Annotated in this window: 41 protein-coding genes and 1 tRNA gene (2 of these 42 only partly in view); 22 read left to right on the top strand and 20 right to left on the bottom strand. The window is 50.9% G+C overall.

Annotated elements, in window-relative coordinates; translation table 11 throughout:
- Positions 1-1,589 carry the 3' portion of an FAD-dependent oxidoreductase gene (locus Enr17x_RS13005; RefSeq protein ID WP_145309346.1) on the top strand. The gene continues 136 nt to the left of window position 1, outside the view, so only the last 1,589 of its 1,725 coding nucleotides appear in the window; the start codon falls outside the window, past its left edge; its stop codon occupies positions 1,587-1,589.
- On the opposite strand, the gene Enr17x_RS13000 is transcribed toward Enr17x_RS13005, so the two are convergent.
- Both Enr17x_RS13000 and Enr17x_RS12995 read right to left on the bottom strand, forming a co-directional pair.
- Positions 1,586-2,722, bottom strand: a complete 1,137-nt coding sequence (locus tag Enr17x_RS13000) for an NAD(P)/FAD-dependent oxidoreductase (RefSeq protein WP_145309344.1) — start codon at positions 2,720-2,722, stop codon at positions 1,586-1,588. The genes Enr17x_RS13005 and Enr17x_RS13000 overlap by 4 nt on opposite strands.
- Entirely contained in the window at positions 2,719-4,065 is a 1,347-nt protein-coding gene (locus Enr17x_RS12995; protein WP_232101044.1) for an SAM-dependent methyltransferase, read from the bottom strand. The genes Enr17x_RS13000 and Enr17x_RS12995 overlap by 4 nt, the downstream gene beginning before the upstream one ends.
- A 554-nt stretch (positions 4,066-4,619) precedes the next feature.
- Between Enr17x_RS12995 and Enr17x_RS12990 the strand changes: the two genes are divergently transcribed.
- The 9 genes from Enr17x_RS12990 (at position 4,620) to Enr17x_RS12950 (ending at position 15,012) form a co-directional block, all read left to right on the top strand.
- Positions 4,620-5,960, top strand: a complete 1,341-nt coding sequence (locus tag Enr17x_RS12990; RefSeq protein WP_145309342.1) for a DUF1501 domain-containing protein — start codon at positions 4,620-4,622, stop codon at positions 5,958-5,960.
- Between the two features lie 113 nt (positions 5,961-6,073).
- On the top strand, positions 6,074-7,903 hold the full coding sequence (recQ, locus tag Enr17x_RS12985) for a DNA helicase RecQ (RefSeq protein ID WP_232101043.1): 1,830 nt from the start codon (positions 6,074-6,076) through the stop codon (positions 7,901-7,903).
- 369 nt (positions 7,904-8,272) lie between these two features.
- Complete coding sequence (locus Enr17x_RS12980) at positions 8,273-9,166, top strand: DUF1559 domain-containing protein (protein WP_145309341.1); 894 nt, start codon at positions 8,273-8,275, stop codon at positions 9,164-9,166.
- 90 nt (positions 9,167-9,256) lie between these two features.
- Entirely contained in the window at positions 9,257-9,757 is a 501-nt protein-coding gene (locus Enr17x_RS12975; protein WP_145309339.1) for a hypothetical protein, read from the top strand.
- 34 nt (positions 9,758-9,791) lie between these two features.
- On the top strand, positions 9,792-10,568 hold the full coding sequence (locus tag Enr17x_RS12970) for a DUF3386 family protein (RefSeq protein ID WP_145309337.1): 777 nt from the start codon (positions 9,792-9,794) through the stop codon (positions 10,566-10,568).
- A 50-nt stretch (positions 10,569-10,618) separates the two neighbouring features.
- On the top strand, positions 10,619-12,280 hold the full coding sequence (locus Enr17x_RS12965; protein ID WP_198001133.1) for a Kelch repeat-containing protein: 1,662 nt from the start codon (positions 10,619-10,621) through the stop codon (positions 12,278-12,280).
- A 118-nt stretch (positions 12,281-12,398) separates the two neighbouring features.
- On the top strand, positions 12,399-13,190 hold the full coding sequence (locus tag Enr17x_RS12960) for a tetratricopeptide repeat protein (protein WP_145309333.1): 792 nt from the start codon (positions 12,399-12,401) through the stop codon (positions 13,188-13,190).
- Between the two features lie 42 nt (positions 13,191-13,232).
- The gene (locus Enr17x_RS12955; protein ID WP_145309331.1) at positions 13,233-13,664 is read left to right on the top strand and encodes an RrF2 family transcriptional regulator; all 432 of its coding nucleotides are present in this window, start codon (positions 13,233-13,235) and stop codon (positions 13,662-13,664) included.
- Entirely contained in the window at positions 13,651-15,012 is a 1,362-nt protein-coding gene (locus Enr17x_RS12950; protein WP_232101042.1) for an outer membrane protein assembly factor BamB family protein, read from the top strand. Before Enr17x_RS12955 ends, Enr17x_RS12950 begins: the two co-directional genes overlap by 14 nt.
- A gap of 243 nt (positions 15,013-15,255) precedes the next feature.
- Here the strand turns inward: Enr17x_RS12950 and Enr17x_RS12945 are convergent, their stop codons facing one another.
- The 4 genes from Enr17x_RS12945 to Enr17x_RS12930 all read right to left on the bottom strand — a co-directional run bounded on the left by Enr17x_RS12945 (position 15,256) and on the right by Enr17x_RS12930 (position 18,520).
- On the bottom strand, positions 15,256-15,561 hold the full coding sequence (locus Enr17x_RS12945) for a hypothetical protein (protein WP_145309329.1): 306 nt from the start codon (positions 15,559-15,561) through the stop codon (positions 15,256-15,258).
- Entirely contained in the window at positions 15,554-17,005 is a 1,452-nt protein-coding gene (locus Enr17x_RS12940; RefSeq protein ID WP_145309327.1) for a hypothetical protein, read from the bottom strand. Before Enr17x_RS12940 ends, Enr17x_RS12945 begins: the two co-directional genes overlap by 8 nt.
- A 78-nt stretch (positions 17,006-17,083) precedes the next feature.
- Complete coding sequence (locus Enr17x_RS12935; protein WP_145309325.1) at positions 17,084-17,482, bottom strand: hypothetical protein; 399 nt, start codon at positions 17,480-17,482, stop codon at positions 17,084-17,086.
- Between the two features lie 72 nt (positions 17,483-17,554).
- Positions 17,555-18,520, bottom strand: coding sequence for a DUF1559 domain-containing protein (locus tag Enr17x_RS12930; RefSeq protein ID WP_145309323.1), 966 nt, complete (start codon positions 18,518-18,520; stop codon positions 17,555-17,557).
- 317 nt (positions 18,521-18,837) lie between these two features.
- Between Enr17x_RS12930 and Enr17x_RS12925 the strand changes: the two genes are divergently transcribed.
- The 3 genes from Enr17x_RS12925 (at position 18,838) to Enr17x_RS12915 (ending at position 21,660) form a co-directional block, all read left to right on the top strand.
- Complete coding sequence (locus Enr17x_RS12925) at positions 18,838-19,287, top strand: GNAT family N-acetyltransferase (protein ID WP_145309321.1); 450 nt, start codon at positions 18,838-18,840, stop codon at positions 19,285-19,287.
- 104 nt (positions 19,288-19,391) lie between these two features.
- Positions 19,392-20,795, top strand: a complete 1,404-nt coding sequence (gene rimK, locus Enr17x_RS12920) for a 30S ribosomal protein S6--L-glutamate ligase (protein WP_145309319.1) — start codon at positions 19,392-19,394, stop codon at positions 20,793-20,795.
- 85 nt (positions 20,796-20,880) lie between these two features.
- The gene (locus Enr17x_RS12915; protein WP_145309317.1) at positions 20,881-21,660 is read left to right on the top strand and encodes a hypothetical protein; all 780 of its coding nucleotides are present in this window, start codon (positions 20,881-20,883) and stop codon (positions 21,658-21,660) included.
- 14 nt (positions 21,661-21,674) lie between these two features.
- Here the strand turns inward: Enr17x_RS12915 and Enr17x_RS12910 are convergent, their stop codons facing one another.
- Positions 21,675-22,994, bottom strand: a complete 1,320-nt coding sequence (locus tag Enr17x_RS12910) for a PQQ-binding-like beta-propeller repeat protein (protein ID WP_145309314.1) — start codon at positions 22,992-22,994, stop codon at positions 21,675-21,677.
- Positions 22,995-23,125: 131 nt separating this feature from the next.
- A complete protein-coding gene (locus Enr17x_RS12905) occupies positions 23,126-23,875 on the bottom strand; it encodes a 3-keto-disaccharide hydrolase (protein ID WP_145309312.1) in 750 nt (249 codons plus the stop codon).
- A gap of 562 nt (positions 23,876-24,437) precedes the next feature.
- Between Enr17x_RS12905 and Enr17x_RS12900 the strand changes: the two genes are divergently transcribed.
- The 3 genes from Enr17x_RS12900 to treZ are packed head-to-tail and all read left to right on the top strand — an operon-like array spanning position 24,438 to position 31,259.
- Entirely contained in the window at positions 24,438-26,666 is a 2,229-nt protein-coding gene (locus Enr17x_RS12900) for an HAD-IIB family hydrolase (RefSeq protein WP_145309310.1), read from the top strand.
- On the top strand, positions 26,663-28,630 hold the full coding sequence (locus Enr17x_RS12895; RefSeq protein WP_145309308.1) for an alpha-amylase family glycosyl hydrolase: 1,968 nt from the start codon (positions 26,663-26,665) through the stop codon (positions 28,628-28,630). Before Enr17x_RS12900 ends, Enr17x_RS12895 begins: the two co-directional genes overlap by 4 nt.
- Before the next feature lie 16 nt (positions 28,631-28,646).
- Entirely contained in the window at positions 28,647-31,259 is a 2,613-nt protein-coding gene (gene treZ / locus Enr17x_RS12890) for a malto-oligosyltrehalose trehalohydrolase (RefSeq protein WP_145309306.1), read from the top strand.
- A 98-nt stretch (positions 31,260-31,357) separates the two neighbouring features.
- Here treZ and Enr17x_RS12885 read toward each other — a convergent pair whose 3' ends face one another.
- Entirely contained in the window at positions 31,358-31,756 is a 399-nt protein-coding gene (locus tag Enr17x_RS12885) for a DUF1353 domain-containing protein (RefSeq protein ID WP_145309304.1), read from the bottom strand.
- Positions 31,757-31,994: 238 nt separating this feature from the next.
- Here Enr17x_RS12885 and Enr17x_RS12880 point away from each other — a divergent pair, with 238 nt between their 5' ends.
- From Enr17x_RS12880 to Enr17x_RS12860, 5 genes are all read left to right on the top strand, one after another.
- Positions 31,995-32,615 (top strand): SOUL family heme-binding protein, encoded by a 621-nt coding sequence (locus tag Enr17x_RS12880; protein WP_145309302.1) that lies wholly within the window; start codon positions 31,995-31,997, stop codon positions 32,613-32,615.
- Between the two features lie 40 nt (positions 32,616-32,655).
- Entirely contained in the window at positions 32,656-33,096 is a 441-nt protein-coding gene (locus Enr17x_RS12875; RefSeq protein WP_145309300.1) for a hypothetical protein, read from the top strand.
- Between the two features lie 354 nt (positions 33,097-33,450).
- Positions 33,451-34,329, top strand: a complete 879-nt coding sequence (locus Enr17x_RS12870; RefSeq protein ID WP_145309298.1) for an alpha/beta hydrolase — start codon at positions 33,451-33,453, stop codon at positions 34,327-34,329.
- A gap of 241 nt (positions 34,330-34,570) precedes the next feature.
- The gene (locus Enr17x_RS12865; RefSeq protein ID WP_145309296.1) at positions 34,571-35,524 is read left to right on the top strand and encodes an IS110 family RNA-guided transposase; all 954 of its coding nucleotides are present in this window, start codon (positions 34,571-34,573) and stop codon (positions 35,522-35,524) included.
- A 189-nt stretch (positions 35,525-35,713) separates the two neighbouring features.
- Positions 35,714-36,988 carry a carbohydrate porin gene (locus Enr17x_RS12860; protein ID WP_145309295.1) on the top strand — a complete coding sequence of 425 codons (1,275 nt, stop codon included), beginning with the start codon at positions 35,714-35,716 and terminating at the stop codon, positions 36,986-36,988.
- Positions 36,989-37,187: 199 nt separating this feature from the next.
- Here Enr17x_RS12860 and Enr17x_RS12855 read toward each other — a convergent pair whose 3' ends face one another.
- From Enr17x_RS12855 to Enr17x_RS12810, 10 genes are all read right to left on the bottom strand, one after another.
- Positions 37,188-42,308: a PVC-type heme-binding CxxCH protein gene (locus Enr17x_RS12855; protein WP_145309293.1), complete on the bottom strand. Its 5,121-nt coding sequence runs from the start codon at positions 42,306-42,308 to the stop codon at positions 37,188-37,190.
- Positions 42,309-42,522: 214 nt separating this feature from the next.
- Positions 42,523-43,845 carry a DUF1501 domain-containing protein gene (locus tag Enr17x_RS12850; RefSeq protein ID WP_145309291.1) on the bottom strand — a complete coding sequence of 441 codons (1,323 nt, stop codon included), beginning with the start codon at positions 43,843-43,845 and terminating at the stop codon, positions 42,523-42,525.
- Between the two features lie 424 nt (positions 43,846-44,269).
- Positions 44,270-45,376 carry a DUF4268 domain-containing protein gene (locus Enr17x_RS29605; protein ID WP_198001131.1) on the bottom strand — a complete coding sequence of 369 codons (1,107 nt, stop codon included), beginning with the start codon at positions 45,374-45,376 and terminating at the stop codon, positions 44,270-44,272.
- A gap of 70 nt (positions 45,377-45,446) precedes the next feature.
- On the bottom strand, positions 45,447-46,268 hold the full coding sequence (locus Enr17x_RS12840) for a hypothetical protein (protein ID WP_145309289.1): 822 nt from the start codon (positions 46,266-46,268) through the stop codon (positions 45,447-45,449).
- Between the two features lie 35 nt (positions 46,269-46,303).
- Positions 46,304-48,031: a restriction endonuclease subunit S gene (locus Enr17x_RS12835; protein ID WP_145309287.1), complete on the bottom strand. Its 1,728-nt coding sequence runs from the start codon at positions 48,029-48,031 to the stop codon at positions 46,304-46,306.
- Positions 48,028-49,473, bottom strand: coding sequence for a type I restriction-modification system subunit M (locus tag Enr17x_RS12830; protein WP_145309285.1), 1,446 nt, complete (start codon positions 49,471-49,473; stop codon positions 48,028-48,030). Before Enr17x_RS12830 ends, Enr17x_RS12835 begins: the two co-directional genes overlap by 4 nt.
- A 33-nt stretch (positions 49,474-49,506) precedes the next feature.
- Entirely contained in the window at positions 49,507-51,909 is a 2,403-nt protein-coding gene (gene hsdR, locus Enr17x_RS12825) for an EcoAI/FtnUII family type I restriction enzme subunit R (RefSeq protein ID WP_198001130.1), read from the bottom strand.
- An 836-nt stretch (positions 51,910-52,745) separates the two neighbouring features.
- A complete protein-coding gene (locus Enr17x_RS12820; protein ID WP_145309283.1) occupies positions 52,746-53,450 on the bottom strand; it encodes a hypothetical protein in 705 nt (234 codons plus the stop codon).
- 94 nt (positions 53,451-53,544) lie between these two features.
- A tRNA-Arg gene (locus Enr17x_RS12815) sits at positions 53,545-53,618 on the bottom strand.
- Positions 53,619-53,881: 263 nt separating this feature from the next.
- A complete protein-coding gene (locus Enr17x_RS12810) occupies positions 53,882-55,282 on the bottom strand; it encodes a neutral/alkaline non-lysosomal ceramidase N-terminal domain-containing protein (RefSeq protein ID WP_145309281.1) in 1,401 nt (466 codons plus the stop codon).
- A 458-nt stretch (positions 55,283-55,740) separates the two neighbouring features.
- Here Enr17x_RS12810 and Enr17x_RS12805 point away from each other — a divergent pair, with 458 nt between their 5' ends.
- Positions 55,741-56,691, top strand: coding sequence for a hypothetical protein (locus Enr17x_RS12805; protein WP_145309279.1), 951 nt, complete (start codon positions 55,741-55,743; stop codon positions 56,689-56,691).
- Between the two features lie 14 nt (positions 56,692-56,705).
- Here the strand turns inward: Enr17x_RS12805 and Enr17x_RS12800 are convergent, their stop codons facing one another.
- Positions 56,706-57,671: the 3' portion of a cytochrome c maturation protein CcmE gene (locus tag Enr17x_RS12800; RefSeq protein WP_145309277.1), read on the bottom strand. The gene runs 57 nt beyond the window's last position; only the last 966 of its 1,023 coding nucleotides appear in the window; its start codon lies beyond the right edge, outside the window; it ends in the stop codon at positions 56,706-56,708.

Here is a 57,671-nt window from a genome sequence, read left to right as displayed (position 1 = left end):
TCGGTGCCGGCCTGGGAGGCTGTGCTGCTGCGTTCGCTGCCTGCCGCAATGGAGCCCGCGTGATTCTGACTGAGCCGACTGACTGGATCGGGGGTCAGATCTCACAACAAGCGGTCCCGCCAGACGAACATAAGTGGATTGAATCGTTCGGACGTACAGAATCCTATGCACAACTGCGAACTCTGATTCGTGATTATTACAAGCAACATTACCCCTTAACCAGCAAAGCCCGGCAAGTCGCGAATTTGAATCCTGGTAACGGTTCCGTCTCGCGCATCTGCCACGAACCTAAGGTCGGCATTGCAGCGTTACAATCAATGTTGGCTCCTGCAGTCAGTAGCGGTCAACTGACCCTGCTTCTAAACACACAACCCGTCAGTGCTTCTCAAACAGGTGACCGTATTGAAACCGTAACCTGCCAGACATTAGGATCAGATAAACCGGTCACACTGCACGCCAGATACTTCATCGATGCCAGCGAAGAAGGGGACCTGCTACCATTAACCAGAACGGAATACGTTCTGGGAGCCGAATCACAGGCAGAAACCGGTGAACCACATGCACCGGAAAAAACCAACCCTGCTAATATTCAGGCGATGACGCACTGTTTTGCCATTGATCATCGGGAAGGGGAAGACCACACAATTGAGCGCCCTGCGATGTATGATTTCTGGAAAAATCATGTTCCCCCATTAACACCCGCATGGTCGGGTAAGATCCTTTCGCTCTATTATTCCCACCCACGCACGTTGAAGCCCAAAGAACTTTCCTTCGTGCCCTGTGGTAAAGAGACAGCACCCCCCAAAACCAAATCACTGAATCTCTGGCTTTACCGCCGGATGATCGACCGTAACAATTTCACACCCGGCTCTTACGCCAGTGATATCACCGTCATCAACTGGCCTCAGAATGACTATATGCTGGGTAACATCACTGATGTCGCTCCAGCAGAACGCGAGAAACATCTCAACGCTGCCAAACAACTCAGCCTGTCGCTCCTGTATTGGCTGCAGACCGAAGCTCCCCGACCGGACGGCAAGCAAGGTTGGAAAGGGCTGCGTTTGCGCAAAGATATCGTTGGTACCGAAGATGGCCTGGCAAAATACCCTTATATTCGCGAGTCCCGTCGTATCAAAGCCGAGCTCACGATCAAAGAACAAGACCTGACCTATACCGAGCGACTCAAAGAACTGGGCAAGGATCACAAACCGTTGCTCGCCAAACCATTCGCTGATTCCGTCGGCATCGGCTATTACCATCTGGACCTGCACCCCAGTACGGGAGGCGACAATTACATCGATATGGGCAGTGTGCCGTTTCAGATCCCATTGGGGGCAATGATTCCACAGCGGGTCGAAAATCTGATCCCCGCTTGCAAAAACATCGGTACCACGCACATTTCCAACGGCTGCTACCGTCTGCATCCTGTGGAATGGTCGATTGGTGAAGCAGCTGGCGCCTTATGTGCCCACGCAATTTCACATAAAACAACGCCGCGTAAAATTCGCAACGATCAACGCCAGCTCCAAGAGTTCCAGACTACACTCTCAAAGCAGGGGATCGAACTGGAGTGGTCAAAACTGAGTTAACCATGAACTAAAGGGAGTAGATGCTGCTGTAAGAACCAGCGATCAAGGAGTACCATGCGTGTGAACCATTGGGTTGACATCAATCGGCGTCCCAGAAATTGACGGAAAGCTGCTGGAATGAAACTCGCTTCCGGATGGTCTGACCATTCCCCAAACCGATCGAAAACTTTCTCCTGATAAGTACCTAATCGAGCTTTTGAATAATCCCGTTGGCAATCACGAATCATATCAGCGGCGATCAATCCCGTTTCAATGGCAGGACGAATGCCTTCTCCACTTTGCGGGGACGCCATCCCGATTGCGTCCCCCACCAGTAGGACGCTATCGTCAATGATCGTCCGTTTTTGCAAACCATACAGGCGATAAGCATGACCTTTGAATTTCCCGAGTATCTCCTTAGGCACGCGTCCCTCGCGATCGAGATAGTCAGTAAATTCATCACGCACCGCCGACAGTTGTTTTTCTCCCTCGCGACCTATACCCACATTTAAAAAACCATCTTTTAAAAAACACCAGCCATATCCTTTTAAATCCCGACAGAAGTATAATTCGGGTGTATCCGGTTTCACACGACAAAGACTCTGCTGTTCGGGAGTCAGTTCAAATTCCGTTTCCTGTGCCAGCACGACTGATTTTTCCGACGGGTTCGCCTGATTCAATCTGCGGGCCACCGGACAGAAATGACCTCCTGCCCCCACAATCAGTTTTGCCTGCAGGGAACCATTAATCAGCCAGCCGTTCTCAGAACGTTCCATTGTTTTCAAAGGCGATCCCAGTTGAGTTCGGGCACCACAGCGTTTGAGCAGGTAGTCATCGAACTCACATCGACGGATGCCATAACTGACGGTCTTGTCGTATTCGGTCTCGATAGCAGGACCGCCAATGATCCCGGTTCGAAATCGCGTGATCGGCTGCAGAGCATGTTCTCGTTTGTAGTCATCCAAATCCAGATCCAGTAGATCCACAACCGGCGGCGTAATCCAACCCGCACAGACTTTATCACGTGGAAACGTTGCCTTATCCATGACCAGCACATCCAGGCCAGAATCACGCAAGCCCCTGGCGCAAGAGGAGCCGCCAGGACCGCCCCCCACAATCAATACATCACACGTCTCACTCTCTGGTGCGATCATGATTCGCTCACCACCTGTGAAGGCTCAGCCTGATACAAGCCAGCACGAGTCCAGGGAACTTCATTATTCCCCCCATTGGTGAAGACCACCTGAAATAACTGCAGAGAACCGGCTCGAAAGGCAGCCACAGAAGCTGCCAGATAAAGACGCCAGGTTCGAATGAATTCCTCATCAAACATAGACTGGACCTGATCAATATTCTGTTCATAACGCTGCAGCCAGTGTTCCAACGTGAGCGCGTAATGCAGGCGAATATTTTCGACATCTAGAATTGAAAATTTCTGCGGCTCGAAAATCTGCATCATCTGGCTCAGACTGGGAACATGCGCCCCGGGAAAAATGCGTTTGGTAGTCCAGCTATCCAGCATTCGCGGCGAGTTACAGCCAATCGAATGAATCAAACCGCGACCACGGGGGCTCTGACAGCGGGCGATCACTTCGCCCAGAGTTTCATAATTTTTCAGGCCGACATGCTCCAGCATCCCCACCGACACGAAGGAATCATAACTACCGGTAATATTTCGCCAGTCATCTTCTACAAATTCAACTTGATCACCCAACCCTTCCTGTTTGGCACGTTCACGGGCATAGACAATCTGTTCATGTGAAATATTAAAAGCTTTGACTTTCGCTCCATAAAATTTGGCCATATGCAATGCCAGTGCGCCCCAGCCACAACCGGCTTCAACAACCGTATCTCCTGGTTTCAAACCGACTTTCCGGCAAACATGATCCATTTTGGCGATCTGCGCCGCTTCCAGTGACATCTCCGGATCGGAAAAATACGCACACGTATAAGCCAATTGCTGATCGAGCCAGAGTTTATAGAAATCATTTCCAATATCATAATGATGATGGATATTACTGCGAGCCGCGTCGATTGTATTTCGTTGTAGCCATCCCAGGCAACTTCGTATCCCATCGCGGTAAAAATATTTCGTATCGGCTGTATGAGTGCACTGGTCAATGGCTTCATTAAAGGCGATCAAACCACCTTCCACTTCAACGCCCCCTTGAGAATACCCATCTCCGAAAGCCAGACTGGGATCAATCAACATCTTATACAGTGTGCTGCGCTGATGAATGAAGGCGCGCACAGCAGGGGGAGTGGGAGATGTGGTAATCCTGGTGTTATCCCATAAGACCACTTCGATTTCCGGATTACCTGCCTTCTGTAGCATGGTTCGCATCAGCCATCGGTCCAAAGCAGTCGCTTTGCCGGATGTTCTCTGCGGGTCGGGTAATCGAGAATGAATATCAGAAAGTGCAAGATTACTTTCTGAACCAGTAATTCCTTCCGATTGAGCATGTTTGGGTGTGGAGTCAGACTTTGTTGGATTCACTGTGGTTCTCCCGAACTGCGATGACCAGATTCTCACTCGATTGAAAACGCTTTTAATTATCCTATTACTAAACGCATTTGAAATTTTGATACCGCCTTTTATTTTCACTCAAGCAATTCAAATTTCAATTCATTTTTGAATTTCTGATCACTAATCTTAAAATTTTAAATATTGCAGAAAGAACTACTTGCATATTTTTCCCGGCTCCCATCCAGCTACGAACAAAAATATAGGTACAGTCTCAGCAGACATAAAAAACTGTCCTGTTAGCCCAATTAACCGGATTAACTGAATTATCGCTGAGTATGAAAAATTTCTGAAAGAATGAATATTGATCCAGATTTTCCGCTCCAAATCCTTTTCCCAGAATAAAACGCGTCCCCATTTTTTTCCTGATTCAAGAACTGACTTTGTCAATTTGGACTTGGAATTCTGCTTTATGAGATGCTACAATTGATCACATCAATGATTTTTTATCATTGAATTCACTCCTGCAAAGCTCACCAACCGATATCTCCATTAAACTCCTGCCACTCCTTGAGAAGGGAACACCTATGCTGTCTATCTGGGGACCAGAAACGAAGCTCTGTGATCGCATTTCACGACGGGAAATCCTGAAAGTCGGCGCATTGGGTCTGGGAGGACTCAGCCTGCCTCAACTTCTGCAAGCAGAATCCGCATCCGGCAAAAGCAAACGCCACAAAGCCGTCATCATGATTTACATGTGTGGCGCCCCCTCGCATCAGGACATGTATGACCTCAAAATGGACGCTCCTTCGGAAATTCGTGGTGAGTTTCGTCCGATCAATACAAAAGTCCCCGGCTTCCAAATTTGCGAGCATCTACCTCGCCTGGGAAACATTGCCGATAAAATCATTCCACTCCGTTCGGTACACGGTTCCCCCAACGGTGCCCACGATTCCTTTATCTGTTACACCGGACGAACCACCCGCAATCAACCAGCCGGGGGTTGGCCTTCGATTGGATCGGTCGTCTCCAAACTCTCTGGCCCCGCTGATCCAGCTGTACCTCCCTTTGTCGGCCTGGCTCCTAATACGGGACATCCGCCTTACGGTTCTCCCGGTCTCCCCGGCTTTCTGGGAGTCAGCCACTCCGCATTTCGCCCCTCAGGACCGTCCAGCAAAAACATGGTGCTGAATGGCATCGACGAAGCCCGGCTCAACAACCGGAAACAACTGCTGGCAACCTTCGATCAATTTAAACGCGAGGCAGACGCCAGCGGATCGATGCAGGGTATGGATGACATGAACCAGCAGGTCTTCAACATTCTGACCTCCAACAAACTGGTCAATGCCCTTGATCTTTCACAGGAAGATCCCACTATCCGAGAACGCTATGGCAAAGGGGATCCGAAAAATTACGGCGACGGTGCCCCGCGAAACCTCGAACATTTTCTGATGGCCCGACGCCTCGTAGAAGCCGGTGCCCGCATCGTCACATTGAATTTCGGACGCTGGGATTTCCATAGTAACAATTTTGGCGGTTTAAAAGAAACACATCTTCCACAGTTTGATCAGGGCTTAGCCACACTGATCGAAGACCTGCACGAACGCGGCATGGCGGACGACGTTGCCGTTGTGGCCTGGGGTGAATTCGGTCGCACGCCCAAAATCAATAAAGATGGCGGACGCGATCACTGGCCGGCAGTCGGCGGCGGCTTACTGGCTGGCGGTGGTTTCAAAACCGGCCAGGTCATCGGTGCCACTGATCGAATGGGAGCTCAGATTGCTAATCGACCGATTCACTTTGGAGAAGTCTTCGCCACGCTCTATCGTCACCTGGGAATCGATTTCCACGGCACAACCATCGCGGACCTCGCCGGACGTCCGCAGTATCTGGTCGATGACTACGAACCACTGCACGAAGTGATTTAATCGCATTCTTCAAGACGGTAAAATCCATCCTTTAGCTTTTCCGCCTGACCCGCTACGATATGTGTCTGCCTTGAGAAATTGATCAAACGACAGACCTATTCTTATTGGGACCAATGATGGCTAAAGCTGGGATGGATGACGCTTTACTGGATGTCTTACACGAATACTGGGGCTATGCGGAATTTCGTCCGCTCCAGCAGGAAGCGATGACCGCTGTCCTCGAAGGCCGTGACTCATTGGTTGTGCTTCCCACGGGTGGGGGAAAATCGCTCTGTTATCAGGCGCCAGCACTTTGTATGGACGGAATGGCGGTTGTCGTCAGCCCATTGATCTCTCTGATGAAAGACCAGGTTGACGCCCTTCGTGTTTGTGGAATTTCCGCTGCTTACCTCAACAGTTCGCTGGACCAGAAGGAATCGCGACAGGTCTTGAGTGACGTCCGCAAAGGGGAGATTAAACTGCTCTACGTTGCTCCTGAACGGCTGATGTTGGAAGGCATGCTCAGTATGCTGACTGAAATCAAGCTGGCCTACATTGTCATTGATGAAGCCCATTGTGTCAGTATGTGGGGACACGATTTTCGCCCGCACTATCATGCACTACAGGAACTCAAAAACATCTATCCACAGTGTGGCATTCATGCTTATACCGCGACCGCCACCGAACAGGTACGCGACGATATCGCCGTCCAGCTCGCGCTCAATGAGCCTGATGTCCTGATCGGCTCATTTGACCGTCCCAACCTGACGTACTCGGTAGCCCGACGGTCTGATCGTTTTACGCAGGTGTCTGAAGTACTGGAACGCCACCCGAATGAACCCGGCGTCATCTACTGCATCTCCCGTGCGGATGTCGAATCGCTGAGCGAATCACTCAACAATGCCGGTTATGAAACGCGGCCTTATCATGCAGGGCTACCCGATGAAGAACGCGCTGCCAATCAGGAAGATTTCATTCAAGACCGCGTAGACGCCATCGTCGCTACCATCGCGTTCGGCATGGGCATCGATAAACCCAACGTGCGGTATGTCATTCATGCGGGCTTGCCGAAGTCACTCGAAAATTATCAGCAGGAAAGCGGCAGAGCAGGGCGGGATGGCCTCGAAGCCGAGTGCGTCTTACTCTATTCCGAACAGGACGCGATGATCTGGAAACGTATTCTGGACGATCAACCTGACGAATCAAAGGCGACCGCGTTCCAGTCCCTGCAAGCGATGCAGAACTACTGCCATAGCTTTGACTGTCGTCACCGCTATCTGATGCGGCACTTCGGTCAGGACCTGGAGCAGGATTGCGAAACCGGTTGCGATCTGTGTCGCGGCGATTTTGAAAAGGTGGATGATGCACAAGTCATCGGCCAGAAAATCCTGTCCTCAATTTTCAGACAGGATCAAAACTTTGGCTCCACATATACGGCCGCTGTGCTGAAAGGTTCGAAAGATAAGAAAGTGCTCGCAAATCGTCACGACGAACTCAGCACCTACGGCCTGCTCAAGCAGGAAAGTTTATCGACGATTCGCCACTGGCTCAATCAATTGATGGCCCAGGGCTTCTTAACGAAAACCGCCGAGTACCAACAACTGCGCATCACTGACTCCGGCTGGCAGTTGTTACGCGGGGAAGTCGCTCCCCAACTCATGCGCACCTCGCAGGACGTCAAAGCTGACAAAGCTCGCCGCACGAAAAATGAATTGGCTGACCTGAACTGGAAAGGTGTGGACCAGGGATTGTTCGAAGAATTACGCAGCCTGCGAAAACAGATCGCCGGAGAGAAGGGCCTACAACCTTACATGGTGTTTGGTGATGCCACGCTCCGCGAGTTGGCCCGCCACAAGCCCCAGACGCTGACGCAATTCCTCGAAATCTGGGGGGTCGGACAGAAGAAATGCGATGATTTTGGACAGCAATTTCTGGACTGTATCGCCCGCTTTGACGGTGAATAACGGCCTGAATGATCATCTACTGAGCCAACGACATCTCAGACTCCCCATACATTCTGCTCTCTCTTTTTCGATAGCGCCAATACTCCCGTCTCACCCAACAACAACGTAAGCCACTACATATCTATCAGTTACAATATATCTAATTTGTATTTTCTTATTTTTCGCAAAATCGGTTGCGAGAAATCTTGCAGGGCAGTCGATGGAAGTATAACATCCCCATATTGAGATTGAGTTTCAATTTCAACCAGCCAGCCAGCAATCGTGGTATTTCCGCTAGTAGCAAGCCAGCCAGAACACTTGGCCATTGAATCGGGCCTGATCCCATTCAATTTTTTTATCCTGGTAACCCGCTACAATTCAGGAGAAACCATGTTACCCCGCCCCAAACGAAGACGCGCTTTCACGCTGATTGAACTTCTGGTGGTCATCGCCATCATTGCGATTCTGATCGCCTTACTGCTCCCCGCCGTCCAACAGGCACGCGAAGCCGCCCGCCGATCCAGTTGTAAAAACAACCTGAAACAAATTGGCCTGGCAATGCACAATTATAACGATGTTCATACATCATTACCGATGGGACAAAACGCTCAATTATATAGCCCTTTTGTTGCCATCCTGCCTTTTCTTGATCAAACCAATCTACAAAACTTATATGACTTCGACCTTTATTATACCGATCCGGCGAACCTGGATGCCCTCAATCGAACGATCACGATTTATCTTTGCCCAACCATGGTTCTTCCTCGAGCTGTCCCCTATTTATCATGCGCAGAAAAAGGAGGCCCTACCAGCTATGGTGCTTCAATAGGGCTTCATGAAGGTTCCGATGATGGCTCAGCCGGAAACCCAGATGGTATGTTTCCTGGGCGTAACTACACCTACACCAGTCCAACTCGCTTTCGTGATGTTACCGATGGTCTAACAAATACAATCATGTGTGGTGAATTCAACTATCGGCTAGAAGACTACTTATGGTCTGGCCACTCATCCTCTTGCCCATCAGACACATCAGTTCAAGGTACTCCACGATGGGGTAGTCATCGGTGGGGCGGAAGTTATCCTGGAGTTGCTTTAGGCAGTACCAATGGTGATTTTAATGTCAATCTCAATGCTAACCGAGGAACTTGGCGGAGTGATCATGTCGGTGGTGCCCACTTCCTGTTAGGTGATGGTGCTGTTCGGTTCGTCAGTGAGAATATTGACGCTGGAACGCTTGACGCGCTGGCTACCAAAGCAGGTGGCGAAGTCATCGGCGAATTCTAATGAGTCGTTCCTTTCATATGGAAAGTTTTATCTCCGATGGTTTGCAGAAGCGAATATCTGCTTCTGCAAACGCTATCCGAGGAGTTAAATATGATCACGAAAATAGTATCAATAAAAAGTTCTTTCTCCTGCTTCTATTCGATCCGATACAGCCTTTTCCTTGGATTAGTCTTACTAAGCTGTGTTGGTTGCAGCGGAGCAAAAGATGACCCGCGTGGCAAACGCTTTAGTGTATCGGGTCTGGTTTATTACGATGGGGATCCTATTGCCAGTGCCCGTATTCTATTCATCTCAGAAACCTCAGAAGGAAAAGTCAAATCTGCGGGCATCGTTCGAGAAGGCATTTATCAGATCCCTGAAAAAGGAGGGCCGGTTGCTGGGAAGGCTCGTGTCGAGATCTATCCCACTTATCCAGAGATGGAAGAGATCGCGCAATTACAAGCCGAAGCGAAAAAAACGGGAAAACCATTTGTTGATCCTTCCAGTGTTAAAATCCCAGCCGCTTATAACAAAAATTCCAAACTGACGGCTAAAATCACCAAAGACGGTAAAAACACCTTCGAGTTCAAAATTGATTCAAAATCACCTTAGATTACTTTTCCTAGATTACACATGGAGAAATCTCATGAAGTGCTATCAAACGGTTCAACGTGAACTGAAACAATGGGGTCTGGCCGGGCTGATTGTTCTGCTGACACTCTCGGCAACCATGCAATGGACGCCCGCCAAAGGTCAACCCGCTACGGAGGCAGATCAGGAAAAAGCAGCCGCGACGAAGCTTTACCAGGCTGTCCGGGAAGCTCGTGCCGTCTGGCGTGATTTTCCCGGTTTCACTGCTGACGTCACCGTGAGCTATAATGGCAAGCAGACGAAAGGCAAACTCACTGCAGACAAAGACTTCAAAGTCAAACTGACACTCGACGACGAATCGCTGTCCGAATGGAGTCTTCCCAAACTGCGATCGGTTATTGGCCACCGCAAGTACCGTGTACAGAAACCGATTCCTGCGACTTTCGCTGACCAGCAGGTCAACCACCCGCTGGGACGTCTGGTGAATATCGATGGTAAAAATGTCTCCTTTCGCCTGCAGGATGACGTGATGACCGTCGTTCAGCGTCGCTCTGACAAAATGTGGTTTACCATTTCCACCCTGGATGTCTGGCGTACCAAAGAAGGCGCTGTTCTCCCACGTGATACGTCGGTCACTTACCGCAATCCCAAAACCGGTGCGATCACATCCAATCGCAGCAATACCTTCGGGTTTGCACGAGTGGGAAAATATGATCTGCCGGAAACCATGCTCACTGTGGAATGTGGCGAGAACTTCGAGAGAAATATTGGTTCGATCAAACTTTCCAACCACCGTTTACTGTCTCCCGAATCGCTGTCGCAAACAAAATAATCTCATCTGGACGGGCACACTACTTAACCCTTTAAATACAGAGTATGCACATGAAAACGTTTCAATGGACCGTCGCCATCATCTGCTTGCTGGCCGCGTCAATCACCAACCAGGCGTATGCCCACTTCCTCTGGCTCTTGCCGCAGGCCGAAGGCAAAAACAACGCCGCCAAAGTTCAACTCTACTTCGGAGAAGCCGCTGAACCGGACGACCCGGATTTGCTCAAGCGACTCACAGACATCAAAGTTTGGGAAAAGACTTCCAAGGGTCAACTGGAAACTTACAAATTAACTGCCGGCGATGATTCACTGTTCATCACCCCCAAACCCAAAGGAGCAGGCAGAGCCGCCTATGGTCTCGATCATACCTACGGCGTGATCACACGCGGCGAGAGCCAGTTCCTGTTGAAGTACTACGCGAAAGCCTATCCCCAAAAGAGCCAGCGCGTCTGGAGTAAAATCGACTGTTCCAAACAACTGCCTCTGGAAATCGTTCCTGTCCTGAAAGGGGAAGAAGTCACCCTGCAGGTGAACCTGAACGGCAAGCCGCTCGCAGACGCCGAGCTCAAAATCATCGGCCCTAAAACCGACAGCGAATCAGTCACCGCGACTACCAACGCCAAAGGCCAGTACCAGACCAAACTGACGAACGGCCTCTATTCGATTCGTGCCAAACACGTCGAAGAGAAATCAGGGGAACACCAGGGAGACAAATATGACAGCGTTCGCCACTACTCGACTCTGACACTGCCATTCGTTGCTCTGAATCATAACACCAAAACGACTGCCACCGAAGCAACGCCTGCTGCAGACAGCAAATTCCCTCAGCTTCCCGATGCGATCTCCAGCTTCGGTGCTGCTGTGAGTGGAGATTATCTGTATGTCTACAGCGGCCACATTGGACGTGCCCATGCCCATAGTGCAGATAACCTCTCGCAGAAGTTTCAGCGTCTGAACCTGAAGCAGCCCAAAGAGTGGGAATCGCTGCCTCTGAAGACTCCGCTGCAGGGATTAGCCATGGCACCCCACGGCAACAGTGTTTATCGTGTCGGCGGTCTTTCAGTATTGAACAAAAAAGAAGAAGATTCTCTGATGGAATCACTGCCAACGGTCGAACGTTTTGCTCCAGAAAAGAAAACCTGGGAAGCAGTCACCCCCATGCCCACTGGTCGTTCTTCACATGACGCTGTTTTCTCAGGTGATAACCTATACGTCGTCGGTGGCTGGACCATGCGAAAAGGGGACGAGTCCATCTGGCAGGAAGAAATGCTTGTACTGGATGCCTCTCAGCCTGAAGCAAAATGGAAAACGATCAAACAACCTTTCCAGCGACGTGCACTTTCGGCTGCTGCTCACCAGGGAAAAATCTATGCCATGGGAGGCATCGATGACGGTGGCGATATCAGCCACGAAGTTGATATCTATTCTCCTGAAACCGGCAAATGGACCAAAGGCCCTGAGCTGCCTGGCAGCACCATGAACGGCTTCGGAACCACCGCCTGGAGCATGGACGGCAATCTATACGTCAGCGGAATGGATGGCGACGTCTTTCAGCTGGATCAGAAAAACAATCAATGGAAAAAAGCAGGTTCGCTTGCGACAAAGCGTTTCTTCCATCGAATGTTACCAGACGGTAACGGCGGTCTGCTCGCCATTGGTGGTGCCTCTCGCAAAGGTCATCTGAAGTCCATCGAGCAGGTCAAACTGAATTAAAAGCGTGTTTCCGCTTGATGAGACAAGAGCTCTGCTCTGGATACGCCCCATTTCCGGGAGCTCTTGTCTCTCTCTTTTTTGTGGATTTTCGATATACTTCCCCCTCAGCGAGAATACCATGGATGCCCAAAACACACTGCAGAAAGCGATCGGCCTGTTTCGGCAAGGCTTGCATTATCAAGCGCTGGATCAGATTTCCCGACTCTTGAATACCTGTCCCAATGAAGGCAAAATCTGGGAATTGAAAGGCCTGGTCGAAGACTCGCTCAGTTGGCGAAATACGTCAATTCGCTCCCTGGAAACCGCGACAACATTGATTCCAATTTCAGCCTCAGGACAATATATTCTGGCAAAGAATTATCTGGAAATCGGTAAACACGCACTCGCCAAATCTGTCTTCTCAATCCTGCTCCAGCGACAGGACCTTCCAGATCGACTACTGCCGGCAATCTCGTCTTACCTGGGACAATACCCTGAACTCACTTATTTAGCGCTGGATGCCTGTAGAAAAGCAGTCAAACGCGACCCCGGGTGTGCTGAATCCTGGCTGGGCATGGCCTGTTTCATGGGGAAGCTACATTACCCGAAAGAACAGATCGCCAATGTGCTCCGTAAAGCAGTCACGCTTGACCCGGAAAATCGACACTATCGCATCGCCTTGAGTAATGTGCTGGAGCAGTCAGGAAAATTCGACCAGGCTTACCGTGTTGTGAAAGAAATAAAGACATCGGAATTGAACCAGATCCCGTGTGCTGCATGTCTGAAAAAACTGATCCGCATTTTTTCGCTGGCAGAAGATAATACCAGGCACGAAATCTGTTCAAACAAACTGAAACAACTTCAATCAACTGAGATCCCAACTTCGCCGGAATTTTTGCCGCCCCGATTTTCCGATCCATTGAATAATTAACACGCTGTACCAAACGCGCGGCGTGCCTGAAAAGAAACGGTCATGATCTCTCAAACTGAAGAATATGCATTACGGGCGATGACCTGTCTGGCATTCCGGCATCCGAGCTACATTACACGCGATCAACTTTTTGACGTCACCCAGGTCCCACACGCCTATCTCCCCAAAATCATGCTGGAATTAAATCGAACCGGCCTCATTCGTTCGCAGCGCGGACAAAATGGCGGCTACGCCTTAATACAACATCCGCAGAATATTTCCCTGCTGAAGATTATCAAAGCGGTCAGAACCGGGACCTCAAAAAACGCGCCGTTATACGCTTCGTCAAATTCAACAGAAATCAATCAATTAAACGAACACCTGAATCAGACGTTTTCCATGCTGGAATCCGTACTTGATCAAACGTCATTAGCAGATATTATTACGACTCCTGTAGAACAAAATTCAAAGGAACAGCACTGTGTTCAAAAATAAAATGACAATCTATTTCGTACTTCTGCTTTGCTGTGCAACAGTGGAAGCTGCTGATATCTGGTCTGGTTTTCGTGGCAATGGTTCCAACATTTCGCCGGCCGTGAATCTGCCGGTAACATGGACTCCCGACCAGGGTATTCGCTGGAAACAAACGGTCCCCGGTTACGGGCAATCCTCGCCGGTCGTCTGGAAAAACCAGGTTTTTGTCACATCCATTGAAGGGCCACAACAGGAAACCTGTCTACTCCATGTCTATGATCTGACGAACGGACAGGCAGTCTGGTCGAAAGAATTCAAAGCCAGTCAGACCAAGAAAACCTCTTCGATGGTCTCCCGCGCAGCTCCCACACCGATTGTTGATGAAAACGGAATCTATGCCTTTTACGAGAGTGGTGATGTCGTCGCTTTTACCCATTCCGGGACTCCGCTCTGGCAGCGTTCTTTAGTCAAAGATTACGGTGCATTTGTCAGCAATCATGGCATCGGTAATTCGCTCGCACAAACCGCAGATCAGATCATTGTGTTAACCGCTCATGAAGGTCCTTCTTACCTGTTGTCTCTGGATAAAAAAACCGGAAAAACAAACTGGAAAACTGATCGCGAATCTGGTGTCGCCTGGACTTCTCCCACAATTGCCGATCGAAACGGCACTCCGGAAATCATCGTCAGTTCACGAGGCACCGTAGACGGTTACCAGGGACTCACCGGCGAATTGCTCTGGACACATTCCGGTATCAGCGGCAATACCATTCCTTCTGCCTCGGTCTATAAAGATACCATTCTGATCGGTGCGTCCATGGATCGCAGAAATCCAAACGCCGCCAAAGCCAGTGCTTCCAACTGCTGTTTAAAACTGGTCACTAAAGAGGGAAAACCAACATACGAAGTTCTCTGGAAAGCAAACAAAGCGGTTTCCTATTACTGTACTCCACTCGCCTACAAGGGCTGTGCCTACTTCGTCAATAAAGTCGGCGTTGTCTACTGTCTCGACCTTCAGACAGGCAAACAACACTATGCCAAACGGCTCACTGGTCCCTGCTGGAGTTCCCCACTCGCTGCCGGAAACCAAATCTACTTCTTCACCAAAAAAGGAACGACCGACGTCCTCCGCCCGGGAGCCGAATTTGAATTACTGGCTTCCAACGCACTCATTGCGGAAGAGGAAGAGAAACCGGAAACAGAGAAAGCCGCGAAGCAGGATACGAAATCCAAGTCTGACAGTCGCGGCTCCGATAGAGGCGGCTATTCCCAACTCGGTCCCACCGTCTATGGCACCGCCGCCGTCGATCAGTCACTGCTGATTCGCACCGGAACGGAACTCTTTTGCATCGGTTCCACTGAAAAATAAATTCCCTCAAAAGAATTTCCTCTCCGATTTAGCTATCTTGAATTTCAATGCCTCCGAATTCATTTCGGAGGCATTGTTGTTTTATAAAATGCATTTTTCACTGACCATTCCGAGCTTGACAGCATCCCGCCCTTGTGAATACTCCCTGTTATGCGTCGCGCGCGAGTGAAACGGTTTATGCACTGCTTATCTTCGCGTACTGAACCGATTCCCTCAATTTCTGCCTGGGCATCCAACACATTTTCATCGAACATTCAATTCGCTGTCCAATTTTTTATGCGTATCGACACGCTTCAACTCGCTTCGGACCAGCTTTGCCCACAAACGGAAGCTTCTCGCACCGGTACCAAACCATGTCGTTTTCGCTTCCTCTTGACCTACGGACGCCGTTGAAAAAAATACCCGGAACATCTTGATTCTCTCCAGAAACAATTTCAATTCATAAAAAAACAGATGATCGCACAGCACTCCGCCGCACGACACCTGTTTTACCCGATCTGTTCCGATTGATGTTAGATAAAAACGCAGCACCGCTGCGCATTCAATCACGTCGATCCTGCTGTCCCACGGCAATCACCTTTGTCGGCACACCAGACACCGAAAATGATTCGACTGGCTTCAGACTTTTCAGCGAAAACGCCTGTATCTTACCCGCCCCCGGTTCGGTCCAGAAAGCATAGCGGCCTGCGTGATCAAAGGTGATTGCATGATGCCCGTAATGTCCCTCCACTTTGCTCGATCCCACCTTAATCTGTTTTAGAACTTGCGCATCCTGATAATCCAGATCCCCATTCGGATCCAGATCGATCAGACTCAGATACTCATTTTGTTCCAATTCCTGAGAGTGATTATGAAACACAAATGCCAGTCGCTTGCCCCATGCCGTTTTGACCACTTCCAGACCGGCGGGCGAATTACCTTCATTCATCTTTAAAGGCACCGAGATCAAAGCTGGCTCATCCAAACTGGCATTCAACAAACACAGCCGTGCCGTATCACCCGTTCCTGAAACGAACAGGACATAATTCCGCTGGGTCGTAAATGCCCCTGTTCGCCCCGGCTTCTTTGTCTCTGGATCCTCTCCCAGTGACAGATGTTGTACTTTTACTTTGGACTGCGAGCCGGGCAGGGGATTCAGATCTGCCTCACACCAGCAGATCCCGTCCGCCGGCGCGAAAAAGACCTTTCCCTCGCAGACAGTCGCCCCGTGAATGGCCCCCGTCGGTAAGGCGAATGAATAGGCAATCTGCTCATTTCCATCCGGGAGAATTCGCGTCACATCGACCATCCCTTTTTGAGGTCCGCCACCATCGATCCAGGTTGAGTATCCTGTCTTTTCTGCAGCGACCGCCAGCGTAATATGATTTCCTCCTCCTCGATGAAAGCCGGTCTTGATGTTTGCCTTGGGATCATCTCGATACCATTGAGGATCCAGACGCGTATAACCGGAATTGCGATCATTGGCCAGATAGAATACCCCCTGATAACAATACAGATGCGCCGGGTTCCCTTGAGCCGTATCCAGTCGTGTCCCGATTACTTTCGGCTGCTTTTTATAGTACCAGTGCGAATGATTGCCGTGCGACTCTTCTTTTACGCCTGAGTCGAAAAAGACCCAGCCGCTCTGATCCTGTCCCGCTTCCTGATCACGCACTCCCACCATTAATGTTCCCAAACTCTGTTCCATCTGTACCAGATTCTGCGACTCGGTATCCAGATCTGGGAATCCGTCGATCACCGCCGGCGTCTCCAGAGTTAGCGTTTTTCCCTTCCGCACGTCGGCCCATTTCACCTGCTGTGTGGCACGATCCTGAAAAAACAGTCGACAGACCGTTCGTGTTCTGGATGTTGATTTCGATATTTTTGAATGCTGATCAGACTTGGATTTCTCTGGTACTTTCGACTCAGCCTGCACGATCAGTGGCAGCAGTTCCAGCAACACCAGACCCAGAAATAAACTCAGTTTCGTGCGATGTAGGCGCAAAATCCCCATCTTGTTTCTCCTCAGTTGAAAAAATGAATGAATGCAAGAGCTTCTACAACAAATGTAGAACCCTTACGTTGAATGGTCTCACCAGGGACAATCCGTGCCTTCCAGAAACAGGAAACGGCCCTGATCATATTGCAGACAAACCCAGGTTGGGCTCTCGCAGGTTTCCTGAGTCCAGTAAAACCGACGGCGGTTTCGTGTTCCGTGATAAACGGCAGGGGCCCCCTGAAAGGCAGGGCTGTCCGCCAGACTCGGATTGGCTTCAAAATAGCGAGTCAATAATCGACTATCAGAAGACCCCAGCTTCGGCTCCCGAATCCAGTTGACACCGGCGGCAGAAAATGTCTCTGGACAATCTACTTTAGCTGGCTTTCGTTGTTCTCCCCTTTCGGAAGTACAACCACAAACACTTACCAGACAATACAAACCCCAAAAGCAAAATCCCCCTCGTATCCAGGATTGAGTACCACAAGCCAACATCTTGATCTTTCTCTGTTTACATGGAATTCTCTCGAACAAAAGTGAGAATCCACTTTCAAATCGGAACTAAAATTAAAATTCGCCAATCACTGCACCATCGGCTCTACTGAAAAGGTGACGCAGCGTGAGTAAATCGATATTCTCACCAACAAACCGGACACTGCCGTCACACAACAACGCATTCACCCCACCAGGGTGCAGGCTCCGTGCCCCGGAAATCACCTCACCATGATGGGCGACATCCGGTTCTGTCGAATTGGGAGGATAGTAGCCATGTACCAGCGTGCTGTAGCCCAATGTCCGGATCCAGGTCCCTGCACGGCGGCCTTCATATCTGGTTGCCGAGCGAGCTGCCAGAGCATCAGCAGAGGCAGAACAGGGGCCACCGCCACTCACCCGTTTCATTTGCCGGTCTGGATTCACTAACAGCGTGGTGTCTGGCCCTCGATCCCCAAACAGAGTTTCTGCCATAAATATCGTATTCGTCGTGCCATCAGTAATATCACGAAACCGAGTCGAGGAACCCCGCCAGAACAGGCCATCATTTTCAGAGGAACAATAATTCGTATTCAGACCGGAACCACCGTTAACCATATAATTTGAACCGGCCCAGACCGTTCCATTGTCATCCGTGTAATACACGTTTCCCGCATCGCTGGGACAGAGAAAAACCGGCAGCACCTGTCGCGCCACAACTTCCAGGGATGGATTGATCGTCGCTGCCCAGGCAGGCCCTGTCAGCAACGGTTCCCGAAAATCAATCATATTCTGCAAATTTGCCTGATCGAGGTAGGGAAGCAGCTGTGCGGAAGGCGAATAACCATATAGAGAGTCAGAAGCCATCAGCGGGAGCCGGGAATGCGTTTCGTGATAATTGTGTAATGCCAGCCCCAACTGCTTGAGATGATTCTTACACTGCACGCGACGTGCCGCTTCGCGCGCCATCTGAACTGCCGGTAATAACAGAGCGATTAAAATCGCAATGATGGCAATCACCACTAATAATTCAATTAACGTAAAACCGCGTCGTCGTTTCATGATTCCCCCTCATTCGGATACTGACTCAATAAAAATTGCACTCGTCGCGGCACATCAACCTGAACCAAAACCGCAACTCATCCTGCTTGAATGAAGCGATAGTACCACATGCATTAATTATGTAAATACAATTTCATTGCATTTACATAATTGTTTTAATAATTAATTTTCCATGAACCTGAAAGTCTGCTGATTGTCATTGATAAAATAAATCCACGAAATACTGGTGCACAAGTTGTGGACGAGCATCAGATCAAACACCAGTACTCCATTTCTTTTACTTAACCAATTTCCTCTAAAAGACTTCCGTGTGAACCATGAACCAGATTACTGTCAGACAAGCCACCCTCGCCGATAGGGACATTCTCGCGCCTCTGTTCGACAGCTACCGCCAGTTTTACGGACGTTCCAGCGATCTTGGTGCCGCGCGAGAATTTCTCTCAGCCCGCTTCAATCATGGGGAATCGGTCCTGTTTCTCGCCTTCGATGCCGAAACTCCTGTCGGATTCGCACAACTCTATCCCAGCTTTTCCTCGGTCTCTCTCGCTCGAACATTCATCTTGAATGACCTGTTCGTGAGCCCCGATGGGCGCCGCAAGGGCGTTGGCACACAATTGCTCACAGCTGCCATCGAGTATGCAAGATCCTTAAAAGCCATTCGCCTCTCTCTCGCAACAGAGATCACCAACGAGACAGCACAAGCCCTGTACCAGTCGACTGGCTGGAAACGAGACGAACAGTTTTACGCCTACCACTTTACACTGTAGTTCTTAAAGTTGTCTGACTCAGGAAGCTTGCGAGACTGCGCTACATTAAGCTACCCTTAGCGCACAACGTCCCAATCAGGTTTCAAGAAAGATAGCTACAGACGATGAATGATAATGATTCCAAATTAATCGTTGGCAGTGAAGAGTGGTGTGCTTTTCCCGACTTGGGAATTCCTGCCATGAAAGCACGCGTGGACTCCGGTGCGAAAACGTCTTCGATCCACGCCTTCAACGTTCAGAAATTCCGACGACAGGGGGAAACCTGGGTCAGTTTTGAAGTCCATCCACTGCAGAATAACCGCCGGGTCGTTGTGCGTTGTGAACGCCCGATTGTCGACAAACGCGTTGTCAAAAGCTCCAGCGGGATCTCGGAAACACGTTTTGTCGTGCTGGCCACGCTCAAGATGGGCAGCGTCGCCTGGGAAATTGAGCTCACGCTGGCCAACCGGGACTCCATGGGCTTTCGCATGCTCTTAGGCCGAGAAGCAATGAGCGGACGCATGCTGGTCGATCCTTCGATCAGCTTCTGCATGGGACAGGTCTCCAGTGACACGCTCGACAAACATTATGGCAAACGGGAACAAATCCGCAGCGGTCTCAAGATTGCACTGCTCGCCAGTAACCAGGAACTCTACAGTAATCAGCGTATTCTGGAAGCGGGTGAAGAACGCGGACATGAGATGGAATTTCTCGACATTAAACAGTGTTATATGAAACTCGATGCCGTTGAACCGGAAGCACATTACCGGGGCGGCAAGACGCTCGACGATCTGGACGCGGTCATTACGCGGATTCGTCCCAGTATCACGTATTACGGCTGTGCTCTGGCGCGTCAGTTTGAAAGTATGAATGTGCTGACAGCGAACACATCAACGGCCATCACACAATCCCGCGACAAACTCTATTCACTGCAATTGATGCTGAAAAGCGATATTAACATCCCTACTACGGGCTTTGCCAACTCGCCGATGGATACGAACGACCTGATTGAAATGGTCGGCGGCGCGCCCCTCATCGTGAAACTGCTGGAAGGTTCACAGGGACGAGGCGTCGTCTTAGCAGAAACCAGAAAAGCAGCTGAGAGTGTGATCAACGCCTTTAAAGCGCTCCGCGCCAATCTGCTGGTTCAGGAATTTGTGAAAGAAGCGGACGGCAAAGACCTGCGCTGCTTCGTGATTGACGGCAAAGTCGTCGCCTCGATCCAACGCGAAGCCGCTCCCGGCGAATTCCGGGCCAACATTCACCAGGGAGGCACGGCTTCCATTGTCAAAATCACGCCCACGGAACGGAAACTCGCCGTCAAGGCCACCAAAGCGCTCGGGTTGATGATCGCCGGCGTCGACATCATCCGCTCCAAAAACGGACCGCTACTGCTGGAAGTCAACTCCTCACCCGGTCTGGAAGGTATCGAAGCTGCCACCGGCAAAGACATCGCCGGCATGATGATCGCTGCGATCGAGAAGAAGCTCAAATGGAAACGCGAACTGAGCAGCAAACGGACGAAATAAAAGATCGTTCTCGGAATCTGCCAATCCCCGTGTTACAATCGACTCGTGTTGAGAAGCAATAATCCTTTTCATGAGAGCGATGAGCATGCAACGGAAATCGATCAAGTACAGAATTTCACACATCGTTTGTTTCACAATTCTGTTTCTTCTGACGACATTCGCTGCTGCCGATCAGAAATCGAACAAGCCGCGCGAACAAGTCGGCACGGTTCTGGGAAGGCCGGTTTACCGCGATGAAATCCGCACAGAATCCAACCTGCCTCTCAGCGGAGAACTGCATCGTCTCTTTTCCGCTCCCGTATTACAAAAGTACCAACAGACTCATCAATCGAAGTTCGCGCTGACGCGACAGGAAACAGAGACCGCCGCCAGATACTTTACCAGGAACGAGAAAATTCGTGAACTCTATCAAAATAGCGCACCGCGAGTTCGCAAAAAACTTGAGAAGATCAAACAGATGCTGGCAGCCCCCGATCTGAAACCGGAAGATAAACAGAAACTACTCAAACGTCAGGCGGAATTACAGATGGATTTAGAGATTCCCGGCAGTCCGTTTGCCCGGTTCGCATTGAAACAATGGAAGTTTCAGAAACACCTGTATGATCAATATGGTGGCGGTCGTATCCTCTGGCAGCAGGCGGGACTGGAAGCCTTCGACGCCATGCACAACTGGCTGAAAGCGCAAGAGAAACAAGGAACGTTCCAGATTACTGATCCGGAATTACGCAAAGCCTTCTACGAGTATTGGACCACGCATAATCACGGCGCCTTCCTGACTGATGATCCGGAACGAATCCGCAAGGAATTTCTCGAGCCCGAATGGGCTCTCAAACCTGTGACTAAGAAAAAACCTGCAGAAAAATAAATTCCGGCAGCTGTTCACTCAGCGGATTGATCAGAACCGATACACACCAACTCTTCCTGGCGTTTTCCACCCGACTGCGTGCCGACTCTCAAAAACAGTTCCCCATCGGCGGCAGCGGGGCTCGCATAGCAGTCACTTCCCAACTGGTTCACGGCGACTTCCTCAAAGCCGTCTTTCTGTGCCTTAAACACAAATGTTTCTCCTGACAGATTCGGCACATAGATCAGCCCGTTACACAAAATCGGCGACGCGCTGAATGAACCACGCAGGCGATGTTTCCAGAGCACATCGCCCGTTTCGGTTGACCAGCAGTAAGCGATCCCGTCGTCGGTAATCCCATAAAGCTGTTCTCCCTCGACCAGCATGGATGGTTCATAGATTTTGGTTTTATCAGACCAGAGCAGTTTCCCCTCGGCAGAGAGTCCGACCGTTTCGCGTTTGGGATAACCACCACTGGCGAAAATCTTGTCATCCGTTGTGACAATCGTGCCGCACGTTGCTTCGGCCAGACAGGGAGTGCTCCAGTTTTCTTTCCCCGTCGCAGGATCAAAACTGGTAACCTGATCGCAGCCGCTGATCAGCAATTGATCGCGGCCCCCGACATGCGCCACCACCGGACTGGAATACGTACTGACCGCAGGCCGCGAAACCCGCCAGGCAATCTTGCCCGATTTCCGATCCAGTGCGGCAATATAACCGCCGCCCCGGTTATCGGCGGCGATGATCACAAATGATTGATAGAGCAGGGGGGAAGGGGCGTAACCGAATTTCGAGTTGAAGGCGCCCAGCTCTTTTTGCCAGAGCTGCTTGCCGTCTAAATCAAGGGCTGTCGCGATGATCTTGCCTGAATTCAGAAAGACTGCGTAAATGCTTTCTCCATCACACAACAACGTCCCGTTGGCATTTGTCCCTTTTTTGTGTAGTTCTCCCGGCGACGGGAAGCCCCCTTCATGCAAGACGGTTTCCCAGCGGACCGTTCCATCGGCACGGTCAAAGGCCATGACCATCTGTTCCTGATTTGGATCATCGGCGGCCGCCAGTAATACCAGATCATTCACAATCACCGGCGAGCCATGCCCGCGTCCGGGAATAAACGTCCTCCACTTTACATTTTTTGTCTCATCCCACTCTGTGGGCAGCGCTTGATCGGGAGCGTGGCCGTTTCGCTGCGGTCCGCGCCAACCAGGCCAGCTATCAGAAAGATCCGGAATATCAGAATCACTTAAAGAGACGCCACTCGACTGGACTGAAATTTCTTCTACCGGAGTCGTCTTCGTACAACCGGCAACCAATAAGACGCCGACCAGGAACAAACGGCTGAAAAATGTAACCATCTCGATTCACTCCTCCTTGAAGTTTCTATTTTGAAAAGTCGATGGCGGAACATTTTTGATTCACAAAACTGGCACTGATTCTATGGGATTGACAGAATCAGTGCCAAGTTCAAAACACGTTTCTTAATCGATTATAACTTTTTCAGAAAGACATTCTTAAAGCGAATTTCGCCGCCGTGTGTCTGTAACTGAATGGGACCGGTCTCGTAAATGGGCTGGTCTTTTTCATAATAGTTATCCATCTTCTTGTTGTCCACAACCAGCTTGTCATTCATATAAACGGTGACCTTATCACCTTTCATAATAATGCGGAAATGGTTCCATTCCCCAAACGGTTTGTCGGCATGCACGAGTGGATATTTGCCTTCACCCTTGTTGTTGAACAACCCACCGGAACCCAGATTCGCTTTGCGATCCCACTTGCCGCCTTCTTTGGTGGTATCCCAGATCTGTACCTGAGGCACGCCACGCAGATAAATGCCACTGTCGGCTTTCGCGACGGTTTTGTAATCGAGCAGTAATTCAAAATCACCAAAGTCTTCAGCCGTCGTCAGATAAACGCCGTGCCCGTCGTTGACGAGCTCACCATCTTCAACAGACCAGTGCTCTAAAACATCTTCCCAGTTCTTTTTCAGCAGTTCCTTGCGTTCGGCTTCCGACATTTTCTTGACAGCCAGAGGACTTTTGCCTTTGACTTTATGGTAATTCATCCCGATCCAGCCCGACAGGTCTTTCCCGTTAAACAAGGCGATAAAGCCTTCAGGCGGCTGATTCAGTTTGGAGTCCGCTTTTTTTTCGCCCGCGGATAACACTGATGTTCCTACAAGCGCGAGAACCAGAAACGAACAAAGACGCTTTTGAAAACTGATCTTTGTAACCATAAATCATTCCTCTTACTGTCAAAGGTGTGAATTAATACTCAGGGGAAGATTCAGTAACCTTCCTAACTAATTACTCTAATTTCACACCAAACGAAATACAATGTGCCCGCTCGAAAGTCATGCAGAAAACGAGAAAACGGAACGGCCCCTTTCTTCAGCTCTCTTGTCACTTGATGCCTCAAGTCATTCCTGCAGTGGAATTTAGACCGAAATTCATTTTTTTCTATTCGGTACATCGTTTGCTGACTTATATTCTCACAATGAATCAGGTACGATCAGTTCAGGATGACCCAGTTTTACACGCCAGTAAACAAAAACTCGCAAAGACGCGTTTCGCGACAGTGGTCGCTCATCGATCACTGCGGTCGCTCAGCGACCGGTCTACCTCACGATTCTGCCATCCGATTCTTATTCGCAAGTTCGTACGCGCTACTACGAACCATGTTTTGCCGAATTTATGCTCCGCTCTTCGCGCAGGACGGACTCTTACTACTACCGCATTTTCCCAGGATGCCGGAAAGTGTCACTCTCTTAAAGACCTTAAAGGAACAGGATGAAGAAAATGGCCCGAGATGTTTTAAAAAAGTCATCCAAGCAGAAATCAAAATCAACCACCAAAACAAAAGCCTCAGCGTTTCCCGCCAAAAAACCGGATGATTTGAAAATCACGTTAATCAGCCTGCATGGTTTGATTCGCGCACACAACTCCGAACTAGGCCGAGATGCCGATACGGGAGGCCAGGTCAAATATGTACTCGAACTCGCACGCGAACTGGCCGCACATACGCACGTCCGAGAAGTCGAATTACTCACCCGACAGATTATCGATCCCAAAGTGGACGATGATTACGCGCAAGTCGAAGAACAAATTTCAGAAAACGCCAAGATCGTTCGCATTCCCTTCGGCCCCAAACGATATCTGCGCAAAGAATCATTGTGGCCTTACCTCGAATTATTCATCGACCAGACACTGCAACATTTCAAGCGAACCGGCCTGCCAGACATCATTCACGGTCACTATGCCGATGCCGGCGTTGCCGGCGCACAGTTGGCGCGATTGCTGCACATTCCTTATGTCTTTACCGGCCATTCACTCGGACGTGTAAAACGACAACGTCTTTCACTCGGCAAAACCGATATCGAAGCGCTGGAGAACAAATATCGATTTACGACGCGCATCGAAGCCGAAGAGCTCGCTCTCGAAACCGCATCCATGGTCGTCACCAGCACTAATCAGGAAGTCGAACAGCAATATCAACTATACGATCATTATGAACCGTCGCGGATGGAAGTCATTCCTCCCGGCGTCGATTTAGACTCATTCTCACCAGCTGATAAAAACTGGAAGATTCCCAAAATAGCCGAGGATCTCGGACGCTTCCTGCGTGAACCAGAAAAGCCGATGATCCTCACAATGGCACGCCCCGATGAACGCAAAAACCTGGAAATGCTGGTCCGCGTCTATGGCGAGAGCGAACAGCTGCAGGAAATGGCTAACCTGGTCATGGTTATGGGAGCCCGGGATGATCTGCGCGAATTACCAAAGGGACAACGTTCGATCATCGAAAACGTGCTCTATCTGATTGATAAGTACAATCTGTATGGAAAAGTGGCTTACCCGAAAAAACACCAGCCAGATGACGTTCCCGAACTGTATCGGCTCGCGACTTCAACAAAAGGCGTTTTCATCAATCCCGCGCTCACCGAACCCTTTGGCCTGACCCTGTTGGAAGCCGGTGCGACGGGACTTCCGATTGTCGCCACCAATGACGGGGGACCGCGAGATATCATCGCCAACTGTCAAAACGGCCTGCTGGTTGACCCGATAGATCAGTCTGCCATCGAACACGCACTACTTCGCGTTCTCACAGAACCGGAACAGTGGACCGACTGGTCGACCAACGGCATAAAAGGCACGCGCGAATACTATTCCTGGAATAATCATGCCAATCGTTATCTGCGTGATCTGGATGACATCCTTGAACATTCGCCGGCCCCCGTACTCGCAGACAAATCGACCAACAGACGACTTCCCGATTTTGACCGGTTGATTATCACCGATCTGGACAATACACTGACGGGCGACGATGAAGCACTACGGGAATTCATCGAACTGATCCGTGAAAATGAACATATCGGTTTCGGGATCGCTACAGGCAGACGTCTGGATAGTGCCATGGCCTTAATTAAGGAACTGGGACTCCCTCAGCCGGACCTGATTGACACCGATGCTGGTACACAAATACACTACGGCGAGCACCTCACTCCCGACCTCAGTTGGCGCAAGTCAATCGACTATGCCTGGAAGCCGGAAGAGATCCATAAAGTGCTTGATCCATTACCAGGTTTCTTTCCTCAGGAAGACGAACATCAGTCAGAATTTAAAATCAGTTACGAGATCGATACCAGCATCAGCCCCAACATCATAGAGATTAAAAAAATTCTCCGGGAAGCAGGTTTGCGTGCTAAGGTTATTATGTCCCTCGGCATGTATCTGGATATCATCCCGGTACGGGGCGGAAGTGACCTTTCCATGCGGCACGTTCTCTGGAAATGGGGCTTCGCTCCGGAACATGTCCTCGTCTCAGGCGACTCGGGTAACGATGCCGGCATGCTTCTGGGACGGACGCTGGGGGTCGTTGTCGGTAACCATAGTGAAGAGCTGGAAAAGCTCCGTGATCGTCCACGCGTCTATTTCGCGAAAGCCGCGCATGCAGCAGGCATTCTCGAAGGCATCAAATACTACAACTTTTTAGACAAGATAACTATTCCCAACGATCGGATCGAATGAGCACGGCGCAGGATGAGATTGACTTCAAAGCGGATCTGACGCTGCAACGCTTGCAACCGCAGCTCGAAGCAGTCTGGCAAACCAGCCAAATCAGTGATGGCAAACGACACGAATTCGAATTAAGACTGAAGGAACATTGGCGCCCTCTGTTTGCGCTACTCTTTCGTCTGTATCACTCCCGGTACGACTTCTTCTATCACATCGAACAGGTCCTGATCACCGCTGCGAAAGCCTGGGCCGAACGTCCCGAAGCCCTCTGCAAACTCGATCGCCACCGCATCAACGAACCCAACTGGTTTCAGTCGGAAAAGATCTCCGGCGGTGCCTTATACGTCGATCTGTTCGGCGATAATTTAAGCAAACTTCGCGAGAATGTAGGCTACTTCAAGGACCTCGGCCTGACTTACTTACACTTTATGCCGCTGTTCGCTGTCCGTCCCGGCAATAATGACGGGGGATACGCCATCAGCACGTATCGCTCAGTAGACCCCCGTCTTGGTACGATCGACGACTTGCGTCTGCTCGCCGCCGACCTGCGCGAAGCCGGCATTTCACTGGTCCTCGATTTTGTCTTCAATCATACGTCCGATGACCACGAATGGGCACAACTCGCCCAATCCGGAAATCGTGAGTACCAGGATTTCTATTACATTTACCCCGATCGTACGGAACCCGAAAAATACGAACGCACACTCCGCGAAATTTTTCCCACCGTCCGCCGCGGTAATTTCACCTGGCACGACGGCATGCAGCAATGGGTCTGGACCACCTTTAACAGTTTTCAATGGGACCTGAATTACGCGAACCCTGCGGTCTTCCGTGCCATGCTTGATGAAATGTTTTTCATCGCCAACACCGGCATTGATATCCTGCGTCTCGACGCCGTTGCCTTTATCTGGAAACAGATGGGGACCAGCTGTGAAAATTTGCCTGAAGCGCACATCCTCATCCAAGCGTTCAACCGCCTCGCACGCATCGCCACACCAGGCCTGTTATTCAAGTCCGAAGCCATCGTTCATCCCGATGATGTCGTCAAATATATCAGTGAGGAAGAATGCCAGATCTCCTACAACCCCACACTGATGGCGTTGCTCTGGGAATCCCTGGCGACCCGCAAAGTCAACTTGCTGACGCAAACACTCAAACACCGCTATAAGCTTCCCCCCAATACAGCCTGGGTCAATTATTTGCGCTGTCACGATGACATCGGCTGGACCTTCGATAATGCCGACGCCGAAGCCATCGGCATCAACGCCTATAATCATCGTAACTTCCTCAATGAATTCTATACCGGCCAGTTCCCGGGCTCGTTCGCGCGTGGCGTTCCCTTTCAGGAAAACTTCGAAACAGGCGACATGCGCATCTCCGGAACGATGGCGTCTCTCGCTGGTCTGGAACAGGCCATCGAAGAAGACGATGACGAAAAGAAAAAAATCGCCATCAGCCGCATGCTTCTTCTGCACGGCGTTTCACTCAGCATCGGCGGCATTCCACTTCTGTACCTGGGAGAAGAGTGGGGCATGCTCAACGATTATGACTTCGTCAAAGATCCCGCCAAAGCCGGCGATTCCCGCTGGATTCATCGTCCCAAAATGCAATGGGAATACCTCGACGAACTCGATGACCATATCGGCACTGAAAATGGTTCGATCCGCAAAAAGATTTATCGATCCACTCAAAAACTAATCGCCTTAAGAAAATCATTGCCTGCACTCGCCGGTCAGGACATGGAGCTGATCGCAACGGCAAATGACCACATTCTCGGCTATGTGCGCTTACATGATGGCAATCGATTAATCGTGCTCGCCAACTTTTCGGAAGAAACTCAGGAAATCGACGGTAACAAACTCCGTACTGCCGGACTGGGACGATTCTTCCAGGATATGATCGAAGATAAAACCTACGCGACCTCAGAGAAACTGGTGCTCGCACCTTACCAGATCCTCTGGCTCAATCGCGTCTAACCGACGGAACGATCTGATGTCCCCGATGAAACCGAATCAACCAGCCGTCTCCTCTCGAGGGCACGTCCTGGCTACCGATCTCGACGGCACCTTCATCCCCCTCGAAGGCAACACACAAAACCGGTCCGACCTGCATACACTCACCAGCCAGTTCGCCGCTCATAACATCTCTCTAATCTTCGTCACAGGACGTCACTTCGAATCGGTCGTTGCAGCCATCACCGAATTCCAGCTCCCTGAACCGGAGTGGATCATTTGCGATGTCGGCACCTCGATCTTTCAGCGACAGACATCCGGTGAATTCACCCCTGTCTCCGCGTATCAGGATTATCAAGATCAGATCATCACTTCCATGCCCATCGCCACACTCCGCGAACGGCTGCTGTCGATTCCGGGTTTGCGTCTGCAGGAAGAAGAAAAGCAGGGGCCCTTCAAACTCAGCTTTTACGCCGACGCTACACAACTCGACAAACTCGTGGAACAAGTCCAGGCCGATCTCGATCAGACCAACGCACCATACTCCATCATTCACAGCGTCGACCCCTTCAACGGTGACGGCCTGATCGATCTCCTGCCGGCCACTGTCTCCAAGGCGCACGCACTCCAGTGGTGGTTCTCCGAATACAATCTCAACTCGGAAGACATCGTCTTCTCGGGCGATTCCGGCAACGATCTCGCCGCACTCACCGCCGGCTATCGCACCATTCTGGTCGGCAACGCCAGTCGCACACTCGCGCAGCGCGTATATCAACTGCATCAGGAATCCGGCTGGAACAACAGACTCTACCTCGCAAAGAACACTGCCACGAGCGGCGTCCTCGAAGGCTGCCGCTGGTTTGGACTGGCGGAAACACCAGACACATCTATCGAACGTATTGGCGCCACTCCTGTTACTGACAACAAAACTCATTTTCGTGTTTGGGCTCCCCAGCGAGACAATGTCACAGTCGAAATTCACAATGGCGATACCACCATCGAACACGACTTGCACCGCGACGAACACGGTTTCTTCTCTGGCACTGCCTGTAACGCCCGTCCCGGCTCCCATTATCAATATCGCCTCGAGAACAACGTCGCACGTCCCGATCCCGCGTCGCACTATCAACCACAGGGCGTTCACGGCCCTTCACAAATCGTTGATCACCGCGACTTCGCCTGGACCGATCAAAACTGGCAAGGCATCGAAAAACGCGAGTTAATCATTTACGAACTCCACCTCGGTACCTTCACCGAAGACGGCACCTTCCGCGCCGCCATCGAACGCCTGCCCGACTTGCTCGACCTGGGAGTCACGGCCGTCGAACTCATGCCCGTCGCGCAGTCGCCCGGACATTGGAACTGGGGTTATGACGGTGTTGATCTCTTTGCCGTCCGCAATACTTATGGCACCGTCGATGACTTTAAAGCCTTTGTTGATGCCTGCCATGCCGCCGGCCTCGCCGTGTTGCTCGATGTCGTTTATAACCATCTGGGACCGGAAGGCAACTACCTCTCCGAATTCGGTCCCTATTTTTCCGACAAACATCACACCCCCTGGGGTGACGCAATCAACTACGATGGCCCCGATGCCGCACACGTCCGACAGTTCATCACCAACAACGCGATCTACTGGCTCGAAGAATTCCACCTCGACGGTTTAAGACTCGACGCCGTCCACTGCATGTACGATGACAGTTCGTTTACCATCCTCGATCAAATCCGGCAGGCTGTCTCACGATTCGCAGAAACCAGCAACCATCCAATTCACTTAATCGCCGAATCCAACGTCTACAACCACGAGATGCTGACTGCGGACCAGAGCAGGGGCGCCTACGATGCCATCTGGTGTGACTGCCTGATGTATTCAATCTACTCACACGCACTCCCCGAACTGTCACTGACCCACCGCCAGTACAACGGAACGCGCGATCTTATAGAAACTCTCGCGCACGGCTATGTCTACGCCGGGCAGGATTCCCAGCGTGTCTCGGCAAACCAGCGTGAAAGTCGGCATTTTGAGTCACTCGTAGTCGCTCTGCAAACCCACGACAGCGTCGGCAATCACCCGCACGGTAAACGAATTCATCACCTGACTTCCAAAGAATTCCAGAAAGCCGCTGCCGCACTCGTCCTGCTCTATCCCGGCATCCCCTTGCTATTCATGGGCGAAGAATGCGCGACGGAAGCCCCGTTTCCGTTCTTTGTGGACTTCGAAGACCAGCAACTTCGCACAGCCGTTGACCTTGGTCGCAAAGGAGAATACCCCCAACACATCTGGCAGGACGCCTATCTCCCCTCGAATGCAGACGCCTTCTATCATGCCAAATGGAACAACGCCACCAGGCGCGACCACGACATGCATGAGTGGTATCGCCGTCTGCTACAACTCCGCAAGCAAGGCCTCCAAACCGGCTGGCTCGCACCGCCCCACCTCAAAACCGAATGCAACCAGGAACAGAATCTCTTCATCTTACACTACCAGAACACATCCATCACGGCCCGTCTGACTCCCTCGGCCATCACTGACGCCAGGCCCATCGCTGTCCCACTCAAGGGAAAGCTCCTGCTGTCCTCCGACCCCGATCCCGTCATCAAAGACAACCAGATCGAACTCGCCCCCAACCACGCCATCATCGTCCAGCAATCCTAACCATGTAGGGGTCGCCCCATGTGTCGACCCGCCGCGCGACGTCGCAATAGCTCAGACCACAATGAAACCTCTCCAAACGTCAACACCCGGATAAAATTTCACGACAATCGATTCTTCTTCCGCTCTCGATCCCAGGCAAACCGAGCCCCCAGCCGGATCAGAAACCACCCCCACCACGCCTGCAACCAATTCGCACGACTCGAACCTGACCGGGCCACTAACCGCCAGATTGTATCTGTTTCACAGCGCGTAAATTGGCTGGTCTCATACAACCGGTCATGAATCACTCCCGCCAGATCAACGCGGGAACAATCAGTCAGCAACTGACTTAAACCGGGCAGGGAACGGGAGTCCGTTATGTAATTAGATGGCACCATAATCTCTTTACCGTGCACATTCACGACCAAATGACGCAGTAACCGGCGACTCCCATCCGCAAGTCGTTCCGTCTGTAATGGTCCGCTCACAAGCGTGACGGTCTGGTCTGTCTCAGCCATCGAGATCCCCCTTCATCTGGAAAATCTTTCGGAATGAACCTGTGCAAACAACGTTTTGCAACTACAGTTTCTATAGTCAGCGTGAGGGTCTTCTTGTAGTGCATAATCCACTTCTTAGTCATTTTAGATGCAGAAAGCCAGCTGTCCCATGAACTTCCGTACTAACGGCTCGGATCAAATAATGAACATAGTTCCCCCACAAGTGCTTGAAAACAGGCCCAATCTAAAACGGAAACGTATGATCTACTTTGTTCTGACCACGCTACTGCTGGTATTTTTCTTCTTCAGCTGGAAGTTGACCGCCCGAAGTGCATACGAATCAGCCGCGTATACCGTTGTCGAATCCGCAGGTCCTTTTGAAATCCGTGAATACCCGGATCTGATGCTGGTGATAACAGACAGCAAAGCACAGCCAGCGAACAAAGACAAACGCTTCATGAAATTGTTTCGTTATATTCAAGGTGCCAATCAGCAGGAACAAAAAGTCTCCATGACAACGCCGGTATTCATGGACCCCGAAACAGAGAATGCCAGTGGAAAAATGGCGTTTGTGATTCCCAAAAAAACCGCAGCTGAAGGCATTCCAGTACCAACGGGAGACAACGTCCGCATTCAAAAACGCCAAGGCGGACGCTTTGCCGTCTATCGCTTTAATGGGCGTTTAAATAAAGAAACCACCATCAAAGCAGAGCAGAAATTACGCTCCTGGATCAAAGAGAAAGGACTGACCCAAACTGACAATATGGAAGCAGCGGGTTACGATCCCCCTTGGACACCGGGCCCTCTCAGGCGTAACGAAATTCTGATTCGCCTGGAACAACCCGCTGATCTGAATTCGGAACAACAGGAATCCAGATAATACAAGCTTCGCGCGCCATCCATCGGGAGCATCCGACACATTGAAAATCCTGTTCCTGCTACAACTGGTCTCCACCTTCTATATGGTCGGCTTGATCTGGTTCGTCCAAATCGTACATTATCCCCTGTTCGCTCTCGTCGGCCAGCCCGAGTTCACCCGCTATCAGCAGGCGCACCAATTAAGAACCACGTTCGCCGTCGGCCCCATAATGCTCACCGAAGCAGCCACGACTGTCGCTATTGTTTATTGGCCTCCCCCCGGCATGGGTCCCGCTTTTACCTGGTCCGGCGTCGGCCTGTTGTTTATTGTCTGGATCTCAACAGCCGTGCTACAAGTCCCCCGGCACCAGGTCCTCGCGTCTCGATTTTCAACTCAACACATCCGAGGGCTGGCCATTTCCAACTGGGTCCGTACCATCGCCTGGACCAGTCGCGGATTCCTGCTGCTGATCTACCTCTTTCAAGTTTTCCCCGATAAATAAAATATTCTGTCAGTCCGCCTGGCTCACACCCAACCACACGATCATCACAACGACATGCGAGTCTTTATAAAAATGTAGGGGCAGCCACACAGGGCTGCCCCTACATCTAATTGTATCGACACATCCTCGTAGGGGGCGACCCATGTGTCGACCCGCCTCGCGACATCCCCACCATTCCACCCCCACATCGGCAACACGCAAAACATTCCCACGCACATCACAAACACATCAACCCAACGGGCTGACACATGAGTCAGCCCCTACTTTTCCTCTGACGAAACTGTCATTTACTACCACACAACATTACAATAAATCACATTCGTAATCACGTCCCCCACATTGAGAGAAACACCGATGAAACATCACTGGTGGAGTCTAATACTGATGCTCTTACTAATCTCCCTCCCGAACAAAAGCGATGCTGCCGATTCCATCCAACGAATCAATGATATTGAATACGCGACCACCCCCGAGCAGCGTCTGCTCCTCGATCTGTATCTGCCACGAGATGTCAAACACCCGCCGCTGCTCGTCTGGATTCACGGCGGTGCCTGGCGTGCCGGCTCGAAAGACAACATGCCGCTCACCGACCTCGTCCAGAACGGCTTCGCCGTCGCCAGTGTGGAATACCGGCTCTCCCCGGTCGCGAAATTCCCCGCCCAGATTCACGACATCAAAGCCGCCATCCGCTTCCTGCGCGGCTCCGCAGAAAAATACGGCTATAACGCCGACAAAATCGGCATCCTCGGTTCCTCCGCCGGCGGGCATCTCGTTGCTCTGATGGGTGTCACCAACGGACATCCACAACTCGAAGGAAAACTCGGCGACTTCGACGACGAATCATCCAGCGTCCAGGCCATCGTCGATTATTACGGCCCTACGAATTTCATGACCATTCTCCCACAGTCCACGCCGCACGGCTTAAGCGTCCGCGTACCCGCGCTGCAACTGCTGCTCGGCGATCGCCCCGAACGAACACCGGATCTCGCCAAACTCGCCAGTCCCGTGTTTCACGTCGACGATCAAGACCCGCCGCTCTTACTCATCCACGGCGATCAGGACCCGCAGGTCCCCATCAATCAATCCCACGAACTCCACGGCAAATATAAACAGCACAAGCGCGACGTCACCTTCGAAGTCATCCACGGCGCCGCTCACGGCGGCCCCGAGTTCTTCGACGCAGAACGCACGCAGCTCGTCGAAACCTTCCTGAAAAAACACCTCAAAAAGTAGGGGTCGACCCCTTGTATCTGCTCTTGACTGTCTAGAGTTCTTTGTTTTGATAGGCAGATAAAGCCAATGTTTCCCGCCTTTAAAGGCGGGAAACATTGGTGGCGAGTGTCAGATCGTGTCGGCCCCTGGTCTTAAAGACCGAGTTGTAGCTGGATCGCCACTCGCTTCTCATGCCTTAACCCGTACAGTCGCCAGAGCGGTGCACCACCACCAGCTCGTATTTGCAAGGAAGGGCCTTAGCATGCATCAGCTTAACACAGAAGACGTCGGAATTGATATTTCAAAAGCCAAGTTTGATGTCAGTTTCCCAGATCGTTCCAAGTCCGTTGTTTACAAGAACACACCAGCCGGGAGAAAAAAGTTCATCGCTGTCCTTATGAAGCTTCAGCCAATTCGAGTCTGCCTGGAAGCAACCGGCGGCTGGGAAAACAGGCTGGTTGCCTGTCTGCACCAGCACAAGTTTCCGGTTTCTGTCGTCAATCCCCGACTGATCCGGGACTTTGCCCGAGCGAAGAATCAACTGGCCAAAACCGGTGAGATTGACGCGCGCATCATCAGGGAATATGCCGAGGTGATGGACCCACGGCTCACTCCACCTTTAACAGAGGCCCAACAGAAAATGCGTGAATTTACTTCTCGCCGGGAACAGACCAGCAAGATGATCATCCAGGAAAAGAACCGTCTGAAGACCATTGTGGACCAGGACGTCATCAAGATGATTGAACAATCCATTGCTTTCCACAAAGAACAGCTCAGGCTGATCGAGAAGGAACTGAAGGCACTGATTGACGCCGACGAGGAGTCCCGTGAACATTCGAAAATATTGCAATCGGTACCAGGCATCGCCAGTATCACGGCGGCCCTGCTCATCTCTGATCTGCCGGAACTGGGAACTCTGAATCGGAAACAGATCTCACGGTTAGTCGGTGTCGCTCCCACGAACCGTGACAGCGGAACCTTGAGAGGAAGAAGGACGATTGGCGGGGGACGAGTCCGGATCAGAAACGGATTGTACATGCCCACCGTAGTGGCCTTGAGGCACAACCCGATCATCAGTGCGTTCTATAAACGGCTCGTCAAAAACGGAAAACCGAAAATGGTCGCACTCGTGGCTGCCATGCGCAAACTGCTCATCATCCTCAACACCATGCTCAAAGAAGGAAAACAATGGGAGGCAAACGTGAGAAATTCCTGAATTTTTAAGACAGTCGCTACAACATCATTACATCGACACCACCTCGCAACACGCCATCGAGCCCTCATTTTCTCCCCAGCTTCTCCATTCCCCCAGAGTGAACACTTACGACGAATTTGCCGATGAAAGAGAAAAGACTCGGCATTTTTTCGGCATTGGAAGCGTAGCGCGAACAGGGAGCGTGAAACTGTGTGGCTAAAGGACTTCGTTCCCATTCTGATCCTGCTGCTGGCACTCCCGTCACATCAGACAGTCGGAGAAGAAACGGCCGATGAAGGAGCAGGGGAGCCGCCGGCGAATGCCAGGCCCGAAGTCATCCCCCCGGACCAATTCAAACCGGATCAGCTTCCAGTTGCCGATCTACATGTCGCACAACCCGATAACCGGCTACTGAGCCCCTGGCTGAATAAAGACAACGGTGTCACCGTCACCCCCATCTATTACGGCGAACTCTTCACGAACGCCCACGGCGGCATCGCCACGAACGGCTCGACCCAGTACGAAGGCCTGCTCGATCTGTCGCTCGACTTTGATTTCGAGAAAATGGACCTCGCCATCCCGGGCCGCGCGGCGTTGCTGTTTCAAAATACCCATGGACGGGGGCTCGATCAGTTTGTCGGTGCCACACAGCTCATCAGCAGCATCGACTCCTATGACAACATCACCCAGATCAGCGAGCTCTGGTGGGAACTCGATTTCTTTGATGAGGCGGTCACCTTCCGCATCGGCCGACAGGACATCAGCACCGAATTTATCACTATGGAGACCGCCGGCGATTTTATTAACTCCGCGTTCGGCCTCTCTCCCTCAGCCGGTCTCCCGTCGTTCCCGGCTCCCAGTCCGGCGCTCATTATGATGACCGATCTTAGCGATTCTATCACCTTCAAAGCCGGCCTCTGGGACGCCTACCGCAGTAATGAGCGGGGCATTTTCTCTCAAAACGGTTCGGTCCTGTACATCGCCGAATTTGAATACCGTTACACCACCGCCCGGAACGGTCTACCCGGCAAATTCTCAGCCGGCGTCACCTATGAAACCCCGGGCGAAGTTCCCGCTGGTGCTATCCCCCGATCGTTCGGCTATTATCTGCAGATCGAACAAATGTTGTATCGCGAAGCCGACAGCACAGACGACAACCCGCAAGGACTCTCAGTCTTTGCTCAGCACTATCCAACCGAGACCAACGGCAATTCCCCATTTCCCGAGATCCCCCAAGACGGCCTGGCCGGTTTCGCCTACACGGGACTGCTCCGCGGCCGCGATGAAGATGTCATCGGTGCCGGCATCGGCTGGGTCGAACTCAACCAGGGAGGCACCGATGAGGAATTGATGGTCGAAGTCTTCTACAAAGCCCAGATCAACGACAATCTGAGCATCCAGCCCGACCTGCAATACATCAATACACCATCCGGCCTCTACCCCAGCGCCCTCGCAGCCGGCATCCGCTTCCAGCTCGATCTGTAAAACGGGCGGGTGGCACCGTTGGCTTGCCCAACGGTGAATAGAATCAGCTTCCAAAAATACAGCTTTTCGTGCGTTTCGTGGTAGCAAAAACAGACATCCGTGTCGCACCCTCGTATTGCCAGTAATCCAGCACGAGCCAGGCCCGAATCAACTTCGGACCCAGCACGGATTTGGAAAATAACGGAAACGCTGACAGCCATCAATGATGGTGATGGAATGCAGGATCTTTCTCATTTCCTCCCGATAGCACATACGCGAGCAAATCGAGGATCTGTTCTTTATCCAACGTGTTGAGCAAGTTGGCCGGCATGATTGAAACAGGTGAAGAGCGTTGGAAATCAATATCACTCTTCAGAATCTTCTGTTCCTTCACTTGCGGTGGTCCTGTGACGAGTGTCAACGAAGTCTTATCTTCAGCGACAATATTCCCATTGAGACTCCGGCCATCTTCCAGCAGGAGCAGTACCGTTTTATACTTATCCTCAATTTTACGGGAAGGCTCAAGAATCTCTGCCAGAATTGCTTTGGCGTCGTGCTTATGCTTCTTCACAACTTCATCAAGATTCGGACCGACGGAAAGATTCTTGCCGAGGGTGACACTATCCTTATCTAATTTGTGACACTGGGCACAGGCAAGCTTAGTGAAGATTTCCTTACCCCTCATAAAGTTCCGATGTTGTCCCACACGTTTCACGTCTTTTTCCAGATCAGCCAGTTTCCACTGCGTCACCTTCGTGACCTGCTCCGGATTCTTTTCGAGAAACGTCTTGAGGTCGTTGGTCACATACATCGTCCCACGCATCAACAGGTGATGTCCGGGGAACGAGCAGATATAAGGATACGCACCCTCTTTTGTCGGCGCGACAAACTCGATCACCTCTTCCTGACCATGATCGACCAGTTTGCTGTGCCAGAGAATTTCTTTGCTCTCCGGAATAAAGCCGACCGAAAACCCACTGGCTCCCAAAGCAATCGCCGCCAGACCAACTTCATCGGCTTTCCCGGGATTGACAAGCATAATGTTGTGAGGCATATAATCCGGGTTGGCAAACGTGAGCTTCACCTTCTTGCCGGGCTTCACGGTCAGTTTCGTCACGTCGTATCGCATCCGTTCGCGGACCGTCCCGATGCGAATTGTCGTGAGTTCCGGTGTATCACTGAGAATGCCTGACTTCTGTGTCTCAGCTTCTTCCGTTTCTGCAATCACACCGCCACGCATGGTGCCTTCCACGTTGAACCACAAATGCTTCACCGTGTTCGCAGCAATTCGCGCGTGCGGCTCGGGAGACTTCAAAAGCACTCCCAGCAATTCCAGATTCCGATCGTTGTGCTGCTGATGCAACCAGAGTGCTTCCAACAGGTGGTGTGCGTCTTCTTTTTTATTCGGATCAAACTGCTTGATCCATTCCTTTGTCGCAGCGATCACATCAGCGGAATCGCGTTCACTCAGTTCAACGCGGGTCCGGTGACGAATGCCATCAATGGGTGACTTCAGATTGTCGAGTAATGCGGCAATCGGCTGACCGTCAATGGCAACCGGTTTTTGCAATGGACGTCCCTTGGCGGTCATTCGATAGATACGACCATGTTGATGATCGCGATTGGGATCGCGCACATTGTGCTGCATATGGCCGATGATCACATTGTGCCAGTCGCAGAAATACAGCGAGCCATCAGGAGCAAAAATCGCATCCGCGGGACGGAAATTCTTGTCACCGCTCATCATCAGACCTTTTGATTTGTCCTCCGTTTTGGAACCGTCGGCATTGAGCCGCGTAACCGTAAGATCAGCCCCGGCAGGCTCGCCCCAGACGGTCCCTTTTTCGCCATCCCGCGCCAGGTCATAATGCTTAATGCCGAGAAAGCCAATCACATTACAGATCAAAAAGTCGCCTTGCATGGACTCCGGGAAGTGAGCACTGCTGACCACTTCGCTGGCCGTCACGGGCCGCACTTCTTTCTTCAAGAGCTCGTGCATTTTGAACCCGCCCTTATCCGGACGAACCTGATACGCACGACCGCCAGTCCCATCGGTTGCGTAATGATAACCCCAGTAGTCAAACGCAATCCCATGCGGGTTCGGCGAATTGACGGCATGCATCGAAATGGTGAAGCGCCGCGGATCGAAGCGATACATGGCCGATTCACTGGCTTGCAGAGAAGGCCCCCAGGGATGTTCGTGGTTATGCACCATGAATACGCCGCTCTGCCAGTAAATGGCGCCATCGGGGCCATAGATCAAATTATTCGCCGCGTGATGGGTATCCGAAGAATCCAGACCTTGCAGCAACACGGTACGCACATCGGCGACGTCGTCGCCGTCAGTATCTTTCAGGAACACAATTTCCGGCGCGGAAGCAACCAGCACGCCGCCATTCCAGAACTCAAAACCAAGTGGATTCTGGATGCGGGCAAACTCGGTCACGCGATCTGCTTTGCCATCGTTGTTGTCATCGTGCAAAATGATCAACGCATCGTTCATCTCTTTCAGCGGTTCCCACTTGGGATATGTCGGCCAGACAGCCGCCCACAGGCGCCCCTTGGTATCAAACTGCATCTGTACCGGATTAACCAGTTCAGGAAACTGTTTTTCATCGGCGAACAGGCTCACCTCAAACCCGTCAGCAACCGCCATATGCTTGATGGCTTCTTCACCGCTGATATAGTTCAGGTTCCCCTCTTTCATTGCGCTGGAACTTTTGCTCCCCCCGCCAACATTCGAAATCACTTTCACCGGATTCGGCACGTTGCTGTCGTCAACTTTCAGATCCTGCCCTTTGGCAAGCGCCCAGATTCGGGCATCGCGATTGTTCGTCATCACGTCCAGCATCGAAAGTTCATGCTGTAAAACAACGGCGTTGGTTTGATCGTTCGTGAACTTGAGAATGGATCGGCCGCCCCAGACGTCATTCCCGTCACGGGCGCGATAGCGGTTATTCCACTTATAAGCCTTATCCAGTACAGCCGACCGCAGGGGCTCCATCGTTTGCGACGCAGTCACCTGATGACCAAACAGAGCGGATGAAATCACTTCCGCCAGTTGTTTGTTCCCTTCTGCCGTCAGATGCACGCCGTTGATGGTCAGAGGTGTGCTCGACTCTTTGAACATCTGCAGGGAAGGATGGAACAGGTCCACATACGCCACTCCCGCTTCACGGGCCGCGGCTGCCGTTGCTTTGGTATAGGCAGCCAGTTGAATGTTATGCGCTTTGCCGTCAGGAACGTTTTTGCTGCCGGTGTCTTCATGTGCGATCGGGCTGAACAACACAATCCGCGGGAACGATTTTCCGTTCGCCTTCGAGCCACGGGTCTTTTTGACAAAATCAATGAGTTTTCTCTGATACTCGCCCGCCTTTTTCACGCCTTCAAATGATTCGTTATACCCGAAGAATGCAAACACGACGTCCGCCTTCACATGCCGCAGATATTCGGTAATCGTGGCGGCACCTTTGCTGCGCGGGAACGAATCCACACGATCGCCACTCGCGCTCATATTGCGAAAACGGACCTGCTTGCCTTGCAGCTCACTCTGGAGCAGCGTTTCCAGCCAGCCATCATGCTGCATCCGATCGGGTAGTCCATTACCGAGAATGGCAACGACATCCCCTTTTTGAAAAGCAAACGGAATCGGATCGCGGTAGTTGGCCGGCACGTCAACCAGCGTCGGATCCACCGTTTTACTGTGTGACTCTGCACCGACCGATTTGGAAGTCGACTTATAAGGCACACCCGGTTTTCCAGCGAAGGTCAGGTATTCCAAATTTCCTCGTTTCTTGACATCAATCTCCATCGTAAAAGGAGCAGCCACGTCCGTGATGCGGAACACCGGTTTGCGATTCGCATCCAGTAGCGTCAGTGTGAAATCTTCCAGGCGGCCTTCGAACCCACTCCGGTTCCAGATACCCACCTTTTCCACGTCGACATCCCGACCAAGATCAACTTCCCACCAGGGATTTTTCGTTCCTGCATTAGCAGTATGAGTCTGCCCGCCTTTGCCCCAGTCAGCACTTTTATTGCCATCGAGTGCCTTCGCGGCGACTCCGGGCCCCATTGTGCTTGACTGAGTCGCCTTGCCACCTTTCGCGACATTTTTTCCACCGCTGATCACTTCGACTTCCGCCAGCGTCAAAATGCGTTTATTGCCCGGCAGTTCAATGCGCACAAAACGTGCCGGCTTACCGGTCACGAGTGATGCGGTTGATTTCTTGGACTTTTTTGCCTTCGCGTTTTTCTTTTTGGGAGCGGGTTTCTTTGGGGAATCGGTTCGCTTCGTATTGTGGTTAGCAGGAATCGGACTTGTGAATCCGGCATACGCTTCCGGCTTGATCCCGTGCGCGTAAGTTCCGAAGCCAAACGTATTTGGTTCGAACGGTCCCACGAAAGCCACATTAGCGTCTGCTTTGATCGCGTCTTCCATACCCAGCGCCCAGAAACACGCGTTAACCAGCATCCGCCGGTAGCCGTCATTCAACAGATCTTCGGGCGTTCCATACAACGTCGTAAACACGCGGCCCTTTTTGCCGGATGGAGAAGTATATGTTCGCGTCCACTCCGAAGGCATCGGCGGCTTCGTTTCATCAGCCGGAGAATCCGGCTTCATGCCGTTTAGCGGCTGCGCCATCGTCAATACTTCACCATCGATGGGCTTGCCGACATAACCGCCCGCCTGCACCCAGATGTCTTTCACGCCACGTAAAATCGGATGCTGCTTTTTATCATCAATAATGCTGATGCGTGTGCTCTGCTTATGGTTGGTTCCATAGTGCCCCACCCAGGTCTGCCCCAACACCTGATGCCCAAAACCCTTCTCGTAGTTTTTGTCTTTACTGTTATAGGAATATTCTGAGAAGGGAGCAGAGGCAGGCATATTGAATGCGTGCGTTGAAGTTCGCATGCCGACCACCGGGCCACCCCGTTTGAGATAATCCACGAAATGCTGCATCTGTTCTTTGGGGAGATTCTGAAACCGTAGAAAGACGACTGCCAGATCTGCCGAATCGAGCGATTCCATGCCGGGAATGTTCGAATTGCCCGCCACGATTTCACCCGTTTCCGGATCAATATTAAACAGCACGGTGCACTTGAAGCCGTGATGCTTCGCCAGAATGCGTGCCAGTTCCGGTAGCGATTCTTCAGAACGGTATTCGTGATCGCCGGCCAGGAAAACGATATGCTTTCCTTTGCCCACTCCCTCAGTCCCTTCATAAACCAGCGGCGCGGCACTGGCGAAGTTGACGACAAGGAGCGTTAAACAGAGAGAAACAATCCGGCAAGCGGATTTCAGAGGTGCGTCTGCAACGGGATGGAAAAAATGTTTCATTGTTCGAGCGTAATCCGTAAAAAAGAGCGAAGAGCATCGGAGTGTAAATTGTGTAGATACTCCCAGTTTAATTACGAACCGGGGCAGAAGCTAGGGTTTCGCCTCCGTTCTGCCAGAAAAAAGCAGGGCATTCAGAAAAGCAGGCAAGAATGAAAATCTGAGCGCAGAAACGAGCGAGGTCTCAGAAATCGAAACAACAGAATCACACCACGTTTCAGATCAATTCGGGAATCAAATCCCGACGTTCCAGAATATAACGCGGCCTGCCGCTATGATCCGGAAACGTAGTCGCAGGGTCGATGCCCAGATGGCGATACAGCATTGCCAGTACATTTTCGGGACGATAAGGAGCGTCTGCCGGTGTGCCTCCTTTATCATCGGAAGCGCCAATCACCTGACCGGTTTTAATTCCGCCCCCGGCGAGGGCAACGCTCATCACGCGTCCCCAATGGTCGCGGCCGGCAGTCCGATTAAATTTCGGGGTCCGACCAAATTCGCCCATCGCCACCACCATCACTTTTTTGTCGAGCCCACGTTCATGCAGGTCTTCCACGAGTGCCGCAAATGCCCGGTCATAAGGAATCCCTTTATCCCGCATCCGTTTGACCAGATCGCGATGATCATCCCAGCTCGGGCCGGTCACGCGCACCGAAGCCACGGTCACACCATGCTCCACCAGTCGGCGGGCGAGCAAAATATTCTGGCCAAACGAGGTCATTCCGTAACGCTCGCGTGTGTTCTGATCTTCTTGAGACAGATCAAAGGCATTGCGGGCAGAGTCACCCGCCACCATCTCGAAGGCTTCTTTGGTGTATTGATCGATGGCGTCACCGATGCCGTTGTTATCAATAATTTCGCGCGTCGCATCGAAGCCCTTGAGTAGAGCCTTGCGATCCTGCATCCGCTCTGCAGTCAATCCGCGCAACAGAGTCAGGTTGGGAACCTCAAAGTTTTTGGCATCCGCATCGCGGGCGGTGATGAAAGGATTAAAACCTTTCCCCAGCCAGGCGGCGCGACCATACCGCATATCGCGCGGCAACGAGACATACGCGGGAATGCCGTCTGCATTACTGCCGCGGACTTTGGACGTAATACAGCCGATGCTCGGCATCTCGTTTTCTCTGTTCTGGCGATCGCGCAGATAATAGCCGGTTTGCGTCAGATGACTGCTGGTGCCGTGACTGCCGGAATCGTGATGAATCGAACGGATAATGGCCATTTTATCCAGCACCCGCGCCTGTTCTTTCATGAACTCGCTGAACTGCACTCCGGGAACAGCAGTGCTGATCGGACTGAGCGGCCCCCGATATTCAGAAGGGGCATTTGGCTTGGGATCATAAGTTTCATGCTGCGCCGGTCCCCCCGCCAGTTCGAGAAAGATGATCGCCGTATTCTGTTTGGACTGTCCCCGTTCCGCCGCGTGCGCCTTGAGGCGGAGAATATCGGGAAGAGAAAGCCCCATCAAGCCGGTCAAACCCGCTTTCACAACAGACCGTCGTGAGATGCCATCGCAAAATTCTGCAGTACGTCGAGACATTCCTGCTCCTTTCCCTGGTGAGTCTGGCGGGAGTAATGCGGGGTCAGCAATCATTGCCTATAAGGGGGGATAATTAAATATCGATATTCACCAATATATCAAAACCGCCCCCACGCATCAACACCCGTCGATATATCTGACCGCATTTGTCAGAATTTCCCAGCTGAGTGCAGAGGGAAAGCAGGGCGACACCCCAAAGATCGGGTACCCTCGTAGGGGTCGACCCATGTGTCGACCCGCCTCGCGACATCCCCACCAGATCACACTCACATCGGCAACACGCAAAACATCCGCGTGTGCCACTGACCGGCTTGCCCGGCAGTGCTTCTATTAGCCCCCAAACATCCAGCGTGCCACCACACAAACACCCCTACATCACGCACGGCACACACCTCGTATGGGCGTCCTATGTGGCTGCCCGCCGTTAGACACTCGTTTTGATTTTTTCAATAAACGGACGCAGCGCCTTCTCCAGACGAATCATGGCATCCACCATTTTTTCAATTATTGGTTGCCACTCCGATTCGTCATCCCGGTATCCGCCGTTCATTTCAAACAAAATCCGACTGGCTTTGAGATCATTCAAACGTCGCCAATCCAATGGCTCTCCAAAAACGGTTTCTATCTGATCTTTTTGAGCGTACAAGGTATCAAAGATCTGTTTGTTCTCTTCTTTAGCCCCGACGCCAAGATCAATATAGAGATCCACAATCGACGTATGCTGCGTCAGCTTGTAAGTGTAGGCCAGCCCCCGCACGCCCGAACCCGTTCCGATCCAGTGATATTCCGAGGGCGAAATATTCGAGTGCAAATCCGTTTGTGTATTCGCATAGTTCAGCAGCTGCGTCCAGAATCGTTTGCGGATTGAATACCGTTCGGCCCGATCTTTCCGTTCGCGGCGTTCTTTCTCTCGAATCTGCACCGTATACGCGGACGCTTCCGGCAGGGGGACGATCTGTTGCACATCGACCAGAATCTTTTCGCCATCCTGGTAGGGCTTCATCCGCATACAGCGGATATCCAGATCCCGCTCGTTCAGCCAGAGGACGGCTGTGGTCAGTTCTTTGGAAAACTCGGCCGAGGCCAGAATGATCCGCACGTCCTGGGCAAAGCGGTCTTCGTCCGGCTCACTCCAGTCGAGATGTTCCAGCAGCGCCTCGCGGGCATCGGTGTTACTGCCGATTTTATTCAGGTAGCCGGAGAAGACTTCCACGGCCCGGTCGAACGTCATCGCCGAGACCATCGCCGCATAGCGAATCGCCTGCAGCTCCATATGTCCGCCATCGTCGGTCCGCTTGAGTTCGATCACCACCAGGTTGGCATCCTTGTCGACACCCAGCAGATCAATCCGCCGACTCCCTTCGGTCCACTCCCCGAACTCCTCAGCAATCACCAGCGTATCCGGCGAAATCACCTCCACCTGCATCCGCAACAACCGCTGCAAATCATTCCGCTCCTTGACCCCTGCCTTGGCATAAGAGGTCTCTTCCAGTTCCCGCAGACGATCCGCAGTGATTTCATAAATGGCCATGGTTTGTCTTTATTGTAGTAATCAAACGGCTGGATATGGTGGTTCTTCGTTGAGTATTATTCTTTCTTTATTAGTCAGGGAACCATTCTCCAGTGAATACATCTGCTCCCAGATTATTTACTCCCCCTGGTATTACTGGTAATTCAATTGAAGCAAAAGGTTCCCCAACAAGCGTACCAATATAATCATGACATATTTTTCGAATAATCTTTGTGGCCTCTGTAAGTGGAATATATTTTTTATGCTCTTTGGGAATATCTCCCTGCATTCCGTGCCTGGAATCAAGCCCAGAGGCTGAAAAATTATTTGCGGTAAATCTAAACTTATCATTTTCGGACGAGGAGATGACTTCACTTTTTTTAAGCGTTTCAGGAGATAAATGTTTTATAGTTTCATAAACCTGATATAGCGTCACCCAGGATGTATCCAATCCCAGCAACCGCACCAAAATATATAAATCATCATTCTTGAGACTTTCCTGAACTAAACGAAGTGCTGGTGAGTGTGGCACTGGGAGTTTTTCTTTGATTTTGTGTAGTTTCTTTTTTACTTCCTCACGAACTATATATGGAAAACTGAGGTCCGGATACCATTCCTTCCTTTCGTCATTTTCGTGTAAACCTTCAATTTTTTGACGTGGCATTCTTGGTAAATAAAGAATAAATGCTCCATTGAGTAATCCAACTAGTTCATAACCAATTTGCCAGACATACTGAAAATCTTCAACATCATTGCAAAGCCAACTTTTTAATCGAAAATCACCGGTTGAATGATCAAAGTGTCCATTCTCTTCATAGACGTATACATCTTCGCTTGAACCATTCATGCTATTCCAATGAATGGTATTGTCTGACAGCAAGAACTCCCATTCGTTGTTAATCACTTTAAACATATTTACCTCGTACTTGGTTTGGCGATGAAGGCGATTTACTGATTCAATACTGCCGCTGATAAAGCTGAAGATATATTAGCGGAACTCGTTTTTTGATTTTCTAAATCACGTTCCAGTTTCTCGCAAAGATTCATTAACTGACTAATCTTAGAAACAATCCGCTCTTGTTCTTGTAATGGAGGGAGGGGGACAAGCAAATTGACAATCTCGGTGCTATTTATATTTTTAACACCTGAAGTAGTTCGAATGGGAAATTCAATCTGATGACGAACTAATCCACTATCAAAGACCTGGGATAGAAAAGTTGCATTGATATTTTGTGGGTCAGATCGTAGACGTACTAAATATCCTGCGAATGCATAGATTTCATCATCTGTCCCCACAACAGCAGTTCTACCAACTATTGATTCACTACCGTTAGAACGGATCAACAATAAGTCGCCAGTTCTTAGCTTTAAGTTTTCCCTTTCTTCTTCGCTTAATGCAGTGTACTTTAAATTTGTATCATCGATTTTTCCTCTGACAATGTTGGGGATTCGTAATACTGGAATGCCAGACTTTTTGAGGCTACATTTTTTTGAGGTTCCATATCGTAAATCGACTAGGATTTCTCCAAATCTGCACCACTTCCAATTTTCTGGAATTGAAAATGGTTCTATATCATCCATCGGTTTAAACGGATTTAGTTTGCGCACTTTCTTTTGTAAGAGAAGTTCTCTCCGGAGTACTTCAATCCGCTCCAACAACTTCTCAGCAGGTTCGTCCTCCGGGTCCTGTGGCACCAGTTTCCCCTGGACGGCGAGTTGCAGGATGGTCTGGCGGAGTTGTTTGATGCTCTCGCTGGTGGTGAAGAGCTGGTCGAACTGGGTATCGATCCGCTGCCAGGCTTTCGTCTGCTGGCGGGGTGTCTCGGCGGTGGTCAGCTGGTGCAGGCTGGCGGTCGTCAGTTGGGCGTGCACCGTCTGCCGCTGTTGCTGCTGCGTTTCCAGCTCATCACACAACGCCATCAACTCATCCACCTTGGCCACAATCCGCTTCTGCTCAGCCAGGGGAGGAAAATGTACTGGTAAGGGACGAATGCCTTTCAAAGATATATTTGCAATATTTGTTGTTTGACTAGAAGTCGAGCGCATAGCTAATTGAATGGTAGGGCTTCGTAAATAATGGCTTAGATATTCCTGATTAATAACAAAAGGTCTTATCGCGGCCAAGAATCCCCCAAATGTTGTTAATGTTTTGCATTCGTTAACTATTGCAATTTTACCGACCAGTTCATAACTGTTTGCCATTGAGATTATTAAATCATTTTGTTTAACAAACTGATCTTCCCGTTTCACATATTCACTTGGAATATAAATCAAATCATCCCAAACAATCTTATTCTGCACATTAGTAGTTCTTAAACATGGTAGATGACTTGATCTTTTCTCTCTTGTTTTTACTGATCCTGGAAAAGTAACTCCGCGTACAATATTTGCAATTTCACCTAAAGGCAGACACCCCCAGTTTATGACACTTTCATTTGGAAACTTTTCGATATCTACTTTTAGTATTTCCTTTTCATTTTTAAGAATTCCAGCCTTGATTTGAAGTTCGCGATCTTTGTGGATCTCTTCAATTAAATTATTAATTGGAGCTTCAGTACCTTGTTTTACTAGCTTTCCCCGAATCGCAAGATCCAGAATCAGCTCCCGCAGTTTTTTAATCCCGTCCGGCGCCTCAGCCAGATGTCCAAACTGTTCCAGAAACGTGTCGACGTTCACGAGTCCCCTCCCAGCGCGGCGCGGAGTTCCTGCTTGAGCTGTTCGCGGGTCTGGTCGATCTGCTTCTGTAGTTTCTGATACGACTTCAATAGCGCGTCGGGGTCGCCAGGACCTTCGTCTGTGGAATGCGGGTTTTTCTGATCCAGGTTATAGCCGCTCTCGCGAATGTCTTTGATTGAGACCTTCCAGGCGAACTCGTTTTCTTTCCGTTTTTTCCACCATTTCTTCTCGGCTGCAAATTCTTCGATCCGAATTGGCCTGGTTTTGTTGTACGATTTCTGCCCCGCGGGGTAGGGATGCTCGTAATACCAGATCCGCTTCGTCTTTTTCCCCTTTTCGAAAAAGAGCAGGTTGGTTTTGATACCCGTATAGGGATTGAACACGCCGTTCGGCAGCCGGACGATCGTATGCAGATTGCATTCTTCCAGCAGCTTTTCCTTAATCCGCGTTTTGACCCCTTCGCCGAACAGGGTCCCGTCCGGCAGGACAATCGCTGCCCGTCCCCCGTCTTTGAGCAGACGCATGATCAAAATCAGAAACAGGTCGGCAGTTTCCCGTGTGCGATACGTGGCCGGAAAGTTGGATTCGATGCCATCTTCCTCCATCCCTCCGAACGGTGGATTCGTCACAATCACATCCACGCGGTCTTTAGGACCGTAGTCGGTCAACGGACGGGACAAAGTATTCTCGTGCCGCACATTGGAGGGGACATCGATGCCGTGCAATAACAGGTTCGTCACACACAGCAGATGCGGGAGCTGTTTTTTTTCCACGCCGTGGATCGACTGCTGCAGCAGTTCCCGGTCGGCCACCGTTTTGACATACTTGTTGCGAACATGCTCGATAGAGCAGGTCAAGAAGCCCCCGGTCCCACAGGCGGGATCAAGCAGTTTCTCCCCCAGTTGGGGATCAACCATATCCACCATGAACTGTGTGACCGCCCGCGGCGTATAATATTCGCCCGCATTGCCGGCGGACTGCAGGTCTTTCAGAATCTGTTCGTAAATGTCATTAAACAGATGCCGGTCTTCGGTGCGGTTGAAGTCGAGGTCTTCATTCAGTTTATTGATCACCTGCCGCAACAACTGGCCCGACTTCATATAGTTATACGCGTCTTCAAAGGCAGAGCGGATCACGTACGCCATCGGACTCTTGTCGACGCGCAGTTCTTTGAGTTTAGCAAACAGGTGATTGTTGACGAAATCAAGCAGTTCGTCGCCGGTCATGCCCTCCGGGTCAGCAGCCCAGTTCCGCCAGCGAAAGGGTTCGGGAATGGGGGACTTGTATTTGTCGTCAAGCAGTTCGAATTCCCGTTCACGGTCTTCAAAGATCTTGAGAAAAATCATCCAGGTCAGCTGGCCGATACGTTGTGCGTCTCCATCCACGCCGACATCTTTGCGCATGATGTCCTGGATCGTCTTGATCTGTGTACTGCTTACCATGTTGTAATCTCAAAGTCGCTTTCTTACATCTGCTTAAGTGGCTGCGTCATACAGCATGTTTTTCAATTTATTAACGGCTTCCAGAAACTGGGATTTCCCGCCAAACGCCTGGATAATTTCCACAGGCGTCCCCCACTGGCTGAAGGGGTCGACATTCAGCACACTGATATCTTCCAGATTGCTGATGCCTTCATCCGCGTATTTATCGAGCAGCGCCTCCAGCACCAGCCGCGCCTGTTCGCCATACTCGGTAAAATAGTTCTGCTTGCGCACATTTTCCGAGCGTTCTTTCCGGGTGAGCGGGGGCTGATCGAAGGCAACGTGGCAAATTAAATCAAAGGGACCGAAATCTTTGCCGACCTCATCCGCCAGTGCATCAAACAGGATACCATGCTCTTCGAGTTCTTCAATGATGGCCTGTTTTCGCTCTGCGGTTGTCCACTGCTGAATAAAGTCGGTCAAGGTGGAATACTCTTCACCGACCCGCTTCTTTGTATAATCTTTGAGAGATTCCGTGATCAGTTTCCCCGAATGCGGATCAAAATACTGCACCCGCTCGGCGACGACGCTCACTTCCACATCTTTGACATAATACCGCCGCGGTTTCACCGGGCTTGTATCGAGATCAATGTCGGGCGGAGTCGTTCCATCAACCAGAGTCTCTCCCTCTGCGAATTCTTCCGCCAGTGATTCGTCTTCTATCGTCTCATCCAAATCCTCTGGTGGAACGGGGGACTCGTCGGCTCCCGGTTCATAGATGCAGATCGGCGGCCCGTCAAAATCTTCGTCGGCAAACAGTTCGGTTGCCTTTTTAAAATCCATGATTGTGAAAAAGTATTTGTCATAATCAGGATTAATACGGGTTCCGCGGCCAATGATCTGTTTGAACTCGGTCATCGATTGAATCCGACTGTCCAGGACCACCAGTTTCGTCGTCTTGGCATCGACGCCTGTGGTCATCAGCTTGGAGGTCGTCGCGATCACAGGGTAACGGCTTTCCGGGTCAATGAAGTTTTCCAGCTCCGCTTTCCCTTCATCGTTATCGCCTGTGATCCGCATCACATATTTCCGGTTCTCCTGCACCATGTCGGCATTCTGATTGACCAGCGCCTGCCGCATCCGTTCGGCGTGGTCGATATTGTCACAAAAGACGATCACCTTATCGTAGCGGCTGGTCCCTTTGAGGAATTCGGTAATACTTCTGGCAACCAGTTCGGTCCGTTTTTCCAGCACCAGATTCCGGTCAAAGTCTTTCTGGTTGTAGATGCGGTCCTCGATTTCGTGACCGAACTTATCCGTCTTACCTTCTTCCGGGCGCCAGCCTGCCAGATCCTTATCAAAATCGAGCCGAACCACGCGGTAGGGAGCCAGAAAGCCGTCCTGGATCCCCTGTTTCAGAGTGTAGGTGTAGATTGGATCGCCGAAATAATGAATGTTCGAAACATACTTGGTTTCTTTGGGTGTCGCCGTCAGTCCGATGTGAATGGCGGAATCGAAGTATTCCAGAATCTCCCGCCACTGGCTGTCTTCTTTGGCGCTGCCCCGATGGCATTCATCAATCACAATCAGATCGAAGAAATCGGGTGAGAACTCCTTGTAGATGTTCTTATCATCTTCCGTCCCGGTCAGTGCCTGATACAGGGCCAGATAGATTTCATATGCGGGGTCGGCAGTCCGTTTGACGATCTTATGCATGGCCTTGCCAAACGGCTTGAAATCGTTGTTTTTCGTCTGGTCGACCAGAATATTACGATCTGCCAGGAAGAGCACACGCTTGCACTGCTGGGCTTTCCAGAGTCTCCAGATGATTTGAAACGCGGTATAAGTTTTTCCGGTTCCCGTTGCCATCACCAGCAACAAACGGCGTTTCCCCTGTGCGATGCCTTCAATGGTGCGATTGATGGCGTTGACCTGATAATAACGGGGTTCCTTTCCACTGCCATCCGAATAGAAATCCTGGGTGACCACTTCCAGAGCGGTCTCTTTAAAGCCTTTCCAGCGACAGTAGCGTTCCCAGAGTTCATCGGGTGAAGGGAACTGATCGAGGGAAAGTTCCTGTTCGACGTCACCTGTTTTCACCGTTTTGTCGTGAAACAGAAAGGCATCGCCATTACTGCTGAACACAAACGGGAGGGAGAGGGCACTGTCATCATCGGCATAAGCTAATGCCTGCTGCATTCCGTCGCCCACGGAATGGTTATTGTCTTTCGCTTCGATGACTGCCAGCGGAATGTTGGAACGGTAATAGAGAATATAATCGGCTCGCTTGGGCTTGCCCCGTTTGACGGTTTTCCCTTTGACGATGATCTGCCCGTCAGTAAATGAAACCTCTTCCCGCACCTGTGTCTGCAGATCCCAACCGGCCTGGGTGAGTGAAGGCGTAATGTATTTGGAACAGATATCGCGTTCGCTGAGTGATTTCTTGTTGATTGTCATGTTAGCAGCTTCTGAAGCGATGGCCTGAGCGACCAACAAACCCTATATACTGATTTTCAACCAGCATACCCTGATTCAAAACTAAACAAAAGGCAGATAGGAGAAGAATGTGAGCTATGTGGTTCTGAACACGGGAGATACGACTGATTTCAGAGACGGAAACTGGTGCGGAAAGTTCATCTAAGTTGTTGCTGGTGATATCTGGTAGGATTTGTTTGCCGGGGGTTGTTTTCCTGGAACTGGTTTCTATCGGTGGCCGGGGTGCGTTTTTTTTATTCGCACTGGTGTTACACAAAATAGAAACCGGGGCGAAGGCCCTGCGGCTGATGAGATGGAACAACACCGGCGGCTAGGGCCGTTCCGCTCACTTTTTTACTGGTTCCGTTTGATCTGTTGTCAGTATTTGTATGTCGTGAGGTGGGCGAACACATGGGTTCGCTCCTACAGGAGAACGTATCATGATTGTGAAATGGATTGTTGTGAATGGCGGCTGCCGGTCAAGGGAATATGGGAATGGTTCTGTGGAGAAGTGCGTCGGGAGGTGCCGGGTGAGTGGCGGGGCGGGTTGTTATGGGGCCGTTATGCGTTGGTATGTGTCGACCCGCATAACTTTTTGGGGGTATTTTTTTTCAATGTGGCTGAAACAAGGGACTTTTATGGTGCTGGTTTTCGCAGCGGTGCCGGTTCTCTACCTGAACCAGTACTGTTCTCGCGCGCGACGCATAACTAGAGATCATGCCGATCGGCGTGAGGCAGTCAAGTCCGGTTTGTGCACTGGTCGGTTGTGGAAGTTCAGCATAGAAAAAGTGGAAAGGAGTCTTATTTGTGGACTGTGATCATTCGAGGGGGCTGTTCATAATTTCGTTGATCTCTTCAGGGCTGAGATACCGCGGGCCGAGCATCCATTTTCTGCTGATCTCACTGATACTTGCTTCAGAAAGCGAGAGCACGGTCGCAGAGGTGGTGCTCTGTTTCAAATGCTCGTAGAGGGTGTTGTTCATTTTACGGAGTTCGAGAAGATGTTCACCGCCACGCCCCTCGGTGAAGCTTAGAAAGTCGCTTATGTCATCGAGATTTTCGGGGCCGGTGAGCCTGAAAGAGGATTCGGCTTTATACTTGCTGTTTGCCGTCGACAGGATTGTGCTGTAGAGATAGGAATGCGGATAGGCGGGCAGTGGCTGCGATAAACAGGACTGATATTCGGCGTTGTTTCTGAAGTGGTTGACGAAGGACATCGATTCATCAGAAAGCGAGCCGGTGCGATAGTTTCGATTTTCTTTGAGCAAAAACGTGCCATCGTCCCAGACGGCAAAGGTAATTTCGGGTTGAAACAGATCGCGATTATATGATGCAAAACGAGTTTGAAAAACGGCAATCACGGGCTCGCGGAACCATTCAGCGGGGATCTCGGACGTCTCTGTCAGCTCGGGTAATTCGTCGGTCGGCCTGGAGGAGCCGGTCGTGATTCCACGGGAACAACTGGAAAAACAAGTACACAATAAGACGAAAGAGACAGGTACTGTGACGTAGCGGAAATCCATTCCATACCTCTGCTTAAGTGCCTTATTATCGATTCAGTACCACATGGGCAAAACGCGTCAACAGTAGCAGAGCAGAAGAGGTAAGCAGAAAAAATACGCCCGAGTGGATTCGAACCACTGACCTACGGATTAGAAGTCCGTTGCTCTATCCAGCTGAGCTACGGGCGCTTGTGTTTGTTTATGACCCATTTGAGGCGGATTCAGTTCGCCCTTGGGAGCCTTCTTGAACTGGTGCGTGATTTTAACTGGAAAGTGCTTTCATTCTCAATACTTACAACGCCGATTGCAGGGGCGGATTTCAAAAAAACTGGACATCATGCGACTCTTCATTAGGAAATCGCGCAAAATCCGGGACTGGGGCGGCTCGAACTGATCCCTTTCGCGGGAACACGAACGATGACTGGATGCGATCAATCAACCCAAACAGACTGTTAACGGGCCTGTTTTACCAGTTGGTGAATGCGATGAATCAACAGTTCTTCGGTCCCTTTGGCCCATGGGCCTGGCTGGTTGTAGTAGATCATGGAGAAGTCATACTCATAGCCGCCTTCATCCCGCATGCGTTCGGAGGCGACATAGCCAAAGACATCGTTGGCATACGCGGTCACCCAGACATTTTCACTCTTCACTTCTTTCTTGAGCCGCAATGCATAGTCGACGACGACTTCGCCGCCGAGGAAGACCATGGTGAGCTGGTTCCCGAATTTCCAGACCTGAACCGGAGCCGGGTAGGTGCGTGGAAGCTCACCGGCTGTTTTAATAATCGCCAGCATATTTTTCGCATGCTGTCTGACCTGAGGGCGCGGATGCTCCAAGGCCTGTTTCAACGCACTTTCCAGAGGCGCATCAATGGGCAGGTTGGCAAAGCCAAATGCGGTCTTCAGTTCCGCCGTCAGTTTCTGGGCCGGCTGTTTCAGAAGCCGATTGACTTCCAGGGCAATGGCGCGTCCGTGACCAACCGCCAGATCTTTCGCGACGTCTTTTTTGCCTCGGATGGGATTTTGATCCGCGCCACAGCCAATCGTACAGACGGCGACAATATCGCCGTTCTGTTCTTCGATGTATTTGGCAGCATAGCCCGCCCAGTCACCATTCAGCCGATTGTAATCGCTGCCGAATGTTGTGCAGTGACAGGCATAGTTGAAGATCAGGCCACGCAATTTCCCGGCTTCGTCGGTTATCTTGAGAACCGGCAGACTATGATCGACGGGACCATCCGGATTCACACCAAAGCCGGTCCACTTTCCGTCCTTCAATACACGCCGATTCTGTGCAAAGCCGACTTTCCCCGTAACGAGCGACAAGGTTCCCGGCTGCAGGTCTTGAATCGCGTCACCCACCGTTTTGACAACGTGTGCTTCGACACGGTTCCAGTATTTCTGTGCTGCCTGTTGTTCTGCTTGGGTCATGGGTGTGGAAAAGATATTCGACAAGCCTTCAACCGGCTGGGGAGAGGTATGCGAGTGCGTGCTGCATACCATCAGTTGATCGCGGTTCATGCCATACTTCTGTTTGAGCTGCTGCGCGATACGGTCTATAAACGAAGCGGCAAAGCCGATCGAATCGAGGGACACCAGCGAACAGATTTTTTGATCCGGCGTTTGAATGGCAATCGCGCGAATGTAAAGCGGCTCATCGATGCCTTCGTAGACTTCGGCACGGTTTCCATACCCCGACAGTCGCAGGGGTTCTTCCGGCGTGATATCTGTTTTCGCAAAGCCAAACGAACAAGAAGTATCGGCGGCTTGCAGTTGAGGTTGAGAGCCAAGTCCCAACCCGAAAATAAAAACCAACACACAGCAGAACACATTTTTTTGCAGTAACGGAAGCATCGGAGTCTCCTGGCAGTCAGACACAGTTCTTGACAAGACGACCTTAAAGGGATCATTACTTTGATTATGACATAAATGTCTGCCGATGTGAACCAGCTTGTTTCCGGTTCCCAAGTGACTGTGGAATATGAGTCACTGTAAGAAATAACAAAGCCCATCGATGTGGTGTCGTCGCGCCAGTGAGTCACACTCACAAATCGATGAGCTTTGTTACTGACATGACCTGTTGCTGGCCTGTATTTGTCTGCTTTATTTTTTTGAAATGCGATTTATAATCATCCAAAATTCACATTTGATTATCTTTAACAGATCTTGAAATCCCTTCTTGTTCTGTATATCAGTATTACTTACCGTCTTTTTTTACTGACAATCGAAATGGTCCAGTCAAAGCGGCAGTTTTTTACTGTCGGGGCGAATTGAAGTGCCTGAAATAAATTGCTTAAGGAGAGGTTGCAATCGTGCCAGAAGTCACCGCCACATGCCCCCACTGCCAGAAACGAGTCAAACTCAAAAGCGAAAAAATGCTGGGCAAAAAAATCAACTGCCGAAATTGTGAAAGTCCTTTCGTACTCAAAGCAGACGGCCCGAAAAAATCAAAAACGTCTCGCAAAAAACCATCAGCGGATTTCGAATCTGACTTCGATGATGCCTACGATTCTTCACAGATTCGCGCCCGCCGTTTACGAAAACGCAAAGGCGGTTCCAGCACAAAAAGTAAGCCGGAAGAGTCTTCGAGCAAGAAGAAATCATCTAAGGACGGCGATCCGAAATTGCCGCTTCCTTTGCTGATTGGAGGCAGTGTTTTGGGGATGTGCCTGATGGTGGGGCTGGCTTACTTCATCTTTTCCAAAGGGAGCGCTCTGAATCCGGGAGGTGCCGCCAATGACAAGGCGGTCGTACCGGCAAAATTTGTCAAATTTGAACCTGAAGTCGGCGATTTTGGCTGTGAATATCCCGAAGGCTGGACCGAGAAAAGCGGGGGCGGGCAGGGGGGCGTTCAAAGCTGGGCGAAGTTTATTTCTCCAGATGAAAGCACGACGATTTCCGTTCGCGGAAACATGACGGGGTCTGCGCTGGGAGGAGCGGGACTGGCAATGTCGCAGGGTGCGGAAGATGAAATCGAGCCTCCCGTCGTGGATATTCATCGTTTGATGGAGCAAAAATTTTCTGATGATTACCCGAACTACGAAGAGATCGGCAACTTTCAGTTGTTCAAAAGCAAAATGGGGGATACGTGCAGTTCGATTTTTACGACCAAAAGCTTTCTCGGCGGCAAACAAAAAGGATTACGCGTGACATTCCTCACGGGCCGCGTGCAGTTCAATTTGATCTGCCTGTGTGATGAAGGCCTGTTTGACAAAATGCGTCCGGCCTTTGACCAGGTTGTGAAAACCATTCACGAGAAGTAAAGCGCCTCGATCGGCTAACCCCAGTGCCAGGCAAAACGCTTTTTGAAATGGTGGTAGTACAGACCGATCATGCGCAGCGCCACAATTTCCATGTAAAGCACGATCGCCATCATAATAATGATCCCGAAAAATCCCAATTGAAGTGCCACGATGGCAGTAAAGGTATAGACGACGGATGTCAAAAACATTCCGCCCGCTGTAAAGAAATAGGCAACTTTGGAGCGCCAGATCGTCAGCAGCATCAAGTCGATTCGGAAAACGGTCTCGAAGCCTCCCACCGCCACGCATAATGCGAGAATCGGCCAGAAAAACAGGCCGAGACAATAGAGAAACACGAAGACCCCCAAGTGAAAGAAGGGCATCGCTTCTACAATTTCTTCCGGAGTCAGAAAGGGCACCGCCTCGTCACCCAGATTACTGAATAATAAATAGATCACGACGCCCATATAGAGAAATGCAGGCAGATGCACGAGCAGCCAGGTGCCGGCCCATTTCAGCATGGGGATCACGTAGCCTTCTTCGGGAGCCAGTTCAGGCAGCTCTTTTCGCCCCGAGGTCGCTTCATAAATGACGCTGAAACGATAATTGCTATACCACCCCAGGATGATGATGTAGCCCATAAATCCGAGGCGTCCTCCGTAGGGGAGAATCAGATCACGCATACAGAGCAGAACCCAAATCATCACAAATGTAAACATGTTGGCGGGATCCAGCGGAAACAGAAACGTCTCCATCAGATCTTTCGTGTAGTTATTTTCCTTTTTACGCGTCACGGGGCCATCTTCGTCGCCCTGATATTTTTCCGCTTTGACCATTGGCTTGCGAACGGGCCGACGAATGGTTTTCGATTTGGATTCCAGTTCGACCGCATCAGCAAGCAGGTTGGAGAAGCCGTCGTCGTCATCACCATATTCAACTTCCGGCTCAGGGATTTTGATACTTTCTCCACACTCCTTGCAGCGCAGCCGCTTGCCTGCCGC

Source organism: Gimesia fumaroli (genome assembly GCF_007754425.1).
GTDB lineage: Bacteria > Planctomycetota > Planctomycetia > Planctomycetales > Planctomycetaceae > Gimesia > Gimesia fumaroli.
This window is presented reverse-complemented; position numbering and strand designations above follow the sequence as displayed.

What these genes read in the sequence shown, in the direction of transcription:
- Enr17x_RS12810 (WP_145309281.1), bottom strand. Translation starts at nt 55,282, where the DNA reads ATGCTTCCGTTACTGCAAAAAAATGTGTTCTGCTGTGTGTTGGTTTTT.
- recQ (WP_232101043.1), top strand. Translation starts at nt 6,074, where the DNA reads ATGATGGCTAAAGCTGGGATGGATGACGCTTTACTGGATGTCTTACAC.
- Enr17x_RS12970 (WP_145309337.1), top strand. Translation starts at nt 9,792, where the DNA reads ATGAAGTGCTATCAAACGGTTCAACGTGAACTGAAACAATGGGGTCTG.
- Enr17x_RS12940 (WP_145309327.1), bottom strand. Translation starts at nt 17,005, where the DNA reads ATGGGGATTTTGCGCCTACATCGCACGAAACTGAGTTTATTTCTGGGT.
- Enr17x_RS12870 (WP_145309298.1), top strand. Translation starts at nt 33,451, where the DNA reads ATGAAACATCACTGGTGGAGTCTAATACTGATGCTCTTACTAATCTCC.
- Enr17x_RS12880 (WP_145309302.1), top strand. Translation starts at nt 31,995, where the DNA reads ATGATCTACTTTGTTCTGACCACGCTACTGCTGGTATTTTTCTTCTTC.
- Enr17x_RS12975 (WP_145309339.1), top strand. Translation starts at nt 9,257, where the DNA reads ATGATCACGAAAATAGTATCAATAAAAAGTTCTTTCTCCTGCTTCTAT.
- Enr17x_RS12960 (WP_145309333.1), top strand. Translation starts at nt 12,399, where the DNA reads ATGGATGCCCAAAACACACTGCAGAAAGCGATCGGCCTGTTTCGGCAA.
- Enr17x_RS12830 (WP_145309285.1), bottom strand. Translation starts at nt 49,473, where the DNA reads ATGGTAAGCAGTACACAGATCAAGACGATCCAGGACATCATGCGCAAA.
- Enr17x_RS12935 (WP_145309325.1), bottom strand. Translation starts at nt 17,482, where the DNA reads ATGTTGGCTTGTGGTACTCAATCCTGGATACGAGGGGGATTTTGCTTT.
- Enr17x_RS12980 (WP_145309341.1), top strand. Translation starts at nt 8,273, where the DNA reads ATGTTACCCCGCCCCAAACGAAGACGCGCTTTCACGCTGATTGAACTT.
- treZ (WP_145309306.1), top strand. Translation starts at nt 28,647, where the DNA reads ATGTCCCCGATGAAACCGAATCAACCAGCCGTCTCCTCTCGAGGGCAC.
- Enr17x_RS29605 (WP_198001131.1), bottom strand. Translation starts at nt 45,376, where the DNA reads ATGGCCATTTATGAAATCACTGCGGATCGTCTGCGGGAACTGGAAGAG.
- Enr17x_RS12855 (WP_145309293.1), bottom strand. Translation starts at nt 42,308, where the DNA reads ATGAAACATTTTTTCCATCCCGTTGCAGACGCACCTCTGAAATCCGCT.
- Enr17x_RS12900 (WP_145309310.1), top strand. Translation starts at nt 24,438, where the DNA reads ATGGCCCGAGATGTTTTAAAAAAGTCATCCAAGCAGAAATCAAAATCA.
- Enr17x_RS12955 (WP_145309331.1), top strand. Translation starts at nt 13,233, where the DNA reads ATGATCTCTCAAACTGAAGAATATGCATTACGGGCGATGACCTGTCTG.
- Enr17x_RS12840 (WP_145309289.1), bottom strand. Translation starts at nt 46,268, where the DNA reads ATGTTTAAAGTGATTAACAACGAATGGGAGTTCTTGCTGTCAGACAAT.
- Enr17x_RS12905 (WP_145309312.1), bottom strand. Translation starts at nt 23,875, where the DNA reads ATGGTTACAAAGATCAGTTTTCAAAAGCGTCTTTGTTCGTTTCTGGTT.
- Enr17x_RS12820 (WP_145309283.1), bottom strand. Translation starts at nt 53,450, where the DNA reads ATGGATTTCCGCTACGTCACAGTACCTGTCTCTTTCGTCTTATTGTGT.
- Enr17x_RS12885 (WP_145309304.1), bottom strand. Translation starts at nt 31,756, where the DNA reads ATGGCTGAGACAGACCAGACCGTCACGCTTGTGAGCGGACCATTACAG.
- Enr17x_RS12865 (WP_145309296.1), top strand. Translation starts at nt 34,571, where the DNA reads ATGCATCAGCTTAACACAGAAGACGTCGGAATTGATATTTCAAAAGCC.
- Enr17x_RS12915 (WP_145309317.1), top strand. Translation starts at nt 20,881, where the DNA reads ATGCAACGGAAATCGATCAAGTACAGAATTTCACACATCGTTTGTTTC.
- rimK (WP_145309319.1), top strand. Translation starts at nt 19,392, where the DNA reads ATGAATGATAATGATTCCAAATTAATCGTTGGCAGTGAAGAGTGGTGT.
- Enr17x_RS12895 (WP_145309308.1), top strand. Translation starts at nt 26,663, where the DNA reads ATGAGCACGGCGCAGGATGAGATTGACTTCAAAGCGGATCTGACGCTG.
- Enr17x_RS12910 (WP_145309314.1), bottom strand. Translation starts at nt 22,994, where the DNA reads ATGGTTACATTTTTCAGCCGTTTGTTCCTGGTCGGCGTCTTATTGGTT.
- Enr17x_RS12930 (WP_145309323.1), bottom strand. Translation starts at nt 18,520, where the DNA reads ATGAAACGACGACGCGGTTTTACGTTAATTGAATTATTAGTGGTGATT.
- hsdR (WP_198001130.1), bottom strand. Translation starts at nt 51,909, where the DNA reads ATGACAATCAACAAGAAATCACTCAGCGAACGCGATATCTGTTCCAAA.
- Enr17x_RS13000 (WP_145309344.1), bottom strand. Translation starts at nt 2,722, where the DNA reads ATGATCGCACCAGAGAGTGAGACGTGTGATGTATTGATTGTGGGGGGC.
- Enr17x_RS12965 (WP_198001133.1), top strand. Translation starts at nt 10,619, where the DNA reads ATGAAAACGTTTCAATGGACCGTCGCCATCATCTGCTTGCTGGCCGCG.
- Enr17x_RS12850 (WP_145309291.1), bottom strand. Translation starts at nt 43,845, where the DNA reads ATGTCTCGACGTACTGCAGAATTTTGCGATGGCATCTCACGACGGTCT.
- Enr17x_RS12990 (WP_145309342.1), top strand. Translation starts at nt 4,620, where the DNA reads ATGCTGTCTATCTGGGGACCAGAAACGAAGCTCTGTGATCGCATTTCA.
- Enr17x_RS12925 (WP_145309321.1), top strand. Translation starts at nt 18,838, where the DNA reads ATGAACCAGATTACTGTCAGACAAGCCACCCTCGCCGATAGGGACATT.